The following is a 57,671-nucleotide window of genomic DNA, read 5'->3' on the forward strand; positions in this document are numbered from 1 at the left end:
AATTTTGCTGCAACGATTGGTCTTTGGTTTGGCAATTTTGAATTTAACGCCAGTGTGTATTACATCATTAGATGGATTGGGTTTGAAACCGTGGGGTGGAATATTATTGGCGTTGTTGGGAAAATTCTCCCCTTAATCACGATAACGGTTATCCTCTTCTTGTCTCTTTTCCGAAGAAATAATACGATGCAACAGTTAATTACTGGAATAGTATTAGCGGTTTCATTTTACTTTTTACTTTCCACAACGGTGCATCCTTGGTACATTGCTACGCCGTTATTGCTTTCGGTTTTTACGCGATACAAATTCCCTATTATTTGGAGTTTTGTGGTAATGGTATCGTATTCGGCGTATGGTGCCGATGGGTTTTCTGAAAATTTATGGCTCGTTGCCTTGGAATATTTTGTGGTTATTGGATTTGCAATTTGGGAGTTTAAAAAACCTTCATCACAAACATGTCAATTACCTCAATCACAATAAGAATAATGATTACCCACTCTAGCGTGCTACTCTCTTTGTGGTTCCAAATGTCCTTAAATAACTCCAAGTTTTCTTTGATAATCGCGAGTCGGTCTTGAATATTTCGATATCGGTTTTTTAAATCGAAAGTGTTTTTTAAATCGTTATCGAGTTTTGAAAGTTGCTCATCTTCCCAAGTAACATCTGGCGAATCAAAAATGTAGAGATTTTCTGAAATCCCATTTTTAATGTTCAAAGTGCGCCCAATTAGTTTTTTGAGATTAATGCTTCTAATATTTAAGCGTCCCTTTTCTTCTAAAGATTTTGTGTGTACCGTAGCCTCTTCGAGTAATTTATCTGTGATATCTGCATAGCGGTCAAGTGCCACAGATTGCGATGTGTGCAACATAATCAACCTGATCATTTCTTCATCTATTTCTGGGATAATGACTTTGTCAAATTTTACTTCGAGCATCTTTTCGAGTATTGAGACGTTTATATCTTCGGTGAGGGTGTCTCGCACAGTTCCTTTTCCGAAGTGAGAAATTTCACTGCTAAGTAAATTTATATCTTCTTCGGAAATATTAAAAAAGCTAACAATCCCGAATTGAAAAATATACACGAACCGAGTGTCCGAAAGTTTATAAAAAAGCTCGTCGCTATCGCTATAAAGTAAAGAGGCACTAAAGTTACTACGCAATTGACGTATGTTTATATACGTGGCAATTTGCAGAGATTTAACCTTGAACATCTTGTTCTAAGAGGTCTTTTTTTGTTTTACTCGAATCACATCGTACACGTCTTTTCTTCTGTCTTTTAAATTTTTTACAGCGCCAAAAGAATGTAGTTCGCGCAATAAACTTATGTCAACATCTGCAACTAAAATCATTTCTGTGTTTGTGGTTGCTTCCGCTTTTATTCCATTACTCGGAAAAGCAAAATCACACGGTGTGAAAACCGCAGATTGTGCATATTGAATGTCCATATTTTCTACGTTGGGCAAATTACCCACGCTTCCGGCAATGGCGACATAGCACTCATTTTCAACCGCACGAGCTTGCGCACAAAGACGCACTCTTGAATATCCGTTTTGAGTATCGGTCAAAAATGGCACGAATAAAATATCCATTCCTTCATCAGACAACAAACGTGATAATTCTGGAAATTCAGAATCGTAACAAATTAAAATTCCTATTTTTCCGCAGTCTGTTTCAAATGTTTTTAACTCGCTCCCGCGCTGCATGCCCCAAACTTTAGCTTCATCTGGAGTAACATGTATTTTTTCATAACGTTCAATACTTCCATCTCTGCGACATAAATAACCTACGTTGTAAAGCGTTTCGCCAATTAACTCAGGCATGCTCCCCGTGATGATATTTATGTTGTACGAGATAGAAAGTTCAGACATTCTATTTTTGATAACCTCTGTAAATTTCGCAAGTTCACGTATGGCTTCAGACTCCTTTAAATGATTGAATTCTGCCATTAATGGTGCATTGAAAAATTCAGGAAAAACGGCAAAATCACAACGATATCCCGAAACGGTATCCACAAAATATTCAACCTGTTGCATCAATTGCTCCAATCCAGAATAGGGACGCATTTGCCATTGTATCAATCCCAATCTTACTATAGATTTTACAGCAGATGGAGATTTGGTAGGCTTGGTGTAATAAATATTATCCCACTCCATCAAAACCGCATATTCTGCAGAGGCAGTGTCGCCTTCTAGATATCCCTTTATAATTCTAATAGGGTGAAAATCATTTGAAATTTGGAAATTCAATACAGGGTCGTGTATCTCTTTGTGCTTAACCGCATCAATATATTGCTTGGGCGTGTAATCGTGTTGATGTTTGTGGTAGTTGGGCATTCTTCCGCCAAAAACAATTCCTTTTAAATTAAGATTTTCGCACAGCTCTTTACGGTAATCGTAAAGACGACGACCCAATCTTAAACCTCTAAAGGAAGGCTTTATAAAGACGTCAATCCCATATAAAATATCACCTTTAGAATTATGATTTTTAAAAGAACTTTTCGTGATAATATCGGCATACGTGTGATTGTCGTCAATTTGTTTATAATCAACTACAATTGATAGTGCACAACCGGCAATTTCCCCATCAATTTTAATTAAAATTTGTCCCTCGGGAAAAATATCAATCAATTTTTGGATAGCTGGTTTTGCCCAATACGAATTCTGCATTCCGCTGTAAGACTCCTGTGTGGCTTCTTTTAATTCTTGAAAATCTTCAATCGTTAAAAATGAAAGCTCAATATTTTCAATTTCTGAAATGTTCTTTTTTGTGCTCATAATTTTTTCCCTTCGGAAATATTAAATAATTGGCAATACGTTCGTCAAACGAAATTTGCGATGTGATGATAGTCTAACTAAACCAAAGTGATTTCGGCTACATGTCAAGTAGATATGCAAAAATTAAAGGTGCAACAATGGTAGCGTCACTTTCAATGATGAACTTAGGTGTATTGATATCTAGTTTTCCCCAAGTTATTTTCTCGTTTGGCACAGCACCTGAGTAACTTCCGTAGCTCGTTGTCGAATCACTTATTTGACAGAAATAACTCCAAAATGGCGTATCTGTTCTTTCCATGTCTTGATACAACATAGGCACAACACAAATGGGAAAATCCCCTGCAATTCCACCACCAATTTGGAAGAAGCCTATTCCATTATCACTATTGTCTGTGTACCAATCTGCTAGAAAAGTCATGTATTCAATTCCGCTTTTCATTGTTGAAGCTTTTAACTCTCCTTTTAAAACGTAGCTTGCAAAGATATTTCCCATCGTACTATCTTCCCAACCTGGGCAAATAATAGGCAGATTTTTTTCCGCTGCAGCGTACATCCACGAATCTTTTAAATCAATTTCGTAATACTGCTCAAGCACTCCGCTCAACAATAATTTGTACATATACTCATGTGGTAAATAACGTTCGCCATTTGCTTCGGCATCCTTCCATATTTTGACAATATGCTCTTGAATTCTTCGGAAAGCCTCTTCTTCCGGAATGCATGTATCGGTAACCCTATTAAGTCCTTTTTCTAACAAATCCCACTCGTCTTGAGCTGTTAAATCTCTATAATTTGGAACACGTTTGTAATGGCTATGTGCAACAAGATTCATGATATCCTCTTCCAAGTTTGCACCTGTGCAAGAGATAATCTGCACTTTGTCTTGACGAATCATTTCGGCAAAAATCTTTCCCAATTCCGCAGTACTCATAGCACCTGCCAATGAAACTAGCATCTTTGCACCATTGTTCAATTGGTCTTCATAACCCTTAGCAGCATCTACTAAAGCGGCCGCGTTGAAGTGTAAATAATATTTTTCAATGAATTGAGAAATTGCTCCTTTATTCGTCATCTTGTGTGTCTTTAAATTTTGAAATTGTATTTCCTTTATCCGAGAAGTTACTCTCAAAATCCTCTCCTTCGTCTGAGCCATTAAACTTGTAACTCAACATTTTGTAGTACAATTTAGCTGCAAGAAAATCTGAAGATTTATCATCCTCATTAGGGCATAATTCTACGATGTCAAATCCTACAACGTTTTTCTCCTCAAACACTTGTTTCAAAAATTCTAATGTCTCGTACCAAAACAATCCACCTGGCTCTGGAGTTCCAGTTGACGGCATAATCGAAGGATCTAACGCATCTAAATCAAAAGTGATAAATACATTATCGCCTAAAGCTTCAACAACGCTGTCCATCCAATATTCATCGTTTGCCATATCATGCGCAAACCATGTTTTATCAGTATCCATCACTCTCGTTTCAGCAACATCCATACTACGTATGCCCACTTGAATCAAGTTAGTTGTTTGGCTCGCCTCATAAACCGCACAAGCATGATTGCATTTTGAGCCTTGATATTCCTTGCGTAAGTCTGCGTGCGCATCTATATGCAAAACTGTCAAATCATCAAAACATTCATTGAAAGCTCGTATAGTTCCAATAGAAATACTGTGTTCTCCGCCAAAAACGGTCACAAACTTATTTCTCAAAATATACTCTTTCGTTCGTTTGTGAACTTCAGCAACGACAGCTTCAGGTGAACTTGATTCTGTAATTGCTTCTGCAAGATGTATCCCTTGTTTGTAAACTTCGGTTTCAGTTTCAATGTCATATAATTCCATATTCTCGCTGGCATGCAAAAAGGCATCTGGCCCTTTATCTGCTCCTTTCTGAAATGTACTAGTACCATCATAAGGTACTGGAATTAAAACAATTTTTGAAGTTTCTAATGCAGCGTTTTCCTTCGGAATTCCCGCGTAAGTTTTAGTTGTCATACCCTAAAATATTTAGCAATTGCTCGCTTGTTTGTTGTTCTGAAAATAGTTTTGTGGAAATAGTTCCGTTTTTATCTTTGTCAATTAATATATGCTTTGGCGATGGAATCAAACAATGTTGTAATCCTCCAAAACCACCAATAGTTTCTTGATATGCTCCTGTATTGAAAAACCCAATATACAAAGGTTTTTCCTTTTTAAATCGAGGCAAATAAATGGCATTCATGTTTTGTTCACTGTTATAATAATCGTCGCTATCACAAGTCATTCCTCCTAGTAATACACGTTCATACTCATCCTCCCACCTATTGAGCGGTAACATGATAAAACGCTTGTTGATAGCCCATGTATCTGGTAATGTAGTGATAAATGAAGAATTGATCATATTCCATTTTTCACGGTCATTTTGTTGTTTTTGATACAAAATTTCATAAACCGCACCACCACTTTCGCCTACGGTAAAACTTCCAAATTCAGTAAAAATATTGGGGACAGGAACGTCTGCTTCTTCACAAGTTATTTTTACTTGATTTAAAATTTCATCTATCATATATTGATAATCATACTCAAAAGCAAGACTATTCTTGATAGGGAAACCTCCACCAATATTTAGACTATCAAGTGAAGGACAAACTTTTTTCAGCCTTGTATATACTTTTAAGCATTTTACAAGCTCATTCCAATAATAGGCGTTATCTCGAATACCAGTATTAATGAAAAAGTGAAGCATTTTCAATTCAACTTTATCATTATTCTTTATCTGGTCTTCGAAAAACGGAACAATGTTTTTATAACCAATGCCCAAACGAGAAGTATAAAATTCGAATTTAGGTTCTTCCTCGCTAGCAATACGAATTCCCACTTTAAAATCTCCTCTAATCTCTTCAGAAAGCAAAGTTAATTCCTCATAATTATCAATAATGGGAATACAATTTTCTTGTCCATTATTTATGAGCCTAGCAATGTTATTTACATATTGCTCACGTTTAAAACCGTTGCATATTACGAAGGTTTTGTCCGTTATTTTGCCTTCCGCTTTTAAGTTTTCTACAATGTTGATATCAAATGCAGAAGAGGTTTCAATATGAATATCGTTTTTTAATGCTTCATTTAAAACATGTTTAAAATGCGAGCTTTTTGTACAATAGCAATAATTATAATTCCCTTTGTAGTTATGCTTTTCGATGGCATTTGCAAACCATTGTTTTGCTCTTTGAATGTTTTCTGAAATTTTAGGCAAATAAGTAAACTTTAAGGGCGCACCGTACTGCTCTGTCAATTTCATTAAATCAACACCATGAAATTCTAGGGATGATTCGTTTAGGGTAAATTCTTCTTGTGGAAAATGATACGTTTGATCTATAAGATCAATATATTTTGTGTTCATTAATTAGTTTTTGTGAAATAAAAATAAGCGCAATAGTAAGCTTTCCCAAAGGAAAACCACACGATAACAGAAGTTTAACGTATTATCAAACAATTATTGGGTTGAGCCAATAGGCCAATCGATGGAAAGAACCCATAGTTTTACGCACTGGGCCAAGGCTCGTGGTATCGAAGCCAGTGGAAAAAACCAGAGGCGACACGGAAGCTAGCTTTAAAATTCGGTTGCTTATCTTATAAGCTGTTTTTGAATATGACTTCCTAATCTTCAAAAACCCGAACACAGAAACAGGGTTCAAATTGTTCAGCTATCCACAATTAGATGTGGCATAATTAGCAACAAATGTAATCCATTTTTCGAAATACAATATTTTTTTAAGTTTTTTTTAATGTTTAAAATTTCGTTAATCATTGAACCGAAAAACCATATTAAAGTACTTTTAAACTACTTTTAAAATTCATTAAAACGGGTTAGCATGGGGAAAAAATTAAACCAACTTGAAGCAACTGCAATTTGTGGTAATGATATAAGTTCTTCCTGTCTCTATGTTTCAGCGTTAGCGATTGGATATGCGGGGCAATATGCCTGGATTTCTCTTTTAATGGTAGCTGTCGTATTATTTCTTTTCAGAAAAATTTATGGTGAAGTTGTTGGCGCTCTACCCCTTAACGGTGGTGCTTACAATGCACTTTTAAATACAACTAAAAAATCGACTGCAGCCACAGCTGCTGCCCTCACTGTTCTTTCCTATATGGCTACGGCAGTCATCTCTGCAAGTGAGGCCATCCATTATGTAAGTGTATTTTTTGAAGTTATTCCAATCATTCCAGCTACGGTAGTTCTACTTTTGGTCTTTATGTGCCTTACTATTTTAGGTATCGGCGAATCCTCAAAGGTCGCCATTGGTATTTTTATTTTTCATTTGGTTTCGCTTACTATTTTATGTGCTTTTTGTATCTCTTATTTTTTCACAAATGGATTTGATGTTCTGATTAATAATTTTGAAACTCCAGTAGAAGGAAGTATTACAATGGCACTGTTTTTTGGCTTTAGTGCAGCCATGCTTGGAATTAGTGGTTTTGAGAGCTCCGCAAATTATGTGGAGGAACAACAAAAGGGAGTGTTCCCTAAAACCTTGAGAAACATGTGGATTGTTGTGAGTGTTTTCAATCCGTTGATTGCTTTTTTGGCATTGGCAATTATCCCTATTCCCACTGTAGCTGAAAATCAAGAAGCCTTATTATCATTTATGGGGGAGACTTCTTCAGGCAATTGGTTATCAGTATTAGTGGGCGTTGATGCAGCCTTAGTACTTAGTGGAGCCGTTTTAACTAGTTTTGTTGGTGTTGGTGGACTTATGGAACGAATGACGCTGGACAGAATTTTACCAAAACCTCTTTTGAGAAAAGGAAGTCGGAAAACTTCATATTTAATTTATACGCTGTTCTTCGTTTTATGCGTTTCAATTTTATTTATAACTGCGGGCGATTTGAGAAAACTTGCCGGAGTCTACACTATTGCATTTTTATCTGTAATGGTATTGTTTGGCGTAGGAAATATTCTTCTTAAAATAAAAAGATCTCGCTTGCCACGGCCAGAACGTTCCTCGTGGATTGCATTAATCATAGCCATTATCGCTATAATCGCTGCAATTGCAGGGAATATAATTTTAAACCCTAGCTACTTTACAATATTTATTAAGTATTTAATTCCCACGCTAGCGGTTGTATTTTTCATGCTGTATCGCACGCAGATTATAAAAATTTGCATGCAAATCACTAAAAAGATATTTCCAGAAAACAATAAACTTACTTATTGGATTTATAGAAATTCAATAAGCCGATTAGAAAAAATAAACAATCAGCAATTTGTTTTCTTTACGCATCATCACGATGTAGCGACACTAAATAAAGTGCTACAATACATGATTGATAACGAACCCACAAGAAGACTGAAAATTGTTTCTATTCTGAAAAGAGAAGAACATCTCAAAGCAGAACTTGTAAAAGATATTGAAGTCCTAAACAGAGCATATCCTTCCATCGAAGTGGATTTGATTGAAGAAGTTGGTGTTTTTAATCCCGAAAAAATCAGTCAGTTATCCAAGAAATGGAACATACCAACAAATTTTATGTTCATTGGAGCTCCGGGTGAAGAATTCCCATTTAGCATTGAGGAACTTGGTGAAGTAAGATTGGTAATTTAGAAAATTTTAAAGCTTCAAAAATGATGCTTTTATTTTGAAATATCCTTGTTCAACAACGCTTCAGAAATTCTAAATGTTGCGGTGTATTTCATATCTTTTTGTTCTCGCTTAAACGCAAAAAACGCTGTTTTATACCAACGAGCATCTGTAGCTTTTTTTCTGAAATCGTCATTTACTTTGGCCCCAAATAACTTGCCTTCGTGCCATGGTGCAATCGCGTAAATCCCAACTCCTAATTTTTCTGAGCGATCGATTACCGTGTTAAATTCGGTTTCACTAAAACAATGCGTGTTTTCAATATCAAAACCATCATTGAGATTTTCTAATCCTTGAAAAATGTGTGCTTCTAAAAATTCTTGCTTCGTCATATCTTTTTTATCTGAATAGGAAATTTATTTGTGTTTTTTGGAACATTAAAGATAAACCAAAAGATTTACAGCATCCCGAACAACTCCAATTCTTGCTTCGATAAAATTTTCCAACGGCCTCTAGGAAGATCTTTTTTAGTTAAGTGTGCAAGGGTAACACAGTCAAGTTTTACAACATCGTAATGTAAATGTTCAAAAATATCACGAATGATGCTGTTTCCCATATTTTTTATTTTTAGACCTACCTCTTTTTTAGGCTTATCTTTTACATAACTCACGTCAATCACTTCTACTTTTTTACCTTCAATGGTAAGACCGTCCTTAATTCTTTGGAGGTCGGCAGCTTTTAGATTTTTATCTAATTCAATATGAAAAAGACGCTCCATTCCTTTTTTACTCAACTTCTCCTTTAATTTATCATCATTGGTAAAAAATAATAAACCTGTTGAATTTCGGCCCAACCTACCAATAGGCGTTATTTTTGAACTCGTAGCATTAGCAACCAAATCCATCACGGTGTTTCCTTTACTATCGCTTGTAGTAGTAGCAAAGCCTTTAGGCTTGTTCAAGAGCACATACGCCATAGGCTCTGGACTCAAACGACGTCCATCAAAACGCACATCGTCCTCAAGCTTTACCTTGTAACCCATTTCATTGATAATCTTTCCATTTACAGTTACAAGTCCAGTGGCAATATACGTATCTGCTTCGCGGCGCGAGCAAATGCCACTATTTGAAATGTACTTATTTAAACGGATACCTTCCATAGTATTCGTTCTCTTTGTAGGCGCCTTTGCAACGGGCGCAGTCTCAGCCGTCGGCTTTGACTTTCCAACTCTCTTAACAGGGGCATTCCCTCTTGCATTGCTTTTAGATTTGGCGTTGTTAGCACCTCTTCCAGAAGTTTTTCCTTTTCGGCTATTGTCGTTTCTACTCATAATGAATTGCCTGATAGTCAGGCATTTTTAAATTGGGCGCAAAGATACACAAAGGGACTGGGCTTTCTAGTTTTTAAATGTGAGACTTACGTTAATATTTTCTTCGGAAATTTTAAAATTAAATTCATTTAAATACGAAATGAGTTTTGTTTGTAAAAAGATTTCATGTGTGTTTCATTTCAGAAGTTATAAAAAATTTAAAAAAGAGCAATAGATATAAGCGTTTGCTTCCTAGTTTTAAAAATATCCTACCATTTTTTATTCGGTTTGTATTTGTTAAATTAGTAGCACAGCTATGCAACAAATTACTTGTAGTAATGCTGTGTTGCTATTTTTAAAAATTCTACAACAAACAAAATCTTTAATAAATGATAGGAATTGCTGTCTTCTTCATAGTCCTCGGAATCATAATAAAACACGGTAAAATGTATTTTTTAATGGCGGGTTACAATACAATGCCTAAGGAAGAAAAAGCTAAAATTGATATTGACGGAGTCGCCACTGTATTCCGGAACGCCATGTTTGGGATGGCGCTACTTATGATTATTGGTTATTTTTTAGCCGATTGGCTCAATAATCCAGATATCGAGAACATCACTCTTTTTGGTGCGATTTTAATAGGAATTCCGTACTTGCTCATTAAATCAAACTCAAATAAATTTAAAATCGACAAAGATAAAAACGATTAAATTTTCCGATAGATTATTATTTTACTGAAATGCTAGTTTCATCAGTAATAAAAATTTCAAAAAACCCTATCCCAAACAACACTTACATCAATCAAAACAATACACAATACTCCAGCAACAATGATAAATTTAAGGATGTTGTGCAAGATGATGTAGTGGAGTTTTTTTCTACTTTTCCAAAGTATAATATCAAAGATTAAAAGAGCAATTATACTCAAATAGAAGTAACTGAACATATAGCCTATTTCAAAACGCGTAAGTAATAAAATAGCCGGAATGAGTGTAGCAATACTTAGCCCTGTGAGCATTTGTTTTGATACGCGTTCGCCATACACCACAGGGATTGTGCGGTAATTTAAAACCAAATCTCCTTTAATATTCTCTAAATCCTTTGTCAATTCTCGCATAGAAATCAATAGGAATAAAAATGTGGCGTGGACAAAGATTACTTTACTAAAATTACCATAATGAATAAAAATAGCAAAGAAGGGAATCACGGCTAATATGGCGGCTACTAGATTTCCTATAAAAGGATATTTTTTTAATTTATGTGAGTAAAACCAAATTCCAAAAATATACAACGAGAAAAAAATTACAGCTTTAAACGATACATAACTTGCAAAAACTACTGAGAGAAAATTGAGGACAAAATAACCCGTTAATTTTGTTTGTTGGCTTACCAACTTGTCCAACATTGTTTTTCTGGGGCGGTTGATTAAATCCTTCTCACTATCATAAAAACTATTAATGATGTATCCCCCAGCAATTGCAACCGCGGAAGCTAGAATAATCATCAATAAATTTATATCAAAAAGCACTTTTCGCAATGGCAACTCCGGCGCAAGAATAAAAATGGAAGTCAAATATTGAGCGATAACAATTACTAAAATATTATACCCTCTCACAATGGAGAACAAGCTAAAGAACTTGAGGAATATATATTTTTGTTTTCTCTTCATTATCAATATTTGAATAAGGGGATTAATTAACTTGTTACCTTAAAGGGGTTGCTTCTTTGACGTGATGAAATTAGCGATAATCTTTGATACTTTTTCGCTCGATTCATTTCCCACATGAACTCCATCATAATAATCAAAATCGCCACCGTTTGGTGCCATTGAAAGATAAGGAATGTTAAACTGTTTCGAAATCTCATCTAGTTTTTCCTCAAATTGAGGCATAAACTCATTCTCGACGGCTATGTACTTTTCATGTTTTGGAAGTCTTACCAAATAAACATCTCCGTAGTCCTCTAAATAGGCTATTGTTTTTTTCAAAAAGTTCAAACGTGTTTCTGAAAATTGATACAAATCTAATGTTCGTTTAAAATCATCAATTTCAATTTGATCTTCTTTCGTATAATCAGCCTTCGGAATATTTACATCCATCCATCCAGTATCTTCCAATGTTGCTACACTTTTGTTCCATAAAAATTTAAAGTTGTAGTCGTTATAATGATTCAATAAATAGTCAAAATTTGGGTTGCTATTAAAACTACTCAGCTTTCCAAGAAATCCCTCTCGCTCTTCAAAATACAAGGTATCATTTGGGTCAACCGCATCACTTGAAATTGCCAATGGTTCTACGGTGATTATAAAAATTCCATTTTTTGTTTTTGGGTCTAATTTCGCCTTGATGGCTCGTAAATAAGATGGTCCATAAGGGCTTAAAGGCGCTGCAAATGCATAGTTATAAATGGGAGATTCCACCCCGTTTTCTTTTAAAACCGATGGATTTACAGCGAGTCCGGCAATTGAACTACCTAAGACTAGACCAGATTGTTTTGGTGTGGTAAATTTTAAGTAAAAAGGATCTGAGGTTCCATCCACGGATAAAAATACAACGAGCATAGAACCAATCAATAAGACTGCCCAAAGGATGCTATGTTGTATAAATTTTTTCATTTGCTTCGGAAATATTAAAACTGAAAATAAACAAATTCCTGTTGCTTTCCAGCAAGTAGGAAAATAGTCATCGCAAGTCCGTAATACAATGCCAATCGCATTACTTTTGGTTTACGTTTCCAAAAAACTTCGATTGCGTAGGTTTCCCTTCTTCCCTGCCATTCCATCACTATTAGAAATAAAATCATCGTGAAGGCAATTAAAAAAGTAGTCCGCAAATCTGTGTCAATCTCAAGAATCGGCATTCTTGTAAACATGCCTTTTAAGTAACTGGTAGCGTTTTTCAAATCTTCGGAAATGAACACCACCCAAGCAATTGTGGTTAAGAAAAAAGTAAATAACATGGCGCCCAATTCTTTTAACTTCGGAAATGTGCTGTGCATGGCTACTACTTCTAAATGATTTCTATTTCGGCCCAACAAAAAATAAGGCACAAAATAGAAAGCGTGTATCGCACCCCAAACGATAAACGTCCAATTCGCGCCGTGCCAAAATCCGCTAACAATAAATATGATAAAAATGTTTCTGATAGTCTTTACCGTACTGCCGCGGCTTCCACCTAGCGGGATGTATAAATAATCTCTAAACCAAGTGGAAAGTGAAATATGCCAACGGCGCCAAAATTCGGCAATATCCCTCGAGAAAAACGGATAGGCAAAATTTTGCGATAATCTAAATCCAAATAGCTTTGCCGTACCAATCGCAATATCACTATATCCTGAAAAATCACAATACCACTGAAAATGAAATAGAATCGCTCCCAACCACAATGTGCCCCCAGGCATCACTTCGTGATTTTCATAAATGGCGCTCGCTACCATCGCACAATTATCTGCAATCACCATTTTTTTGAATAGTCCCCAAAGCATTTGCTTTGCACCTTCGGCAGCATAATTGTAGTCAAATTTCCGCTTTGCGAAAAACTGAGGAAGCAAATTAGTAGCTCTCTCAATGGGGCCCGCTACCAACTGCGGAAAGAAACTTATAAATGCAAAAAACGAAATGGCATCTTTTGTTGCTGGCATTTTTTTACGGTACACATCAATGGTGTAGCTCATGGTCTGGAAGGTATAGAAACTAATCCCAACGGGCAGGATAATCGCTAATCTATCGACAGTAAATGGGACACCGAGTAGTGTAAAAGCATCAGTAAAACTTTCAGCAAAAAAATTATAGTATTTAAAGAACCCAAGAAATCCAACGTTCATAAAAACACTTAAAAGTAGTAATGCTTTTCTGGTTTTTGGGGCTTCTGTTTTTAATAATTGGAGTCCTACAAAATAATCGATGCAGGAACTAAAGAGCATTAAAAATAAAAATCGCCAATCCCACCATCCATAAAAGGTGTAACTGGCAATAAGTAATAATGTATTTTGGTATTTTAAAGGTTTGCTCGACAGTGCCCAATACAATAGAAAAACGATGGGCAGAAAAATCGCAAAATCAATGGAATTGAATAGCATGTAACATGAGTTTTAGAGGATTTTGAAAATCCAGCTATTCAAAAATTAGTTTTAAAAATTATAAACCACTTCTAGATTGTATCCCTTTAATTGAGTTCTCGCTTGGTCAATATCTTCAGTAAATCCTAGCATATAACCACCTCCACCAGAACCGCATAATTTGAGGTAATATGCATTGGTGTCAATTCCTTTTTTCCATAGTTTGTGAAACTCTGCAGGAATCATGGGCTTAAAGTTATCCAGTACTACTTTTGATAGTTGCTTTACATTAGAGAAAAGGGATTTTACATCTCCTTTTAAAAAATCGGTAACACAAGCATCTGTGTGTTTTACAAATTGGTTTTTTAACATATTTCTAAAGCCTTCCTGCTTCATGCTCTCCATGAAAATCTGTACCATAGGAGCTGTCTCTCCAGTCATACCGCTGTCCAACAAAAACACAGCGCCTTTTCCGTCAACTGTTTGCGAAGGAATATCCGCGCTTTCAATATTGTCTTTGCTATTGATTAAAATAGGCAAACTCAAATAACTATTTAAGGGGTCAAGACCAGAAGATTTACCGTGGAAAAAAGATTCCATTTCGGCAAAAATTTGTTTGAGCTCTAATAATTTTTCCCGGGTAAGATTTTCTAAAACGGTAATTTTATCTGTAGCATATTTATCATAAATCGCTGCTACCAATGCGCCACTGCTCCCTACGCCGTACCCTTGCGGAATGCTACTATCAAAGTATAATCCCTTTTCCACATCTGCCTTCAAAGCCTCTAAATCAAAAGAGACGAGTGCAGAATCTCCTGCTTGCAAATTTTCCAAATACACAGCAAAACGACGTAAACTATCGTTTGACTTTATGGTAGCAATCGTACCATGCTCATCAATTTTTAAAGCACCGTTATAAAAATTATAAGGAATAGATAAACCTTTAGAGTCTTTAATTATGCCGTACTCACCAAAGAGTAGGATTTTTGAATAAAAAAGTGGACCGCGCATTTGTAGGGATTAAGGGCTAAAGTTAACATTTTTTATAATAACTCCACCGTGAAGCACAAAGATACTGAATTATTGAAAAATTTTTAAATATATATTTGAATTAGAAATTGAGTTGAAATTTGTAACTTTCAATAAATAAGCAACTTAGTGTCTTTTTAAAATAAACTGATATGAAAACAATCAAAAAACTTATCGTCTTCGCGCTATTTGCAATAGTCTTTTCAACGTATGGGCAAACACATACGTGGATTCAAAACAATGGAAACACTAATTGGTCAATTGCTTCAAATTGGAGTGCCAACTCTGTGCCTAATAGCACAAGCGACGTTTTAATACCAGATGGTTATGAAGTTGACATCACTACACCCTCAAGTGCCAATAGAATTTTTTTACAAGGCTCAGCGCAACTAACTGTTAGTAATAATTTGACCTTGCAGGAAGGAATGGATATTGATATCGTCGCCCAACTCAACTATAGCGATGGTACAATTACTGGAGGAATAATTGAAAACGAAGGAGTTATTAGATTTGAAAATCCGCAACCAAAACTAATCTCAAATGTCGTCATCAATAATTACAACCTCATGTATTTTGCCGACTCAAACATCGTAAATATCGGCAATGGCAGTATCATCAACAATACCTAAACCGGCATGATGGAAATGCTCGCCAATGGAGGTTTGACAAGACAAGGCACTACTGATGCTACTTTGAATAATTTTGGGAGCATTCGCAAGTTTACTCAAAATGGAGATTTTGGGTCTTTCTACATGATTTTTGATTGTAATAACCACGGAACAATTGAAATAGCAGCTGAAAGTCAATTTCTTTTTATAAGTCCGCAGGCAAATTTAATCAACCACGAAAATGGAATATTGACAGGCGATGGCGTTTTTGATATTACTGGTTTTTTTACAAATAATGGTTTTATCTCCCCAGCAGGAGAGGAAAATACTGGAATGCTAAGTTTTTTTAATGTCCTTGAGACCTCCCAAAATTCAGTTTTAGATATCAATGTTACTCCTACAGAAAACGATGTTATTTCTATGTCTGGCAACGTTGACTTGCTCGGAAATATTAACGTGCGAATTGATGCCGAAAACGCAACTAATTTTGAAGTTGGACAAGTAATCACCATTTTAACTGCTTCAAACGGAATTGACACTTGTAATTTTCCATCCCAAATACAATCTTTTGACAATGATGTCTCTGTAGTTTTTAATGTTTTTTGTGATGGAAATACACTCAAATTAGAGGTAGACGAAGTGCTTTTTTTAGGTGCAAACGATTTTCAAACGAATGCTCAGTTTAAATTATACCCAAACCCAGTTTCTCAAAATGAAAATGTGACCATCGAGGCATCCGCCGAAATTTTAAGTGGGGAAAAAATAGCCATTGTTGTCTATGACGTACTAGGAAACGTTATGGAATACACTCCAACTATTTCGGCACAGAGCGCTTTTTTTACATTAGAAAACGTAGCATCGGGTCTCTATTTTGTTCAATTGAAAGATGAAGATTTGGTTGTTGCGACTCGCAAACTATTAGTGAAATAGTAGCAATTTATTTACTTCCTTAAAATTTCCGAAGATATTAAACATTGTACAACCTCAGTATTTACTGGGGTTTTTCTATTTACTTAAAATAATTTTAAAATATGTGATGACATAATGCGAGTAGTTGCGATGTAGTGGTATAAAACAAAAATTAACCACTTTATATATCGCATTATGAAAACTTCACGTAACATTTTAATCTTAGTACTCATCGCAAACACAATGACTTCGTGTCTTTTTGGAACTTCAAGCTCAGAACAAGAATCTGATTTTGGTTATGAAAACGAAATGGCTTTCAACAACCAAACTGGTTTTGAACAAAGCCTTAACACACAAACAAACGTTTCGTACCAAGAGCGTTCCAAAAACACTAGAAATTCAGAAAACCAATCCTTCACAAACCAAAACAACGGCGGTACAAAAAGCTTTGGTCTTGTTGACCCATCGACTGGGCAAACCTTCGGGAGTATGCCCATACCTGCATCATGGCAACCATCGCGAAACTCAAAAGAAACCTATTTAGAAGGTCCTGGCGGAGTAAAAGTGTATAACGACATGTCTAACTTTTTTCACTATTCAAATAATGCGACATACAATCAAATCATACAACAAAACGGAAATCAGCTGAAGAGAACCATGACCATGGAGCAATTTTTCAATAATGAGTTCTTACCCATGGCTCAAAAAGAAGGTGCAAAGTTAGTGCGCAAAACGGCTTTGCCTGCCTTTGCACAAAGAGAAAGACAAGTTGACGCTATGTTTTTTAAAGGCATGCCTGAGCAAACTCAATTTGAAGCGATGCTAACAGAATGGATAGACAAAGATGGAAAACCAGGATTAATTGTCATCAAACATAGAGTTACAGATTATGGACAAGGAAGACAAGGTTGGGGATATACCTACAGCGGAATGGACGCAGATAAAAATAGCTATGAGCAGGCAAAAGCAGCTTTTCTATACGCTTTAGAAAACGTACAGCTAAACCCACAGTATGTGCAGGCTATGAATCAGAGAGCTCGCCAGCAATCGCAACAAACGGCACAAAATCATAATTCGCGTATGGCTCAGATTAGAAGTTATGGCGATGCACAAACTAGATTGAGCCAGACATACAGTGACATCAGCGATATTAATCACAAAGGCTATAAGGACAGAAGCGCTACACAGGCAGCAGGACATTCAAAGTATATAAATAGTATTAACGAAGTGCAAACAGGAACTGTAAATGGAACCACATATCAAGTTGACGGCTATGCGAACAACACGTGGGTCAATCAAAACAACGAATACATCCAGAGCGACAATTACAATTATGACCCTAACTTGAACACAGATACAAACAACAGCAACTGGGAAAAAATGGATTATACAGACGATGGCGGCTGGTAATTATCAATAAACCAAAAAGACATGCAAGAATGATTGTTTGTTTTTGATAGGAAAAGACCCTTCAGTCGAGGAGCTGGAGGTCTTTTCTTTAAAAATTAAAATTCAGAAATATCTTACAAAGAACACTTTAGATTAAAAAAACAAAACTCATTTTAAAAATATTGGTATCTTTCCTTTACCATTTATGAAGGAAAATATCCACATCGAAAAACAACTAGAGCTCGTTCAGGCAATTAGGTCGAACGACCAAAAAGTATTAAAAGCGCTCTATCAAAAAAATTATAAAAAAGTGGAACTTCATATACTTCAAAATAGCGGCTCAACAGCAGAAGCAAAAGATATTTACCAAGAAGCATTCTTGGCGATGTATCAAAATGTCAAGGCTGAAAAATTTACGCCAGAGAGTGAAACCGCGCTGCAAGGCTACTTATTTACTATTGCGAGAAATAAATGGAGAGACGTACTGCGCTCATCGCGATTTAAAAAAACCTCCACCATTGATGATACGAGACATGAAATGGAAGATGATTTTGATATGGACGCTTCAGCGGAAACAGAACAACAACAGCAACTTTCACTCACCATGGAAGCTTTCAAAAGATTAGGTAACGAATGCCGAAACCTGCTGAAACAGTTTTATTTTGAAAATAAATCGATGCGAGATATTTCAGAAGAAAATAATCTGGCCGAAGCTTCTACCCGAAATAAAAAATACCGTTGTATCCAAAAATTAAAAGAATTAGCCCTTTCCCCAAATTAAAAACAAGTGAATAATTTAAATAACATTTCCGAAGCACAACTCACCGCAATTGACCGCTATCTTGATAGCGAAATGACCGCGGCCGAGCGACTTGAGTTTGACACAAAGTTAAACGAAGACCCTATTTTCAAAGGGCTTGTGGACGAAGTACGTCAGCTAAGATTGGGGATTGAAAGCGCTGTTTTAAAAGAGCAATTAAATGATTTTCATGAGGAAATGGTTCCGGTGAGAACGCTGGAAACATCTCAAACCAATTCAAATAAAAAATCAAAAATACGCAGTTTAATTCCTCTTTCTATTGCAGCTTCAGTGGTCGCAGCTATCGGGATTTTTATGTTCATGAATCAAGGCAGTTCAAATGAAAAACTATTTGCAAAACACTTCAAAGCAGACCCAGGATTACCCACGGTAATGAGCACTTCAAATCAATTTGAGTTTTATGACGCAATGGTGAGTTATAAGCAAGAAAACTACGCTGAGGCAATAGAAAAATGGGAAGCTATTTTACCCATTAAACCCGAAAATGACACCTTAAATTTTTATTTAGGAGTGAGCTATTTGGCCGAAGGAAATGCTAAAAAAGCATCTCAATTCTTTGATGAAACATTAAAAAATTCAGAAAGTATTTTTACTGAAGATGCCTATTATTTTGCTGCCTTAGCCGAAATAAAAAATGGAAATATTGAAAACGCTAAAATCCTATTGAAAAAAAGTGGATCGCAGAAAAGTAATGCACTATTAAAGGAACTTAACAAATAAAAATGATGAAATGGTTTACTACATTGGTATTTGCCATTTCTATTTTTAGTGGCCTACAAGTAGCGGCACAAGAGGAAGGCACTGCACTGTTGGACAAGCTCATTTCAGAAAAAAAATTAAAGGAAGCGTCCCAAACGTTAGACTTGATTATTGAAAAATTTAAAACCGCCGAGCAATATGATTCGCTTTCAGATTACCCTTATTACGTGGGCAACATTGCTTTATTGCAATATGACAATAAAACGGCAAAGACAAAAGCTGAATCTTTCTACGGAAATTTAAAAAATTTGACAAATGACCCTGCTGTTTTAAGAAAGGCATGTATGAGTCTCGCATCATTATACGATCTGTTAGGTAAACCAGAATTGGGATATAAAATCAATGAGGAAGCTTTAGCGTACACATCAAAAATTCCAAATGCTACTGGAAGACTTTACGGAGTTATTCATAGCAATCTTGGTACGAGTGCCCTTCGAAATGGTAATATTAAAACCGCCATTGAGCAATATAGACTAACACTTAAGAGATACGACAGCGATAAAGCCACAACTCAAAAAGATTATTACTTTGGATACTCATCAATGGGAACTGCGATGTATTATTCTTCAAAAATTGACAGCTCAATTTATTATTTTGAAAAAGCTATTGATGCTGTTAAGAAATTGGATACCTCTGCCATTAATCGTTACCATCGCCCATCTATTTTATATAACAACATAGCGGGATTGTACAGCATGGAAGGCAACAATGACAAAGCGTTGATCGCGATGAAGTCATCACTTTCTATGATTCAAAAATTTATAAAATCGGGTGCAGAAGATTACAAGGTAAGCGATTCTAAAAGAGGCTATTATCAAGGAATTGAAAATTATGCGGGTCTTTATCAAACCATGGGCGATTATAAAAAAGCACATGATTTATTGGTATATGCTGGAAAACTCAAGGAGCAAAATTTACCCAGCGACAGTCCAGAGATTTTTAAATCTAAAGTGCTTTTGGGAAACTCTAATATCCAACTCCACAACTATGAAAAAGCAGCAGAACAGCTAGATGAAGCCATTGCTTTAATCAAAAAAAGTAACGGTAATTTTTTAACTTGGAATTCAGATGCTCATTATGGAAGGGCTCAACTTTATGAAGCTTTAGAAAAACCTATTGAAGCCGCTGCATACTATAAAATAAGTGAGCAACTATTTGAGCAAGCGCAAAGCGAAACGTATGATGAAAACTACCTCAACTTTTTAAGAGAAACAAGCCTGTTTTATGCAAAGAACAAGAATCAAGAACAAGCTATTTCCAACGCAAAAAAAGCCTACAATTATGTATTGAGTGTACAAGGTAAGAACTCGCTACCCGCAATTAAAGAGACATTGAATATGGCAGAGGTATATAACAAACTTGATTCACAAGAGATAGCTCTAGAGTATAGTACGGCAACGATACATATAATAGATAGTATTATAAATTCTGAAAACAAAAGTGCAAAAGCAACCCGTTTTCAACTTTTAAAACCGAAAGCTTTATTGCTAAAAAACCAAGCGAATTTATCACTCGAAGAAAATAAAAGTGGTACTTTTTTAGAAACCATTTACAATGAAAATCAAACAGCGCAAAACATTTTAGAAAAACAAAAACTTGAAATAATCACACCTGAAAGTATAGCTATTCTAAATAACGAGAACAATACTATTTATGATTTTTCAAAAAAAATAGCACTGGAATTATACAATAAAACAAAGGACTCAAAATACCTTGATAATATTTTACAATTGCACGAAGAAAATTTGTACAACCGAATAAGGTCAAGGCTTAACGGACTCAAAGCACTCAAATTCTCAAACGTTCCAGAGCATATTTTAGTAAAAGAAGACTCACTAAAAAAACAATTGAACGCGACTGAAAATGGAATTGAGAATTACATCAAAACACAAGAAGAATGGAAAAGGTTTATTTCAGATATAAAAAAAGAGTATCCAAAATATTTTGAGTTGCGCTATGGAAATAAAACGGCGACAATACCCGAAATACAAGAGAAAATACGACTTGATCAAACCGTCGTCAGGTATTTATTTATTGAAGATAATCTCTATGTTTTAACACTAACTCAAAACGAATATCAATTTCAAAAGCTTAGTGCTGATGCTCTTGAAAATTCGATTAAACAATTTCAAAATGAGGCGCATAACGCAAACAAAGTTACAGAAGCCGCACACAATCTGTACAGTAAACTATGGCAGCCCATTGAAAAAAACATTAAAACAAAACGAGTAACAATAATACCGGACGGAATATTATTTAATCTTAATTTTGAAGTATTAACTCCTATAAAAATTAATACTTTGGAAGGTTTTAAAACTGACTGTCTACTTTCCAAACATGCATTTTCCTACAATTACAGTTTACAATTATTTGTGGATCAACAAGAAGAAGGAGTCTATGAGGACAACTATATAGGTTTTGCTCCAGGTTTCTCGAGCTCACTTAAAGAAGTGTACAAAAAAACCCAAGAAGATTCTATCGGTCTAGATTTTGAATATTTAAGACTACTTCCTCAGCCTTTTAGTCTGGAGACCGTTATAAATGCAAAGAAAAAATTGGGCGGAAACATTTTTACCGAGGACAACGCTTCCGAAGAAAATTTTATTTCAAATGCTAAAAATCACAAAATAATCCACATTGGCACGCATGCCGAATCGAACAATATCTACCCAGAGAAATCGAGATTGGTATTTGCAAAGAGCAATGATAATGATGACAATTATCTTTATAATTATGAAATTTACAATACAAATCTCTCGTCAAATCTTGCAGTCTTAACCGCCTGCGAAACTGGAAAACCCAGCTATCAACCAGGCGAAGGAATGTTATCATTAGCGCACGCTTTTAATTATGCAGGAAGTGAAAGTATGCTCACAAGCCTTTGGAAAATTGATGAAAAATCCAGTGCCGAAATCACTTCTTATTTCTACGAAAATTTAGAAAAAGGACACCCAAAAGATATTGCGCTTCAAAAGGCAAAATTGAAATATTTAGAAACGGCGGAAGGTAGAACGTTAGCTCCTCAATATTGGGCAGGATTGGTATTGATTGGAGATACTTCCCCCATCGAAATTAAAAATCACTCGTATTTATGGCTCATTCTAGGTGGTATTTTATTGATACTATTGGGCATATTTATCCTTCGGAAATATCTATTGAAAAGCTAAAAATTCACTAAATGATTTTCGCCCCTAAACCAACACTATCATGTATGTACTCCCCATTTTTACAAAATGTCGCTAATCCATCAACTATAAATTTTTGAACTTGTTTTTTTTCAGCTTCTGGATAAAGAACATGAACGTTAGCGCCGGCGTCTAATGTAAAGCACACATTGCTATTGGTTTCATTTCGATACTGCCAAATACGATTGATAATTTCCAGCGTATTGGGCTTCATCAAAATAAAATAAGGCTGGCTCGCCATCATCATTGCGTGCAACTGCAACGCCTCACTTTCCACGATTTTTATAAAGGCTGAAATGTCACCACTTTTAAAAATATCAATGAGTTTTGAAAGATTAGAATTTGCCTCTTTAAACCGCTCAGCAGCGTACGGATGGTTGTGCATCAAATCATGCCCCACGGTACTGCTCACCTGTTTCTCACCTTTATCAACTAATAAAATTGTGTCTTGATAATTACTGAAATTTTTATGAACTTCGCCTAAAAATTTTGTCCCGAAGAGATTACTACTTCCTTCAATTTTAGGGTGTTTTCCCCAAACCACGAGCGGCCCTTCAATACTACGAGCAGCACTTCCCGAACCCAATCGAGCAAGAAATGACGCTTTTTGTAATGATTTTCTCTCTGCCCCCTCGAACTCAGTCAAGAGATTTCCATCAATCAGTGCATTTTCCAGTTGCACTAAACAAACCGCCAATGCACTCATACCGCTTGCCGACGATGCAATCCCGCTACTATGCGGAAAACTATTACTCGTTTCAATCTTAAACGAATATGCTTTCAAAAAAGGAAGATAATTTTCAACACGTTCAAAGAATTTTAAAATTTTAGGTTCAAAACCTGTTTCTCTTTTTCCGTCGAGATACACTTCAAAATTAAAAGTTGAGGCATCTTCTTTCTTTTCAAAATGTAGTAAAGTCTTAGTACGGCACGCACTCAAAGTAAAACTTACCGAAGCATTTTGAGGCAACTGTTCGCCATATTTTCCCCAGTATTTTACTAACGCGATGTTACTCGGCGATTGACAGGAAACGGTTCCTTTTTCTAAAGAATTTGAATACGATTTAGGGATAAAATATGCTTCGGTCATGTTAGTATTTTCTTGGGATAAAGATACAAAATTAGGTTTCTGAAAACATTTCAATCCATGAAACAAAAAAGGTATTGATTTCGCTAGTATTGTTACTATATAAATGATTTTCTTTTCAAAATTTGTTTAGTTGAAGGGTTTTTCTGAAATTTGACTAATTGAAACAATATCTTTCCATAGCACTTTTATTTATATTCTCTATCAACATTGGTGGAAGTTATCTGATTTTTAAATTTCAGCAACGCCAAATTAGAAGAGAAATCATTCACAATATTAAAAAGGGAATCCCAGATAGTGAACTTACAACCATCGTCGTAAATTCTGAAAATCAACATGAACTCACATGGGAAAATGATGAAGAGTTTAGATATAATGAAATGATGTATGATGTGGTTCATTTTGAAAAAACCGATTCAAAAACCACAGTATATTATTGTCTTACAGATGCGGAAGAGTATCAATTAATTGCCGATTTTGAAAAAGACGCAAAAAACAACAAGAAAGACAAATCTAAAAACCGAAGGCACGCTCCCGTAAAGGCATTCAAATACGTAACAAAAGAAAACGTATTTGCGCAACAAGAAGGTATTTGCTTTTCTAAGAAAAAAGAAAAATCACTGTTTTTTTATAACAGTAATCTTACCCAAAGATGGCTTGAAGTTTCAAGTCCTCCACCCAAACAAATTTTATAGTTAATCCACTAAAGCATTGATTTGCTTTTTAGCTGCGGCGGCATACTAGTGTATGTTCGCCCGCACTTTTTGTTACACTATAAAATTTAAAAAATGATAAAATTATATTTATCCCTTTTTGGGATACTCCTTTGTGCACCAATATTTGGACAAAATGCACAACTAACAGGAAAAATTATAGACGCCTCAAATAACATAGCTCTTTCTGGCGCAAAAATAGAATACAACGGTGAGACCATTGCAACTTCAAACAACAATGGTTTTTTTACAGTGCCTTGTAATGGAAGTATGACCTTAACCATTAGCTACATTGGCTACAAAACCAATATTGTAAAAACAACTAATTGTAATGAAACACTAAACGTTGCATTAACCCCTTCTCTAAATGACTTAGATGAAATCCAAATTACGGGAGTAATAAATGACAATAAAAGGCAGATTGAAAAACCCATTTCTGAAGTCCAACTGGAAAGTAAAGAACTGGAACGAGGTGTGGGATTATATCTTGACGACGCAGTTAATGCAAACGTTCCAGGTGTTACCCTTACCCGCCGTGGTGTGTCCTCGGGTCAACAATTTAATATTCGCGGCTATGGAAATGGTGTAGGCTTTAGAGGTGCATCCAATAACTTTGATGGTCAGGGTTATAAAGTATATTACAATAACATTCCAATTACAGATGCCGAAGGTGTCACTCTTTTAGACGACATAGATTTTGGTTCTATAGGCGATGTGGATGTGATAAAAGGCCCTGCGGGTTCTCTATATGGATTTGCAATTTCTGGAGTGGTAAACTTAAAAACTATTCAACCCAAAATTGGCGAAACTTCAATAAGTCAAAAAGTAATTGCTGGAAAGTATGGCTTGGCAAGATTTACCACACAGTTTCAAACAGCGACAAACGAAACTTCTTTGTTGTTGAATTATGGGCATCAAATTTCGGATGGTTTTTTTGTGCATAATGCTTCTTCAAAAGATTTTATCAACGCTGTTTTTAATTTCAAGCCAAACGAGCGACAAACGATTAGCACATATTTTGGATTTAGCAATAGTTATGACCAACGCGCTGGAGAATTAACAATCGACCAATTTGAAAATCAAGATTATAGCGGTAATGAACGTTATATTAAAAATGACGCGCATAGCGAAGTAATCAGTTTTAGAGCAGGATTAAGTCATACGTATTCTTTCAATAATTGGTTGTCAAATACTACAACCGTTTTTGGATCTGGTTCAAGTAGTAATACTAGTTCTGCGGGAGGCTATTCAGAAAAAAATCCTGTAAATTATGGAACACGATCATCGTTCGACCTCTCTTTTGATCTAAGCTCTGAAATTAGTCTAACCGGGAGCACAGGTCTTGAATTTCAAGAACAACAAGCAAAGGTCGTAGGATATGGAATGGTAGAAAATCCCTCAAATCCTGAAGGATATAATATCATTGGAGCCGCCCGAAGCAATCAATTTGCACGTTCAAAAACATATACATTATTTACGGAGTGGGTTTTAAATTTACCCTACGACGTGTCTATAACCGCAGGGTTAGGGAGCAGCTCAATGTTTTTAGACCTTGAAGACCGCTTATACGACCCTACAAGTTCAAAAGCGAGAACTGTTTCGGCAGATTATAAAAACCTTGTATCGCCACATTTGGCTGTCAATAAAATTTTTAACGACAATCTCTCTATTTATGCTTCTTACAGCAAAGCGTATAATGCACCGGTAAGTGGCAATGTAATAATCTCGACTACCGGAACACTCAACACCGGACTGGTTCCAGAGCAAGGAAACCAATTTGAAATAGGTAGTAAAGGTGTTTTGATGAACAACCGTCTAAACTATCAATTGGCACTTTTCCAAGCTATTTTTAAGGATAAATTTACTTCGGTGGCAGTTCCGTTGGATCAAAATACTACGGCGTATAGCTATATCGCCAATGGTGGGCAACTCAACAATAAAGGGGTTGAAGCTTTACTAAAATACAATGCTTATCAATCCAACAGCGGATTCTTTGTTAGTGTGGATCCTTATATTAATGCATCGTATTCAGATTTTAAATACGAAGATTACACCTACGAATCTGTTGACAGAGACGGCAATATTTTCTTTGCAGATTATAGCGGTAATGATGTTGCAGGTGTTGCTCCAGTGGTTTTAAATGCTGGTGTTGATTTTAACACGCTTCCCGGTCTCTACGGAAATATTAATTATAGTTACCGTGATGCTGTCCCCTTTACATCAGACGGGCTCAACGTTGCCGATTCCTTTAGTTTACTGAATGCTAAATTAGGATTCAGAAAAAACGTTGGGAAATTCAATATTGACCTTTATGCCGGGGCGGATAATATCACTGGCACTCAATACTACAATATGTTGTTTATAAACCAATTGGACGACGCATATATCCCTGCACCGCTAGATACTTTTTTCTACGGTGGCCTTCAGGTGAAGTATAATTTATAAATTTTATCTGCGGAAATGTAAGTCACATTTCCGCAGATAATTAAATTCAAAAAAGATGAAAAAGATACTAATTATCATACCAATACTTCTGCTTTTTTATAACTGCGGAAGATTTAAAAATGAAGACAAAAAAGAGGAAAACGAAGAAAGAATTGTCTGCATCTCTAAACAATACAGCGAAATTATTTACGCCCTTAATGCCGAAGAAAATATTGTTGCCGTTGATGTTTCGAGCACATTTCCGCCTAAAATAAAAGAACTTCCAACCATTGGATACCACCGCGCACTCAGTGCCGAAGCTATTTTAGCAATGAAGCCAACGCTCATATTGGAAGATAACAATATAGGGCCAGAACACGTGATAACCCAATTAAAGGAGTTACAAATACCTATGAAGCAATTTGGGCATTATGAAAATACCATTGCAGGGACAGACTCATTAATAACTGAAATGGGACGATATTTTAATGCCGAAACTAAAGCAGCACAGCTCGTAGAAACTTTAAACTCAGACATGGAAAAAGTGTTGAACAATATAAACTCCTTTCCAGAAAAGCCAAAAGTATTGGTCATCCATTTTGGACAAGCTTCAAATATTTATTTAGTGATGACACAATCGAGCACAGCGGGAAAAATGATAGAATGGGCGGGCGGCACTATGGCTGTTGAAGGCGAGCGTGGAATGATGCAACTATCACCAGAAGTTATTGCAAAATCTGACCCAGATGTTATATTACTGACTGATTTTGGCTACGACCGTCTTGAATCTAAAGAGCAAATAGTATCCTTACCAGGCGTTGCAACCACGAGGGCATTTAAAAATGGTCGTGTCTATCGCGTAGAAGAGCACGATATGGTTTATCTGGGGCCAAGAACGGGTAAAAATATCCTCAAGCTACAACAACTTATATATAAAAATGAAGGTGTCCAATAGTAAAAACACATATTTATCCACTATCCTTTTTTTGCTTTTAGTAATTATACTACTAAGTTCTATAAGATATGGTGCTGTTTCTTTGTCGATTGATGAAATTTTTTCGGCATTACAAAAACAGTTTACGCTCGATGATACGATGAACCTCAACGAACGTATTTTTATGTCTATACGCTTGCCAAGAGGTATATTGTGTGTATTTGTAGGAGCAAGTCTTGCCGTTGGCGGCGCATTACTCCAAGGACTTTTTAGAAATCCCATTGTTGAACCTGGACTCATTGGCACTTCAAGTGGGGCGGCTTTTGGGGCTGCACTTTATTTTGCCTTAGGTGCTACATTTAATTTTAATGCGGGTACTTGGACATTGCCTTTTGCTGCATGTTTGGGAGGTGTTATTTCTACAGCACTTGTTTTCTTATTATCACAATCAAGACATGATGGAAAAAGTTCTATTGTCACACTTTTACTTACCGGTATCGCTATCAATGCATTGTTTTTGAGTGGTGTGGGATTTTTAAGTTATATCGCCAGAGATCCACAAGCTAGGTCTATCGTATTTTGGAATTTGGGCACCATGAGTGGTGCCAATTGGTCATCGGTTATTATTGTTGGTATTACTACAGTTTTTGGAATTCTAATTTCTTTAAGGTATGCAAAACATTTAAATGCATTGATGATCGGAGAGGAAGAAGCACAATTTCTAGGTATCAACTTAAAATCGCTCAAATGGAAAATACTACTCATCAACATAGTGATGGTTGCTGTGGCGACCGCCTTTGTAGGAGTGATTAGTTTTGTTGGTCTTATTGTCCCACATCTTTTACGCATTATCAACGGATCAGACAATCGTTTTTTGATTCGTAATAGTGCCATTTTGGGAGGACTATTATTGTGTTCGGCAGATTTACTTTCTAGAATGGTATTACGACCCGCCGAATTACCCATTGGCATTGTCACTTCAATAATTGGAGTACCCATTTTCATTATTCTTTTGAAAAAGAAAAACTATCTATTTTAATGATACGCGTACAATCCTTAACATACAAAATAGGTAACAAACCCATTCTCAATGATGTCAATGTTACCTTTAGACCTGGCGAACTCAACCTCATCATTGGTCCCAACGGTGCTGGAAAATCTACATTGGTCAAAGCTATTTGTAATCAAATAAAACCGCACGTGGGAACCGTTTTCTACGGAAACGAAACTATAAAACAAAAATCAAATTTAGAACTCGCCAAAATTCGCGCGGTATTGTCCCAAAATGTAGATATAGCATTTCCATTAAAAGTCAAAGAAGTGGTCATGATGGGGCGATATCCGCATTTTTCGGTAAAACCCACAAAAAAAGACGAAGAAGCCTGCAAACAAGCTATGGAGTTTTTTGATGTTCTCGATATGTCCGAAAGAGAATACCCGACGTTGAGCGGAGGAGAAAAACAACGCGTACATTTTGCAAGAGTAGTCTCGCAACTATGGTTTCCTGTTGAGGGGCAATGCAGGTATCTTATACTTGACGAACCACTCACTTTTTTAGACACCTATTATCAATTTCAATTTATGCACAAGATTGTCGAATTGCTCAAAAGTAAACATATTGTCGTTGTGGGAGTTGTGCATGACCTCAATTTAGCAGCAAAATTCGCAGATCACATCGTTCTAATAAAAAACGGGAAAGTAATCGCCTCTGGAGATAAACATGAAGTTTTGAGTGTCAAGAATATAAAAGAAGCATATGGTTTACAACCTGTGATTCATAAAGATAAAGACTCCTTTTTTATGTTTTTCGAATAATAATATTAAAGAATCATCATTTTCACGATTGCATTCATGGTTTTATAATTTCGGGAAGTGGCGGTCACTTTCAATTTATTTTCAAAAAAATTATTGCTCATTTTCGCCTTTCCCGCACCGTGAATTGGATAATAATAAACACACCTCTCTCCCATAAAAAATGCTTCATTGGGATAACTATATTGAGATAAAACTTTGATATTCTCTTTATTTGGGTTTGAATCTAACAACGTGAAATAACTTTTCTCTTTTACTTCTTCTGAAAAGGGACACGCATTAAAAATATTAGAAATTTCCGAAGCCTTAAAAACCAAAACAGGTACTTCCCAACCATATTTGCTAGTAATCGCAGTTTCAATTTGCTTTGCAACAACCTCACTTTTAGCTTCCGAAGTAAATATCCAATTTCCTGTGTGGAGATATATTTTAGGATTCGTAAAACCAAGCGTAAGAGACATTTCTAACTGTTCCGCCTTAGTAAATTTCTTGTGACCACCAACATTGATGCCGCGGAGGAGAGCGATGTAAGTTTTCAAAATCTAAAAATATTTTTCATCTTTTAAGTTTACTCTCTATTTTTAATCTCTGCCTTTCTCATGGGCATTTGATCAATGAGATTAAAGAAAGCTGATGCGGGTTGCGGGGAAGTTGCTTCGTATTTTTGAGTTCCGTCAAGCCCAATTAGAGACACAGTAAATTCTTCAATTTCAAATTCACTATTTATAGATGGAATGATTTCCTCTTTAAAATTTGTAGTATAGCCAGTGTTTGTAACGTGATAAACTATCAATTTTCTGTCTTGAAGATTCATAGTCTCATCTGTTAAATAACTCAGCTGTAACGCTGCTTTTTGGTTTTCAAACGTGGGAGAGGAAATGATGATAAGCCTATTTTGCCATTGGTGTTTTTTCAAGTCTTGAGCGTTCATAACAAAAGAAATTAAAGTGATAAATAATAAGAAATATTTCATGCTTAAAATTACGCTTTGATTTCTTAAAGTAGTTTTAATGCTTTGCCAAAGTTTGCGCAACAATATATCCTCCCGTCCATGCATTTTGAAAGTTGAATCCTCCTGTAATGGCATCGATATTTAAAACTTCGCCAGCGAAAAATAGATTGGGATGCAATTTACTTTCAAAGGTTTTAAAGTTGACCTCCTTTAAAACAACGCCTCCTGCCGTTACAAATTCTTCCTTAAAAGTACTTTTCCCATTGACTTCAAATTGAGAGGCTACCAATTGGTTGGCTAAATTTTGAAGTTTCTTTTTAGAAATATCTGCCCAAATTTCTTCTTCGGAAATTCCCGTTGCTCTTAAAAGGCTTTGCCAAAGTCGTTTTGGCAATTCAAACTGAGCATATTTGAAAAGTGTCTGTTTTGGATTCTCTAATTTCATCGCTAAAAGATTTTCCAATAGTTCCATTTCCGAAGCATCCTGCAACCAGTTTATTCGTATCGTAAACTCATAATTCATCGTTTCTAAAACTCGTGCGCCCCAAGCAGATAATTTTAAAATCGCCGGTCCGCTCATTCCCCAATGTGTGATCAATAACGGGCCTTCACTTTCTAGTGCTACTTTACCATTTTCGTTGATGACTTGCACCATTACATCTGTCGCAACACCCGGAAGTTCAGCAATGCGACCATCTTTAATATTGAAAGTAAACAGCGATGGCACTGGCGGAATAATAGTGTGTCCTAGATCTTCGAGTAATTTCCATACTTTGGGATTGCTTCCCGTTGCGATTACTATTTTTTTGGTTTTAAAGGTTTCAGTTGCTGTAGTAATATGCCAATCTTCTTCAGTCTTTGAAATCGATTTAACGGGATGGCTTTTGAGCAACGTTACTCCAAGCCTAGAAATTTCAGCAGTAAAACAATCAATAATTGTTTGCGAAGTATTGCTCACGGGAAACATGCGCCCATCGTCTTCAATTTTTAATTCCACACCTCTTTCTTCAAACCACGTAATGGTATCGCCCGTCATAAATGAGTGAAAAGGGCCGAGCAATTCTTTTTCTCCACGAGGATATTTTTGCGAAAGTGGTTTTGGAACAAACTCGGCATGCGTAACATTGCAACGACCACCACCAGAGATTTTGACCTTACCTAAAACGTCTTTTCCTCTTTCTAGAATGGCAATGCTTAGTTTCGGATTCTTTTCGGCAGCGTTTATTGCTGTAAAAAACCCAGCGGCACCACCACCCACAATAATGACATCAAAGTTGTTAAGCATCTGCCAAAATTAGTCATAAATATTTGAGAATCCGTTACTTTTACAACCATGATTATTCTCTACATCATCAGCTTCATTTTTATCATTTCGCCATTCTTGCCGGCGACGGAACATCCTCATTGGTTTTTTAGAACTGCCGATTTTGTGCGCCTTCAATCCATTGCAATTGAGGTTATTTGTTTGTCATTATTGGCGTACTTCGGAAATTTTAACGCGGTATTTGACGTTGTTTTAATGGCACTTTTATTTGTTGTAATCATCTATCAATTTCTAAAAGTGTATCGATATAGTTCGCTAACAAAGGAACAGAGCATTCATGGAGAAAGCGAAGGAATGGTTTCTATTTTTGCCGCAAATGTGCTTCAATCAAACAATAGATATGATTTGCTTTTATCTGAAATAGAAAGCCATGATCCAGATATAGTGCTTATAATGGAAAGTAATAAGGATTGGGAAAATGGAGTTTCAGAAATAGAAAAAAAATATCCAAATACTGTAAAAATACCTTTAGAAAATTTTTATGGAATGCATTTGTACTCAAAGCATGAGCTATCTAACATTTCGACACAATACCAAATAGAGGAAGATGTTCCATCAATCTTTTTCGACTATAAATTAACCGAGGGAACGAATATCTTTTTTGCCTGCCTCCACCCGGCACCTCCCAGTCCTACAGAAAACGAAACGAGCAAAGAACGTGATGCTGAGCTTATGATTACTGGAAAAATCATTAGAGAAAGAAATATGCCCACCATTGTTTGTGGTGACATGAATGATGTGGTTTGGAGCAGAACGACACGATTGTTCAAGAAAATGACAAGTATGATTGATCCTCGTGTAGGTCGCGGCTTCTTCCCCACCTATCACGCAAAATATCGTTTTATGCGTTTTCCCTTAGACCACCTTTTTCATACAGAGGATTTATTTGTAGGTAAAATGGAGCGGTCAAAAAATTTTGGTAGTGATCACTTTGGGATGTATTATGAAATACATAGTAAAAAAAAAGTAGCAACACCAAAAACCAAACCGTTAGAACATGAGGATGAGGAAAGAGTGGAAGAAATTTTAGAAATGGTTTCTTCAACAAAAAATTATTGTTATTCATAAATGACCACCTATAATTTATAAATCACGACTTAGTGAACTTGTGCAAAGGGTAAAAGCGAGGTAATTTTATCCTAAACAATAAATTATATAGTTATGAAAAAATCAATAATTACAGTACTGCTCATTTGTCTTTTTAGTGGTGCAACGAAAGCGCAATACTGGGACAAACAATTTACAAGCGATTTATTAATTCTTGACGAGTACGTTAAGAGGAGTGAAAAAGGAATTGACTTTAAAGACACAAATAGTTACACAGGAACTCCCTACAACAATCCATCCTATCTTAACGGTTCAATTTATAAAAACGATAAATTGCTTGCAACTAACGTGGGACTGCGTTACAATGCAATCGCCGATGAAATTGAGGTGAAAAAATCATTAACAGCCGATGATGAAGATGCCAAACCACTAACAAAATCTCCTGACATATATGTGAAAATTGTCAATGAAATATTTGTTTTTGTTCCTTATCAAGGAGGTATAGAAGGAGGAGGTTATTTCAGGGTAAACTATGAGGGTTCACAAATAAACCTTTATGAAAAGCTTGAGAAAAAGTTTACTCCAGAGCGAAAGTCAAAAAACACATTGACGCAAAGTGTACCGGCAAAATTTAAGGATGAGTTAACATATTACATTGTTACCAAAACAGGTAAATTTTATCAAATGCCGAAATCAAAATCTAAAAAATTCAATGTTTTTGGAGAAAATAAGGATTTGGTAAAGAAATATGTAAAAGACAATGATTTAGATATGGACAACGAAAAAGATTTGATTAGTGTCTTAAAATATTATGAGAACACGCTTTCATCGGTTAGTTCGAAATAAAATCTTTTAAATAATACGGTTCAAAATAAGCGACATCTTCGGTGTCGTTTTTTTTGTGTTTTATTTCGGCTATTGCTGCCATTTCTCTAGCAGATGGTAATGCTTGTTCATTAAAAATTGCATTTGGATGGTTACAAATCTCTTTAAATTTTGTTACCCCATCTCCAATGAAAGTTACATTTCCGAGGGAAAGATATTTCTCAAAGGAATTTTCATCTATGATCTCAGCTTGCGTTTCTCGAATCATTTCTTTGCTTGGATTAAACACAGCCGAATAGACCTCCATCCTTCTCGCATCTAGCATGGTAATCACGGTGGTATCTTCTTCAACTTGCATTGCTAAACTTTGCATTGTAGGGATTGAAATTAAAGGTACATCTAACGAATAACAAAGCCCCTTTGCTGCCGAAACACCTATGCGCAACCCAGTATAAGAACCAGGCCCTTTACTAACCGCTACGGCTTCGATATCGCTTTTTGTGATGGCGTCTTTTTTTAAAACTGCGTCTATGTAATTATGTAATTTTTCGGCGTGGGAGAATTTTTTGCCTTCTGTGTTTGAAGGATTGTCTTCCTGTAAGGCAATAACGCTTCCGTTTACCGAAAGCGCCACGGAGCAATTTGTAGTTGCCGTTTCAATACAAAGTATTGTTGCCATTATTCTTCTACTTCTTTAATATCCGCTTCTTCTTCTGTAACATTTACCAAATCGTCACATTTTAATAGTTTGGTAACTGTATTGTATGGGCCCGTAATCACTTCATCATTTTCTGAAAGTCCAGACAATATTTCAATATTACTATCATCTTGTATCCCCGTTGTGATTACTTTTAGTTTTGCTTTATCCCCGTTTTTTACAAATACAACTTCATATTTCTCTTCACTTGCACTTTCAATTTTTGATGAAGTGCTTTTTGTTTTAGAACAAGTTGTATCTGTTTTTATTACAACTGCACTAATTGGAATTCCAATTATCTTTTCTTTCTTTTCGGTAATGATATCTACAGTAGCAGTCATTCCCGGTCTAAAGGGTGAATAGTTTTCAGGTTTTCCTTCGGATAAATCTGCATAGCTTTCTGGCAATATTCGCACTTTCACTTTAAAATTAGTCACTTGATCCGCGGTTAATGTTGATTGCGCTGAGTTTGCGATTTCAGTAACGACACCTTTAAATTCTCTTTTTAGATATGCATCCACTTCAACAATAGTTTCGTCGCCAACGTTTACTTTTACAATATCATTTTCATTAACATCAACTTCAACCTCCATATTATTGAGGTCTGCTACTCGAACGATTTCAGTACCTGCCATTTGAGCTGTTCCAACTACGCGCTCTCCAAGTTCTACCGCTAATCTTGAAACAGTCCCAGACATAGGTGCGTAAATTGAAGTTCTTGAAAGATTATCTTTAGATTGCTTTACGTTTGCCGCAGCACTCTGCACACTGTAATAGGCACTTTTCACATTTGCTTGTGCTCCTTCAAATTCTGCCACAGCTCGATCCCAATCTGATTTTGAAATCACTCCTTTTTCAAAAAGCACTTTATTACGGTCGTAGTTACTACGTGCATTTCTTTCCGAAGCTTCTGCCTGTGCTAATTGTGCTCTTACATTTTGCAAACCTGCTTGAGATTGACTTACGGCAGCTTGGATTAAATCTGGGTTGATTTTTACTAAAAGTTCTCCTTTCTTAATTTGTTGTCCTTCTTTAATGGGAAGCTCAATTATTTCCCCAGAAACTTCAGAAGATAGAGCGACCTCAACTTCGGGTTGTATTTTTCCTGTTGCGGCTACTGTTTCAATAATATCTATTGGAGTTATTTTTGCTATCTCCACTTCTTTACCCTTGTTCGTATTTCCGAATAAACCAGCTTTTTTCCCTCCCACTAGTACTACGAGAAGAACAGCAATAATTCCAAGAAGCCAGTACAGTGTTTTTTTCTTCATATTAAAATTTTAATTCGGTTACTGGAACTCCAAAATAAAGTTCTAGCACCTTTATCTTAAAAATATAATCGTATTTCGCTCTATTTAATGAAATGACAGCACTATCATATCTCAATTTTGATTGACTAAAATCAAATGCATTTGTAACTCCAGCGTCATACCGGTCTTTTGCATATTGGTAAGCCAATTCTTGACTTTCAACCGCCTTTTGAGCAGCCTCATACGCTTTTAAAGAACCTTTAGCGTCCACAAAAGATTGATATACATTGCTCTCTAAATCTAGTTCAGCCTGTTCCAATAAAAATTTAGAACGTTCAATATTTATCTTGCTTCGCTTTACATTATTTTTAACCTGAAATCCATTAAAAATAGGAATATTCAATTGCAATCCGTAAGAGATTCCATCATTTTGATACACTTGATCAAAAAATGGATCTGGAGTGGAAATCCTGTTAATTGTATTTGGAAATTCACCAATTACCGCTTGCCCTGTTTCTTCTACAATACCAATTTGCTCAGTTATTATTGGGTTATCTAAGTCAACCGCTTGTTCAAACGACGTTGCATTTGTATATCTTGTATCGTAACCAAAAAAAGCACTCAATGAAGGATAATAGGAAGACCTAGCAATTTGCAAATCTTTTTTTGCCAGTTCAACATTAGCTTCGGCTATTCTAACTTCGTTTCTATTTTCCTTGGCTGCTGAAATTAATTCTTCAACGCTTTTATCTGAAATTTCAGAATTTATGATATCGTATCCTTCATCAACAACATCAAAATTTTTATAATCCTTGATTAACAACAATTGCGCTAAACTAATGCGTGATATTGTTAATGCATTTTCTAAAACAGCAATGTTTTGAAGCTCACTTGCATTTGTTGCCTGAATTTCTAATAAATCTCCTCGAGGCAGAACGCCTGCGTCAACCAATTGGTTTGTGCGGTCAATTTGGTCAACCGTAACCAGATTCTGAGCTTGCGCCGATTTTAAATTTTCTTTATTGGTCAAAACTTGTAAATATCCGTTGGCTACAAATAGCGCAATGTCATCTTTCATTTTATCCAGTTGATACTCAGCTGCAAGTTTTGAAATATCTGCACGCTGTAATTGTCTAAAATTTGCTAGACCATCAAACAGAGTGTAGCCCACATTTATTCTTCCAGTGGCAGAAAGAATGGTAGCTGTTTGTGCGTTATTTGTAACTGGGTTAAAACTCAATCCAGTATTTTCAGAAACACTTCCGCTTGCATTTAATGTGGGTAAAAAATTACCAATCGCTGCTGTTTTTTCAATTTCAGAAAGTTCAACATCAAGCTCACTTTGTTGAATAGAAATGTTATTTTCAAGTGCATGAATGATACATTCTTCTAATGTCCATTTTTTATTTTGTGCCTGAGCATTAAACGCAATGACACCTATAAAAAGGAATACTATTAATTTTTTCATGATTGATTGTGTTGCAATATTTGTCTTTAGTTATTTAATATTGTTACAGACGGCTTCTCAAAAAATTATCCTTGACCTCCAAATGCAGGTGCTGCCTTTAATTGATTCCAAACTTTAATTTTGTCGTCTTTTGATATCCCGCTCTTGATTTCTACATTGAGACCATCGCTTACGCCTAGCTCAATATCTTTTCTTTCAAACTCTTGATCTCCAACCAAGACTTCTACGAAAGGTTTTTTTGTCTTGGGGTCATATTGCACCAATGCTTCTTTTATTGCTAGAACATCTTCCGCTTTTTCTAATATAATGGATGCATTTGCGCTTAATCCGGCTCTAATAAATGTAGTGTCTTGTTTTGCTAGCGTACCTTTAATTTCAAACTGTATAGCTCCATTTTCACTCACCCCTTTTGGGGCTATATAATCTAAAACTGCATCAAACTTTTTATTTTCAATAGCTCCAACGGTAATTTCAAGAGGTAGATTTTCTGTAATTTTACCCACTTCACTTTCATCTACTTTTCCTTCAAAAATCATTTTATCGACATCTGCAATAGTAGCAATTGTTGTCCCGTCGTTAAAGTTATTTGATTCAATTACTTGATTCCCAGTTTTTACAGGCACATCTAAAACCATCCCCGAAACAGTTGCTCTAATCTCAGTATTTGCTGAAGCTCCTAAGCCACGAGTAGTTCCTGTTTGAACAATTTCAAAAGTTTGTTGTGCTCCTTGCAAGGTTACTTTTTCTTGATTGTAACGTTGTTGCGCTTGGTCAAAACTCAACTGTGCTTGGTCAAATTCATTTGCAGAAATAACCCCTTTGTCAAATAATTCTTTTTGGCGATTGTAAATGCTACGCTGACTTTCTAGCGCCAAACGGGCAGTTTCCACACTCGTTCTTGCTCCATTTATATTATTTTTAGCCGTGCTCAACGTGTTTACATTGGGCACTACTTTTACTTTTGCAATGAGGTCACCACTTTTTATAATGTCTCCGGCTTCCACAAAAATTTCTTCGATAATCCCTGAAATATTTGGCTTTATGAGTACTTCTTCTTTTGGCGTTATACTACCCGTAGCCACCGTTTTCTTGACGATTGTTTCCATCGTTGGAGATTCGGTTGTGTAAATGATTGGGTCTTCGGCATTTTTTGACCAAAGCCAATACATGGCTCCTACAAATAGCACTACAATAGCGAGAAGAATTATTATGGTTCCTGTTTTTTTCATGGTACTGCCCGACTTTTCAGGGTTGTTTTAATTGGTTATACGTAAAGGTTGTCAATTTTAAAAGCTTTTTTAGTGCTTCGGAAATTTCTATGAATTTAATTTTTCGTTGTTATTTTACAAATCATGTTCTTACAAAGGGGTCATTTGGGTCACGTTTTCGCGTAAGCTAACCCATCATTTATTCGGTTCTTAATGCATCAACAGGTTTAATTCTTATCGCATTTTGTGCGGGAATCAATCCCGCCAATAATCCTGAAACTATTAAAATAATTAGCGCAATAAACACTACTCCAATATTGACCGATGGGTTTAAAAACATCATTTCACTGGTGTCCATTCCATCCATAATTGAGTTTACCAATGCCAATAAAGCTGATGCTAAAACGATGCCCGCCATCCCAGAAATGATTGTCAAGAAAATAGATTCTAATAATATTTGCGATCGTATCGCCCAGGGCGTCGCACCCAATGCTCTTCGAACTCCTATTTCTCGCGTTCGTTCTTTCACCACAATAAGCATAATATTACTAATGCCGATAATTCCTGAAAGCAAGACCAGTATTCCTACAAAATAGGCCACGGCATTTAGCGCAATAAAAAGTCCGTTAATCTTACTGAACTCTTGATATAAATCAAAATGCCCAACCGCACGATCATCTGTTGGATCAATACTATGTCTAGATTTTATGACATCAAAAACCAGCTCTTTTAAACTTGTAATAGAAGACCCATCTTCTGCCGTTACTGCCATCCAACCTACATTTTCTCCCATATTGAATGCTTGAGAAAAAGATGTAAATGGGACAAATATTTCTTTTTGAGCTTCTTCTGCGTCACCGCCTCCATTTGCCTTTTTTGTATAGGTACCAATCACCAAAAAATTAACTCCGTTGATTTTTATATAAGATCCTATTGCCTCTTCGCCTAGATCATAAAGCCCTGTTTTAACTGACTCACCAATAACAGCCACTTTTCTTTTATCATCAATGTCTGAGTAATTTATAAATCTACCCGTAACGATATTCATGGGTTGTTGTTGGATGATTTCGGGGTAATCGCCATATACATTATACGCGCCAGTTTTTAAACCACGAGTTACATTATTTGCTCCTCTAAAACCGCCCAATTGATTTCGTGGCGATACGTAACGTAAATTAGGGACACTCTCTTTTATAGCATCAACATCACTAATTTTAAAATTGTAACGTCGTCCTTTGGGTAATCCTTTATATGGTTTTGAAGCGGTTTGAGACCACATGAACATGGAATTCGTTGCCATACCGGCAAAACCTTGTTTTACACCATTTTCGAGTCCGTTACCTGCAGCCAGCAAAATGACCAATATAAATATTCCCCACAAAACACCAAACGCTGTCAATAGGGTTCTAAACCAATTGCTGCTTAATGCCTCAATGATTTCGGTCCAACTATCTCTGCTAAATAATTTACTCATCTCTTAGGGCTACAATAGGTTTAATATTTGCTGCGCGTCTTGCGGGAATAAATCCTGCAATTGCACCGGCTACAATCAAAATAATAACTGTGGTGATTGCAACTCCAAAATCAACCGATGGATTTAACAAATAATCACTCTCAATTAAAGGCCCAACAAATTCGAGAAGAATAAGGCTAAAAATGAGTCCTAAAAATCCTGCAATCGCTGTCACAAAAATAGACTCGTGCAAAATCATACCTATAATTGAAAGTGGTTGTGCGCCAATTGCCTTCCGAATGCCAATTTCCTTTGTACGCTCTTTTACAATAATGAGCATAATGTTACTCACTCCTACTACTCCTGCTATAATGGTACAAATACCCACTCCCCAGAAAAACCCACGAATCATAGCAATTAAATCAAAAAATCGTTTTGCGTTTTCTAGTGTGTTATTAATATTTATGGCTCTTTCGTCTGTGGGAGAAATGGTGTGTTTTTGTTTTAAATCTGACTCTAACGATGCGGAGAAAATTTCTGAAGCAGCAAGTGCATCCTCAAATTTATCTTGTTTTTCAAGCGTAAAAACCATAGACCTTAACTTATTCCCGGCGGCATAAACGCGTTGTGCCGTTGTAAGCGGAATGAAAATTCTTGTCTCTTCACGCTCTCCTCCAGGGTCTGTATAAACACCTACAACTTTATAGTTGATTCCTGAAATTTCAATATATTCACCAATCGCATTTTTACCTTTAAACAAGTCTAGATATACTCTGTTACCAAGGACGGCAATTTTTTCGTTATTTACTAAATCACTTTCATTGATATATCTGCCAGAAGTCATTGTTTCGTTTTCCAAAAATTGATAATCGCCTTTTACTCCCTCAATGCGATAACTTCCAGATTCCTTGCCGTAAGTAGCTAACTGGCCCCATACACTATAGACGCCAGATTTATATTCTAATTGGTCAATATTTTTTCTTTCAGCCAGCGCATAGTCATCATTATCCATTTCAATACGTCTGCCAGGATTTAACCCTTTATAACTTTCTGCGGTAACACCTGTCCATACACTTATACGTGTGGCTGCATCATCTTGAAATTCTTGCCCTATTCCATTTTCCATCCCTTGACCAATGGCAAGCAAAATCACTAATATAAAAATACCCGAAGCCACAGAAAGCCCCGTCAAAAAAGTACGTAACTTATTTTTACGGATGGTATCAAATATTTCTTGCCAGCGCTCAATATTAAACATTCGAAGTCTGTTTTAAATGGAGATGTCTTTGTTTTGCTTCACTTGCTCGAACTTGTTTCACTACAGAGTCGTCTATGATCAATCCATCTTTTAAATTGACAATACGTTTGGTCATGTGCGCAATATCATCCTCGTGAGTCACGATTAAAATAGTCTTCCCTTCGTCATTAATGTTCTGAATCAACTCCATCACTTCGTAAGAAGTCTGCGTGTCCAATGCCCCTGTTGGCTCATCTGCTAATAATACTTTTGGATCACTTGCCAATGCCCGTGCTATAGCTACACGTTGCTTTTGACCTCCAGATAATTCATTTGGTAAATGTCCCGCCCATTCTGCCAGCCCTACTTTTTCTAAGTAGTGTAAGGCTTTGTCCATACGCTCAGCACGCTTTACACCTTGATAATACAAAGGCATTGCCACATTGTCTAAAGCCGACTTATAATTGATAAGATTAAAAGATTGAAATATAAAACCAAGAAACTGGTTTCTATATTTTGCGGCTACTTTTTCATTAAGATTTTTAATGGGTTTACCATCCAAATGGTACGTACCGCTATCTGCCTCGTCAAGCATTCCTAAGATATTTAAAAAGGTAGATTTTCCTGAACCCGAAGAGCCCATAATAGAAACCATTTCTCCTTTTTTTACTGAAAAATCTATACCCTTGAGCACATGTAAGGAATTGCTCCCCATGTGATACGATTTATGTAAGTCTCTTATTTCAATCATTGGTTTTGTATTGCAAATGCAAAATAACAGTCTATTAAATTATAAACTGTAAAAATATTGTTAAGACTTTGGGGATACTTGGTTGCTAGTCTATTTAAAATAAGACTCTTTAAAGGATTTATTGTTACAGTTGATTTCTTAAAATAATGTTAAATCAATTTAAAAAGAATCGATGAAGGGCAATAGTAGATTCCTTCACGATTCTAAAAAACTTCTTCTTCGGAAATATAATGGAATTGAAAATTGATAATTCTGAAAAAGAAATCAAAGTACTGTTAAAAATAAAAGCCTACGTGTTTCTTCGGAAATTTTAAAACAAAACAAATTTCCGAAGCGAAAAAAGATTTTAAGAATTGTCTTGAGCTTTATTTTTTTGACGGTTTCGGTAAATCATGTAGCCTATTCCACCAACGAGCAAATAAGGGAAAATCATTAAATACATAATCCCGTTATTAATTCCTTTAGCCATGGTGTTGCTCTCTTCACTTTCAAGAACGGCACGGCACATAGCGCATTGCGCCTCGGCAGGTATTGCGAAGAGTAAGATTGCAATCGTAGAGAATATGATACCTTTTTTCATAAATAGAATTTGTGAGCAAGTATTTTAATAATAGGGTGAAATCATAAAATAAACAATCACTCCTGTAACCGCAACATACAGCCATAACGGAAACGTAATTCTAGCCAGCTTTTTATGCCTAACAAAATCTCCCGAAATCGCTCTCACATACGTAATCAACACAAATGGAATGACCGTGATCGACAAAAGGATATGTGAAATCAATAAAAAGAAATATACATACCTAATCACACCTTCCCCGCCATAAGACGTAGAATCTGAAGTCATGTGATACGCCACGTACATCAACAAAAATAGCACAGAACAACCTATTGCGCTTTTCATTAATAGCTCGTGTGTTTTTCTATTTCCTTTTTTGATTTGCAGTACTGCGGCAATGAGCAATATCGCCGTGATTGCATTAATAGTAGCATATATAGGTGGTAAAAAACCCATACGCTCCACTCCAGGAATTCTCACCGTAAACAAAACTGCAACTGCTATTGGAATTACGATAGATAAAATCCAAATCCAAACGGTGTATTTTTTTGATATTGCTACTTTTGACATATTTTAAAATAAAATTACTTTTCGCTTAATAGCTTTTCAATATCAGTTACAAGCATTAGTATCCCTTCATCTTCAAGACCGTTGTAATAATATAGTGGATTGCCATAGGCGTCTTTTCTTGATCTAACTACACCATCTTTATCCACCAATGCGAACATTCCAGAGTGAGCAAACCCGTCGACATCGTTCTCATCTTCGGCAGCGTGTAATTTAAAGTTATTGTTTGAAAGATCTAATATTTCGGCTTTGCTTCCTGTAAGAAAGTTCCAGTGTGGATGTGTTACTTCGTAGCCTTCTGCATATTCTTTTAAGACTGCCGGATTATCATGTGCAGGATCAATAGTTATAGAGGCAATACCAAAATCATTAATATCGCTAAACGCATCCTGTACTTTTAACATATTCTGGCTCATAATGGGACAGATACTTGAGCAGGTAGTAAAGAAAAATTCTACCACATACACCTTACCTTTATAATAATCATTAGTAACGGTCTTTCCATTTTGATTTGTAAAACTGAAAGGGGCCACCTTTTGTAAGGTTAACAAAGGTGCTGCATCATCTTTTGTCAATGCCACTTCGTCTCCAGCAAGAATTTCTATTTCCTCGTTTGTTAATCCTTGTGTTTTTGTAATCGACTTTATTTTTGAGGTTTCCTCGTAAGCTTCTTGGTCATAATTTTGAGGAATACTACTCATTCTATCATTATCGACTACAGAGCCATTGGTAATACGCTCGAATATCTTAGGGATAACGATAATCCCAAAAATCAATATAATGGCAGACATGCCTATGTATTTACTTTTCATTATATCTCTCGCTTGTATTTATCATTCTTTTTGAGTGCTAGTCTGTATTCTGCAAACACTACTTTTACATCTTCGGTCATGCGGTTATTGATATCTGCAACATCTGCCGAGTTGTACCCATAAACTAATCCGTTTTCGGCTTTATCATCGTCATCGCGTCCTCTTAAATTCATTTCCTTATCGACTATAAAAACATAGGGTGTTGCCATGTTCTTGTCCAAACTATATCCAGATTTTAAAGAGTTGAAAACATTTTCAATTTCCTGATCTGTACTAAAAGCAAACTTCCAATGGTTGGTATCTGTTATTGTTTCTAGATTTGACTTTAATATTTTAGCTTGGTTTCGTGCACTTTCGGGAAGCAGTATTAAAAATTGGAAGTCATCAAATCCTTGATATTTGGAATATATTTTATGCGCCAAATTGTATGTATAGGCTTTAGATTCAAGCGCATCTGTACCAAAAAATCCAAGAACCGTAATACGCTCATTAAGCTGAACAGGATTTCCTTCCATGTCTTTAAATGCGCTTACTTCGGAAATTTGCTCCACTAAAACGGGTAGTTTTCCAAAATTGTTTACCCCTGTAGCAAAGAACATATAGATTGAAATAGGCAGCAGAAACAAGATACCGAGTACTATTTTTTTCTTTGTATTTGAGGCGTTCTCCATGGACTGAAATTTCAGAATACAAAAATACACGCTAGAAGTGTCTTGAACAACATAGTACCGTTAAAAAAGAAAATACTTGGGTTTAACCTCTAGGGATTGTTCAAAACAACAAATCCCGCTTTGCAGCAGGATTTTTGTTGTTGTTACATTTCACTCTTAAAAATCGAATTTAATATAGTTTTCTTTATATACTTCAAAGATGTAGTCTCCTTCAATTAAAAGTATCAATACTAGGTAGCAAATCAAGAAAATTGCCGTCCACACAACCATACGACGAAGACCTTTAGTCTCATCACGCATGTGCATGAAATCCCAAGTAATGTAATATGCTTTTACAATGGTAAGAAAGATGAAGATTAAGTTCAACGGCTTCATGTAAATGAACGGTGACAAGAATATATTTGCCAGCGTTGCCAAAAATCCACCTTCAAAAGGAGACATAAAAGGGGTCATTAAAGACTCTGGCTTATAAATACCCAATGCTACTTCTATAATTGTTACGATAGAAAGGAAAACAAATACTCCCCAAATTTTCTGTTCATTATTCTTGAACTTCAACTTTCCTCTAAAGATTGCTAAATTATGTTCGTGATGTGCCATGTGTTATACTATATATAATATCTTAATTATAATTCTTATTGTTAAACGAGGTAGAAAAAGGTAAATACAAATACCCAAACTAAATCTACAAAGTGCCAGTAAAGACCTACTTTTTCAACCATTTCGTAGCTCTTTCTTCTTTCGTACGTTCCAATGACTACATTAAAGAAAATAATGCAGTTAATGATAACTCCAGAGAATACGTGAAATCCGTGAAATCCTGTGATAAAGAAAAAGAAGTCTGCAAACAATGGATGCCCATATTCATTATGTTTTAGGTTTGCACCTTCTACAACTAATTTTCCATCATTCTCAATTTTTGCTATTGACTCTGCTCTTGAAAGAACCGTAGGATGTCCATGCTCGTCAAGATATTGTGTTCTTATCAACAAATTATCATTCGCTAAAAACCCCGCTTTAACTTCTTCAAAGCCATAGCTTGTAGCAGACTCGCCATTCATATACCAAACACCATTACTTTCTACATGTGCTTCTACAGTACTAGGTAATTGCACCGCAAAGTCTCCAATTGCAACGCGATTACCATCAGTATCTAAAAATTGTAAAATCTTTCCTCCTTTTGTTTCGACCGCACCATAGTCACCTTTAATAAAAGTAGCCCATTCCCAAGCTTGTGAGCCTACGAATATCGCACCCCCAATAATGGTTAAGAACATATATAAAGCTACTTTACTCTGCTTCATTTTATGCCCTGCATCAACGGCTAGTACCATTGTTACAGAAGAGAAAATAAGGATAAATGTCATAAACGCCACATAAATCATTGGCGCCGGAACTCCGTGTAAAAACGGAACGTGTGTAAAAACTTCATCCGCAATAGGCCAAGCATCTACAAATTTAAATCTTGAAAAGCCATAAGCGGCCAAAAATCCTGAGAATGTCAAGGCATCTGAAACGATGAAAAACCACATCATCATTTTCCCATAACTAGCTCTTAAAGGTTGGTTTCCACCTCCCCAAACTGCTCCTTTATCATCTGTTTGTACCACAGTAGCTTCCATATAAAATAGTTGGTTTTAAATAGGCTTCAAAAATACAGCATTTTTTTTTCTCATGAAACCTCAAAAATCAATTTGTAAAAATCGTGTTAAAATAGGCTTCGGTGCTGTGAACAAGCCACTTGAAAATATGATTTTAAATTAAGTGAAATACAAGAATAAAAACAAGTAAATCCACAGTATATCAATAAAATGCCAAAATGTTACTGCTAGTTCTAGACCCAGCGTATTCCCTTTGACATACTTTAGTTTATAATGATTATAAATTACAACAAGAAGACATATCAACCCAACGGCAATATGTGCTAAATGCAATAAAACGACAAGATAAATAAATGAAGTTGTGATACTACTCTCACTTCCAGTAAAGTAATAACCATTTTCAATGATTTGTGAAAACCCTAAAAACTGCAGATAGACAAATGTAATTCCCAAAATAAGCGTCGCTATCAAAAACAACATACCTTTGCTATTTTCTTCCTTTTTAATTGCACTTTTCGCCAAAATAAATGTAAAACTACTCAGCACAATTACTGCTAAACTTATATAAAATGCCTGCGGAAGATCAAACCCACTCAACCAATCAGGACGCTCTTTACTTATTATATAAGCACTTGTCAATCCTGCAAAACTCATGGAAAGACTTATCAAACCAAAAAGCAACATATTCTTTTTAGCACGTCTCGTTTTTTCTACTTCATTTCCCTGTGTATAATCCATTTTTTCTTTCTTCTGAAATGTAACTATCGTATAAACTTATCTGCCACATAAATAATTTGTAACAGCGTAATGTAACTCACACTTACCAGCATTAATTGTTTTGCAGCCTTATCCGTCTTTTCCCTATACAATCTCACAGCATAATATATCATCCAAATACCAATACCAGCCACCAATATTGACGAAATAGGCGTGATATATAATTTACCCGTCACCCCAAATGCTGGAACTAACGAAGCCAGCACCGTCCAAATGGTATATAAAATAACTTGAATTGCTGTCCCTTTATCTCTTCTTCCATTGGGCAACATAAAAAACCCACCTTTTTTGTAATCTTCAAACAAAAACCAGCCTATTGCCCAAAAGTGCGGAAATTGCCAAAAAAATTGAATCATAAAAAGTGTTCCTGGCTCTATCCCAAAATCATTTGTAGCTGCAACCCAACCCAACATAAAAGGAATCGCACCAGGAAAGGCTCCAACAAATACAGATAATGGTGTTTTAGTTTTTAAAGGAGTATATAAGGCAACATACATGAATATCGAAATCGCACCAAACATTGCAGTTTGAGGATTAATGGAATACAAAACTACCAATCCAATTAGCGTAAGTACAATACCAATGGCAAGCGCAGCATTAACCGACATTCTGCCAGCAGGAATAGGCCTATCCTTTGTGCGTGTCATCAAAGCATCGAGGTCGCGTTCCATAATTTGGTTGAATACATTTGAAGCTCCCACCATACAATACCCTCCAATACAAAGGAGCAATAAAACCATAAAATCAACACTTTCTGCACCCAACAAATAACCCGCAACCGAAGAAAATACAACACTAACAGATAACCGTATTTTAGTAATCTCTGTAAAATTTTTAATTACAGAAGTAGGTTCGCTATGGATTTGTGAAATTGCCAATCTATTTGCTATTTTGCAACATGTTTAATTACGGGTGCAAAGATACGGCACAAGCTTAATTTTTCACAACTTAAAACCAACTATCTAGTAATTAATTGGAACAGATTTTGTAATTTCAAATCCAAAATTAAACTTCAAGAAAAACACTTAAATAAATAAAATTTCTCAAATGCGCGCACTACTTATTACTTGTCTCTTAGTTCTTTGTTTTACAATGCCTTCCATTTCACAAGAAGATGCGGCCCAACAAAGTGGCATTATTTTAAAAAATGTAAAAGATGATATTTATATGCTCAAAGGCAAGGGTGGAAATGTTGCCTTTGCAGCAGGAGGAAATTCTGTTTTGATGATAGATGATAAATTTGCAGAAAACACGTCAGCAATTTTAGAGCAAGTTAGAGCAATCAGTAAAAAACCAATACAATTTTTAATAAACACACATCATCACGGCGACCACACGGGTGGAAATGAAAATATTGCCAACGAGGGCGCCACAATCATCGCTCAAGATAATGTGAGAGGGCGAATTTTCGAAGCAATGAAAACTTCGAAAACAAAAATGAGAGAAGAAGCACTTCCCGTTATCACATTTTCAGAAGACATAACAATCCATCACAACAATGAGCCGGTCATGATTTTTCATGTGCACAACGCTCATACAGATGGTGACGCGGTGGTCTTTTTTACTCAAAGTAATATTATCCATACAGGAGATGTGTTTTTTAATGGCAAATATCCATATATAGATTTGGAAAGTGGCGGAAGTATTGAAGGCTATATAAATGGACTCGAGGCTATTTTAAAAGTGGCAGATGAAGACACCATTATTATTCCCGGCCACGGTGAATTAGCCACTAAAGTTGATATAACGAAAACCATCAATATGCTTACATATTTTTTTAAACAAGTAACCTATCAACACGGAATGGGAGTCACGGAAGCCGAAATTTTAGCTAATACAGATATAACAAAAAAATATGACGACCTTGGCTACGGGGATGGATATGTTTCAACCGAAAAAATATTGAAGACTATTTATGATGATATTTCAAAGAAAGATAAGAAGGAATAATAAATAGTATTGACTAAAAATCATAATACCAATTAAACAAATCGGTGCGGATACCAAAATTTACCCACTTTGTATTTTCGTCAAAAAAATTGGTTTGTTGCACTTCAGTATCAAAATCGCGGAGGATTAAACTGCCGTAGATTTTTAAGTTTGTGGATGGGTTGATAAGGTATCCGGCTTGCAATTCGGCATGAAAGAATTGCGTTGTGTTACCTTGACCTAAATCGTTATTTAAATCTCCTCTTCGCACATCTTCGGTTCCATAAATATCTCCTCCAAAAAAGCGGTCGTTTGTAGCTTCATCAAATTCTAATCCGCGTTTGGCAGTAATCAATTTTACATCTCCAAAAATTCTACCGTGATTGTATCTTGCAATGGCAATAAATTCGGAAAAGTTCGCTCCTAACGTATGCGCCATAGATTGATTATTGTGACCATAGTTTAGAGTGATACTATTGTGCGAATAAGTAAACGGGCGCACTCTGTTATATTCTGCTTGCAACATCAATCCGTCAACACCAAAGGGATTGAAATACTTTACTCCCAATTGATATCCCGTTTTGTTTTTATAGCTACCGTTTCCGCCGAAAATATCAGAAGAAGAAAATTCGTCTATGATGAGCTGCCCGTAGGCGTTGATTTGGTCTGTAAATTTATATTTTGTGCTAAGTCCAATAACCGCATTCCCTCCTCGTGAGCCTGTTGAAAATTCAATGGCGCGGTAAAAAATCACAGGATTTATATAATTTAAGTCAAAACCGCGGTCATTGTCATTTTCCCAGATCACCGTTTCAAATAACCCAATGTTCAATCGCTTTGTTACATTATAACTCAAATAATGATTTGCCATATATTTTGTTCTAAAAGAACCACTCTCTGTTACCTCTGGACGTACATCGCGTAATGACATCCAAGTATTAGTGTATTTAATTTTCCAAAATGTAGTATTCAGTTTTATAAATGGATACGGGCTGGCGTTATCGCTTAATAACAAAGAACGATATCCATCTCCAATAAAGTTTTTCCCGTGACCCAATTGCGCATTAAACCACTTGCTTGGTGAATAAGAAACGTGACCTGTTGCTATGGGATAATCGTAGGAATCTGTTCTAAATGCCTTTGCGATACCCCGTCCTGGGATGATAGCGGGGTTTCCTCCGTCTGGTCTGATTGATTCCGCATAGCGATTAAAGTAGCCTGCAAATCTTCCTTGACTTTCTTGTATTGTTGCAAAGAAACTAATGTTTTTTCCTAAGCCACCTTGCATGTACACAAGTCGTGTGTTGTTATAAGTATTGATATCGTCGCCAATATCCTTACCTGCTTGTAAATCAACTCCTGGGTCAAGCGTTAACCAATAATCTTCACCTTGCAAACGCACCATATTTTCATTCCAAAATTTGCGCCCAAACCAAGATGTTTTGTCAAATAAAAGTTCTTCTTTTTTAGATTTGAAATCATAATACTTATTAACTTCATTATAAATGTATGGTTTTTGTGCGGTGTGGTTATTTGTTCCCACACGATTCATGGCTGCATCAAACCGTCCATATTCATGATGGGAAAGCGGAATGTTTATATTACTTTCATATAATGGGTCTTCGTAGGGAATTTTTTTAATATCGTCATATTCAGTAATAACAGCTTCAATCTTTTCGGTTTTAGTGGGTTGGTTGTTTGGTTTGATTGTTTGATTTTGGCTCATTTCCGAAGAAATAAAAACTCGTTCTATAGGTTGTTGCAAAGGGATTGCCAATGGCATTGTGAATTGAACGTAGGTAGGCTCGCCATTGAATGTTGCTGGTTCAATTTTTTCAAACGAATTAAAAACTCTTTTTGTCTCATCTATAAGTTCTTGATAAATGGCATCTACATAAAGCACTTTGAATGTCCCCTCTTTGTTCACTTCAAAGAAAATATTAATGTTTCCGTTATAATTTTCTTTTGAAACAATTTGAGGCACTTTAAATTCGGTAAAAACCTTTTTTTGAACCTCATTAAAAAAACATGTTTCCAATGCACCAACTTGCTGGTCAGCGCAATTGGGAAATACCGGGTATTTTTCATAAAGATTTGCGGGAGTTTGCGCAATACCGATTAGGGCAATAAGACTGAAGAAAAAAGAAAGTATAGGCTTCATTTAGCAGTATTTAGGGGTGGAAAGATACGGTTTTTACCGTCTTGTTACAACGCAAAAAGTGCGCAACCGTTGTTACGATTGCGCACTTTTAAATGGATGTGTTGAAAAGTTACTGCACTTTAAAACTAATAGGCACCATATATGAAACATTTACATTGGTGTTACCCATTTTTCCAGGCGTCATTTGTGGCAATTTGCTCAACACTCTAACTCCTTCTTCTCGCATATCTTTTTGGGCTGCTCTTGCAACCACGTCGGTCACATTCCCTTGCGTATCAATTTTAAATTGTACCCAAATTTTATGAATATCGTCTTTCTTGAGATTATTAAAATCATCAGAATTAAATCTTTTACTTATGAATGCAGAAATCTTTGATGACATGCATGCCTTTCTTTCTTCGTTATTACTTAAAGACTCGCAACCAGGAAATACAGGTACAAACTCTACGCTATTTACGTTTTCAGTTCTATTGGGGTCTATTGGTTTTACTGGCGTAGCAACTACAGGAGTATCTATAGTTGGTCTGTTGTCCATTACGTCAACTGGAGCATCATCTACAATTAGTGTAGTATTTGATACTACATTCACTTTGTCTCTTATAATTGGAACTGGAACTTCCGGCTTAGGAACTTTAACAAGAGCTACTGGCTTTTTAATTACTGGAGTTTCTTCCACGGTGTAATCAATTGTTGGTGGGTCAAATTGCTTGTCAGGTGCTGGCCCAGGCAGATTACTACTATAGCCGATAGTAGTTTCCATTAAAAAGATGACGGCGAGTAAACTTATAATTAAGCCTATTTGAAAAAACAACCCGCTCGGTAGTTTACGGTCAATTTGTTTTTTCTCTTCCCTTTTACTAAGCATTTTTGGTTGGTTGCTTTTTACATTGTTAACTGATGGTTTCATAATGTATGTATTTAAGGGTTTATAATAATATTAACATATCAATGAATGTGCCAAGAGATTTTACTAAACCAATAAAAAAAATTTAATTATTTGAAAAACAACGTAATGAAATAAAATTAAACAAAAAAACCCGCTACTCTCGTAGCGGGTTTGATATTTATAAAAACATAATTAGTTTTCTATCTTAAATGTAATGGGTAGTGAATAAAGCACCCCTACAGCTTGACCACGTTGCTTACCTGGTGTCATTTTAGGTAACGCGTTAATGGTTTCAGAAGCTTCTCTTTCCAATCTTGGGTGTGGAGCTCTTGCTCTTACATCTGTAATTGTTCCTGTCTTAGAAATCTTAAACTGTACATATATTTTTTGTATTCCTTCAAGACCTAAATCACTAGCGAGCTCTGTATCAAACTTTTTTTGAACGAACGCAGTAATTTTTTCTGACATACATTTTCTCTTAGCTGCGTTGTTTCCTGCGCTTTCACAACCTGGGTAAATTGGCACATTCTCAATAACTGCAAATGGTACGTCCTCAATAACCTCTTCAACTGCCTCTTCGATTTCCTCGATTTCTACAATTTCGGCTTCTTGGTTTGTTTCGGTCGACTTAATAATAGTCTCCTCGATTTCCTTTTCATCCTCAACTACCTCAAGCACTTCTGGTGCTGGTGGTGGTGGCGGAGGTGGTGGCGGAGGTGGTGGTTGATTGATTTGAGTAAGCGGGATGTCCTCATCAAGGTCATCACCTACGTTAAGCATATCTCTAGAGAGGTCACGGTCATAAGACTTCCACTCTACAGCTTGCCACGACAAAAATAACATTAAAGCAAGTCCTGCAAGGAAGTAAACTCCACTCCATTGCTTAAGGTCTGCTTTAGGATTTTTTTTAGGTTCCATAATTGTGTCTTTATATTACTGCTAAAATATAGAATTTCTACTTTATTCTAAAACAATAATCTTGTTAAGTTTTTAAATCTTTCTTTTTACAAAGGTAAAGCCAAGGTATCCAGCGAGTAGCCCAATACTATTTGCTACTACATCCATAAAATCTGCCTCTCTCGTTGTGGTGAAGATTTGTTGACAAACCTCAATTAATATGCCATAAAATAAACAACTAATGATTATCACAATTAAAGTTAAAGTACTTAAATTGTTACCTTTCCGAAGAAAATTATACAGCAGCCACAAAAAAACAAGAAAGCTATTAATAAAAAAGTGCACTGCTTTATCAATGTGAGGAATACCGGGTGAAGGCAGATCTCTAGTAGGAGAAAGCAGTGCAATTGTTATAAATACCGTGTAAAAAACGGCAACTAAAAGTATATTTTTATGATGCAGCAATCGACTCTGCATAGGCTGCGCTATCAAGCAAATCATCGACTTCGTCCATATTGCTTATTTTAATTTTCACCATCCATCCTTCTCCGTAAGGGTCTGAATTTACTTTTTCGGGTTCAGATTCTAGGAGTTCGTTGAACTCGATGATTTCGCCAGAAAGTGGTGAGAATAAATCTGAAACTGTTTTAACGGCTTCAACCGTGCCAAAAACGTCATTTTGGTTAAGTGTTTCGTCAAGGGTATCTACTTCGACATAAACGATATCACCCAATTCTCCTTGGGCATAATCAGTTACTCCCACGGTTGCCACATCACCTTCAATCTTTACCCATTCGTGGTCTTTTGTGTATTTTAAATCTGCTGGAATATTCATAAAGTACTATATATTTTGTTGTTGTTTAGTTTCCGAAGTTATATCTCAACGTAAATCCACTTCTAATGGTTGTCTGCGGAAATGCAGTAGAAATAGCATATGTTGAGAAGGTATGGTCATAATAAAAAGCTGCCGTCAAGTTTTTACTCAAAGCATAATCAATCAATAGCTGCGCGCCGTATATTGTCTGTCCAGCGGTTGTCTGATTGTTTACAATATCTAAGTACCTAATTACGGTTCTATTATCACGACGAGAGAGGTCTAATTTGAAGTTAAGATCACTCTTTAACACTTGCTTCTTACCTCCAAAGTTGGTTCCTATCCTTAAATCTTTAATTCTATAACCGAGACCGAGAACAATTTCGTCTCCCTTTATTTCAGTTAATAAATTATTGGCAAAACTCAATCCCAATGCTCTGTCCTTACGATACTCTGCGCTAATTTTTACTGAATTTTTCATCTCAAAATCAACCTTGGCAAGTGGAGAGAATTGTTCGGTCAAATTTACATTTGTTAAAAACTGCTCACTTTTGAAGTTTCCTGCTTGGTCTAATTCAGTTGGGTCATTTCTGTTATAATCTAAATTTGTTTGAAACTGGTTTACCGTATATCCTGCGCGATAGCCGTGTTGCAAAGAGAACCTTTTAAAACGCTTTTTAAACCATTCTAGGCGCATGAATCCTGTATATTTTATATCCCAGTTAGGCAACGGAACATCTCTAAAAATACCAGTTTCCTCATTTCCTGCATCGCTTCCTTTGTAAGCTGCTAAAAATGCCGGTAAAAGCACGTCTTGGCTTGTAGCACCAAAACCTACCGGATATCCTGTATCTTGATCTACAGGAAAATTTTCTGTTCCATAAAACTCTGTAGCCAATCTATTAGCGACAATTAATCTATTGCTTCTAAAATCATCAAAGGCTTGTGACTGCGCATCTGTTGTTTGTTGAAAAGCAGTACCTATAAGTAAAGTAGAAATATTAAAATTTCCAGAAGTTACAGGTGTTAATGAATTATACAAACCGTCATCGATGATGTAATTTTCTGAATAGTTTTCAGCATAAATACGACTTGCATTTAAATCTATTTTTAGGTCTGGCAGCAACTCTATATTTGTTTGAATATCAAGTTGTTTACTTTCGTTCTCTGTATATTGTTCATTAAATTCAGGATACAACGTCAACCAACCGTTACGTGCCGCCAAGTCTCTAATTTCTCCCTGACTACCAAAAGTAAAGCCCGTAGTAGGTTTTAACGTTCCTATAAAACCAATGGACGGCGTATAACCTGGCAAGAAAATACCATTTGTTTCTTGATAATTTACTTGTATTCTTTTAATAGATGTTATGAGACCAATAAAAGTGTTTGCAGCCTTATCGCCTGCGCTCAAGCCACCTGCACCGGCTTCACTACCTCGTGCTGCGGTTCCTGCAGCGCCAGATGCTGCTGAAAGCGAATTCGTTTTTGATTCTTTATCTTCGTTATCGTCACTACCTCCTTCTTTGCCGCCTTTTACATCACGAATGCCTCCTTTAGCGTTTGCTGCCCCACGACCTCCACGTGAACTGTTGCTAGCTTTTTTCTTAGTGAGCCCTATATATCTATAAAAAGCATTCATATCTAGCGTTGAGTTGATACGATGCGTACTCGCATTCTGTATTTTATTTCCTAAATCATAGCGACCTGTTGTTCCATCTGCTAAATCAATTTGAATATCGTTAAAACCTTCGCTACCATCTTGCCATTGGAAATCTCCCGTGTAAGAATACGTCGCTCTCAACCATTTAAGAAATGGAAATTTAGAAAACGGCAAATCATAATTTAATTGTAATGATTGGAAATGTAAATTAGGGTCTCCCACATCAAAGAAACCATCCCAAACGCTCAACGTATTATCCGCAATAAAACCTGTAGAACCATTCTCATCTAAAGTTGGAGTTAAATAATTATTTACTGTGCGACTATTCGATGAAGTAAAGTTAAATCTCAGTGACTTTGTCAAATTATAATTTATGGCATAATCCCAATCAAATAAATAATTACGTTGGTATAATGTAGGTAAACCAATATTTCCCTCGTCAAGATTGAGCTCTCTAAATTTCTGCTCACTATATTGACGAACAATATTTGAATTGACAGCAATACTCGTGGGTAAATAATTAACGTTCAAGTCTTTCATAAACTGCCAGTACTTGCTCTTAAATATTGAATCGTTCTTTTTAAAGGGCTCAAAAGTTTTAGGAGTAAAGTTGTACGCATATGTACCCCCCAAACGTACATTTTGATCTAAAGCTTCTTCAATTTCAAAATCATTATGATCAACTTGATTATATGATGCAGAAAGAGTTAAATTTTCTACATCATAAATACGAGGTTTTGTATCACCTACTCTTTCTTTTCTTACACCAATAAAGTTAACACTTTGTCTCTTCGTATAATCTACAGATTGTTCTTTTATAGCTTCTCTGTCTGATGCATCTTCAGTATTGTCAAGTCTTGTTTGTAGTTCAACATCTTGAAGTTCCGGATCAAATTGCGGCGTAATTAATTTCTCCGACCTTCCGTAGTTGAAAGGCAATTGAATACCCCATGTATTAGGTAACATTTGACCTAGGTTAAAGTTAGTAACCAAATCATACTCTTGAACATCTTCTCTACTTCTTTGGTTAGGTCCTTGATCAATAGTACCAAATCCTATTGTACTTTGTCTACCCGTAGCACTAATGTTTGCAAAGTCGGCAAAATTAGTATCCACACTTGCCACGGCAGCCCAACCTCCTTCATTTTTTAATTCTGAAAGGCGCAGTTCATTAAACCACACTTCTCCGCAAATTTCATTTGTATTACCATCCGCATTTCTAACTCCCACCATGGCGATACGAACGTCACCAAAACTAGGGTTCCCTTTGATTCCAATTCTTAAATCATTTTCGGCACCACTTGCTGAATCTCCCTCGAGATCCGCTTGGTCAAAGAATATCAATTCATTTGGATTTAGTGTATTGTCGCCAATAACCAAAGACTTCACCTGTTGCAATAAATCAAGTGGTAAGTTCAATCGGTTTTCAATTGGCCAAATCAATTCAGGATTTGTTGTTCCTATTTCTGTAGTAGGGTTAAGAGGTATTTGAACCTCATAAAAACTTTCGGTCAAGTCATTTCCGAGGCGAATAAATGCAACCATCTCACCATCGCCCAGTGCCATTTCATTTACCAAAGACTCTGCGTGAATGAACATCTCTAAGTTTTTGTACTGGCGCATATCCACATTAAAGTTTTTATACACCCCACGTGCATCGTTAGGCTCTAAACCGCAAACACGCAATGCCAATGACTGCTCATCTTGACGTATAATATTGTTGTTATTATTTAGCTCTTCTCTAAATACTCCTGGTGGCAGCCTATAAGGAATGGGGACTCTATTTTCATTATCAATAATGTTAACTGCTTCAACCTCAAACGTGGTATCATCCAGTTCTGGATCTTCCATGGTAACATTATCAAGAGTTTGCAAGTACCTTCTATAATCCCCACGCACCAATTCCAGTGTTCCAAAACGTAACGTAGTTGGTTGCTCAAAACCACTTAAAGACATACGCATAAATCTGATAGATCTAAAGTCTGATATTCCATTTACGGCACGGTCAAAGTCACTTACTGGAATTTTAAATTGTACCCAGCGTACGTCAAGCGGATTATTATTTGGTAATGTTATAGAACTTTCTCTTACATCTGTAATAAAATCGTTACTGGCCGGATCTAACATATCGCGACGAATAGGAATATTATATTCATAATAGCTATCAACCGTGTTCATAGAATTGTCACGGTTAATATCCTCAACATCTGGCTGCGTAGTAGAACCTCTATTTGTATTTGTTACTTCAACTGGCGAATTTCCTTCTGTTCCGTTATACATTCTATAACGGTTTCTTATATCTCCAGTTGCCTGTAAAAAATACTGGTAATTATCATTCGATGGATCCGGTAAACCAGCAAATGCAGGAAACATGGCGCCCTCTTGTGCATTATTTAAACCGTCATACCCAACATCTTGATTGGTACGTTCCTGTCCTTCTGTATCAAAAGTATAAACTAATGACTGGCTGGTAGGTACTTTACCCCAAACCGTAGGTGTAGTATTTGTCGCGGTACCATCTTCTGGCAAACCGTTTTCATATTGTTTACGACCATCTTTGAGAATATCTTCGGAAATGTTACCTAAATTAAAACTCAAAGTTCCACCATCGTTGCCAGCAGTTTCATCGTAGATAAATGGATCCATTATCCAAAACTGAATGTATTCAACATTACTACGTTCAAAATCGGTTGTTGAAAGTTGACGAGAAATAGCACCAAAGTTTTGCGCTGGATTTGGCAATACATTGGTTCCA

At 36.1% G+C, this 57,671-nt stretch carries 53 protein-coding genes (2 of these 53 only partly in view); 17 read left to right on the plus strand and 36 right to left on the minus strand.

Going from position 1 to position 57,671, the window contains the following annotated elements:
• On the plus strand, positions 1-480 hold the 3' portion of the coding sequence (locus ACSHW7_RS00775; protein ID WP_435677408.1) for a glycosyltransferase 87 family protein. Its footprint begins 915 nt before the window's first position; 480 of the gene's 1,395 nt are visible here — the last part of the coding sequence; the start codon falls outside the window, past its left edge; the stop codon is at positions 478-480.
• Here the strand turns inward: ACSHW7_RS00775 and ACSHW7_RS00780 are convergent.
• From ACSHW7_RS00780 to ACSHW7_RS00800, 5 genes are all read right to left on the minus strand, one after another.
• Entirely contained in the window at positions 434-1,210 is a 777-nt protein-coding gene (locus ACSHW7_RS00780) for an RMD1 family protein (protein ID WP_435677409.1), read from the minus strand. The two genes, ACSHW7_RS00775 and ACSHW7_RS00780, sit on opposite strands and share 47 nt — an antisense overlap.
• A gap of 6 nt (positions 1,211-1,216) precedes the next feature.
• Positions 1,217-2,773 carry a bifunctional GNAT family N-acetyltransferase/carbon-nitrogen hydrolase family protein gene (locus ACSHW7_RS00785; protein ID WP_435677410.1) on the minus strand — a complete coding sequence of 519 codons (1,557 nt, stop codon included), beginning with the start codon at positions 2,771-2,773 and terminating at the stop codon, positions 1,217-1,219.
• A gap of 97 nt (positions 2,774-2,870) precedes the next feature.
• Complete coding sequence (locus ACSHW7_RS00790; protein ID WP_435677411.1) at positions 2,871-3,845, minus strand: deoxyhypusine synthase family protein; 975 nt, start codon at positions 3,843-3,845, stop codon at positions 2,871-2,873.
• Complete coding sequence (gene speB, locus ACSHW7_RS00795) at positions 3,835-4,770, minus strand: agmatinase (RefSeq protein WP_435677412.1); 936 nt, start codon at positions 4,768-4,770, stop codon at positions 3,835-3,837. The genes ACSHW7_RS00790 and speB overlap by 11 nt, the downstream gene beginning before the upstream one ends.
• Positions 4,760-6,157 (minus strand): arginine decarboxylase, encoded by a 1,398-nt coding sequence (locus tag ACSHW7_RS00800; protein ID WP_435677413.1) that lies wholly within the window; start codon positions 6,155-6,157, stop codon positions 4,760-4,762. The genes speB and ACSHW7_RS00800 overlap by 11 nt, the downstream gene beginning before the upstream one ends.
• A gap of 472 nt (positions 6,158-6,629) precedes the next feature.
• Here ACSHW7_RS00800 and ACSHW7_RS00805 point away from each other — a divergent pair, with 472 nt between their 5' ends.
• On the plus strand, positions 6,630-8,360 hold the full coding sequence (locus ACSHW7_RS00805; protein WP_435677414.1) for an APC family permease: 1,731 nt from the start codon (positions 6,630-6,632) through the stop codon (positions 8,358-8,360).
• 29 nt (positions 8,361-8,389) lie between these two features.
• Here ACSHW7_RS00805 and ACSHW7_RS00810 read toward each other — a convergent pair whose 3' ends face one another.
• Positions 8,390-8,728 (minus strand): hypothetical protein, encoded by a 339-nt coding sequence (locus tag ACSHW7_RS00810; protein ID WP_435677415.1) that lies wholly within the window; start codon positions 8,726-8,728, stop codon positions 8,390-8,392.
• Positions 8,729-8,793: 65 nt separating this feature from the next.
• Positions 8,794-9,666 (minus strand): pseudouridine synthase, encoded by an 873-nt coding sequence (locus tag ACSHW7_RS00815; protein ID WP_435677416.1) that lies wholly within the window; start codon positions 9,664-9,666, stop codon positions 8,794-8,796.
• Between the two features lie 368 nt (positions 9,667-10,034).
• Between ACSHW7_RS00815 and ACSHW7_RS00820 the strand changes: the two genes are divergently transcribed.
• Positions 10,035-10,355, plus strand: coding sequence for a DUF3784 domain-containing protein (locus ACSHW7_RS00820; RefSeq protein WP_435677417.1), 321 nt, complete (start codon positions 10,035-10,037; stop codon positions 10,353-10,355).
• 56 nt (positions 10,356-10,411) lie between these two features.
• Here ACSHW7_RS00820 and ACSHW7_RS00825 read toward each other — a convergent pair whose 3' ends face one another.
• From ACSHW7_RS00825 to ACSHW7_RS00840, 4 genes are read right to left on the minus strand one after another with little or no spacing between them, the layout of a single operon-like run.
• The gene (locus ACSHW7_RS00825) at positions 10,412-11,317 is read right to left on the minus strand and encodes a geranylgeranylglycerol-phosphate geranylgeranyltransferase (protein WP_435678246.1); all 906 of its coding nucleotides are present in this window, start codon (positions 11,315-11,317) and stop codon (positions 10,412-10,414) included.
• 36 nt (positions 11,318-11,353) lie between these two features.
• A complete protein-coding gene (locus ACSHW7_RS00830; RefSeq protein WP_435677418.1) occupies positions 11,354-12,259 on the minus strand; it encodes a hypothetical protein in 906 nt (301 codons plus the stop codon).
• 14 nt (positions 12,260-12,273) lie between these two features.
• On the minus strand, positions 12,274-13,722 hold the full coding sequence (locus ACSHW7_RS00835; protein ID WP_435677419.1) for an MBOAT family O-acyltransferase: 1,449 nt from the start codon (positions 13,720-13,722) through the stop codon (positions 12,274-12,276).
• A gap of 51 nt (positions 13,723-13,773) precedes the next feature.
• Positions 13,774-14,712, minus strand: coding sequence for a mevalonate kinase family protein (locus ACSHW7_RS00840; RefSeq protein WP_435677420.1), 939 nt, complete (start codon positions 14,710-14,712; stop codon positions 13,774-13,776).
• A 170-nt stretch (positions 14,713-14,882) separates the two neighbouring features.
• Here ACSHW7_RS00840 and ACSHW7_RS00845 point away from each other — a divergent pair, with 170 nt between their 5' ends.
• From ACSHW7_RS00845 to ACSHW7_RS00870, 6 genes are all read left to right on the plus strand, one after another.
• A complete protein-coding gene (locus tag ACSHW7_RS00845) occupies positions 14,883-15,359 on the plus strand; it encodes a hypothetical protein (protein ID WP_435677421.1) in 477 nt (158 codons plus the stop codon).
• Between the two features lie 6 nt (positions 15,360-15,365).
• Positions 15,366-16,268 (plus strand): T9SS type A sorting domain-containing protein, encoded by a 903-nt coding sequence (locus ACSHW7_RS00850; protein WP_435677422.1) that lies wholly within the window; start codon positions 15,366-15,368, stop codon positions 16,266-16,268.
• A gap of 174 nt (positions 16,269-16,442) precedes the next feature.
• Positions 16,443-17,657 (plus strand): hypothetical protein, encoded by a 1,215-nt coding sequence (locus tag ACSHW7_RS00855; RefSeq protein WP_435677423.1) that lies wholly within the window; start codon positions 16,443-16,445, stop codon positions 17,655-17,657.
• 184 nt (positions 17,658-17,841) lie between these two features.
• Positions 17,842-18,417, plus strand: coding sequence for an RNA polymerase sigma factor (locus ACSHW7_RS00860; protein ID WP_435677424.1), 576 nt, complete (start codon positions 17,842-17,844; stop codon positions 18,415-18,417).
• Positions 18,418-18,423: 6 nt separating this feature from the next.
• The gene (locus tag ACSHW7_RS00865; protein WP_435677425.1) at positions 18,424-19,176 is read left to right on the plus strand and encodes a tetratricopeptide repeat protein; all 753 of its coding nucleotides are present in this window, start codon (positions 18,424-18,426) and stop codon (positions 19,174-19,176) included.
• Positions 19,177-19,178: 2 nt separating this feature from the next.
• Positions 19,179-22,382 (plus strand): CHAT domain-containing protein, encoded by a 3,204-nt coding sequence (locus ACSHW7_RS00870; protein ID WP_435677426.1) that lies wholly within the window; start codon positions 19,179-19,181, stop codon positions 22,380-22,382.
• A 7-nt stretch (positions 22,383-22,389) separates the two neighbouring features.
• On the opposite strand, the gene ACSHW7_RS00875 is transcribed toward ACSHW7_RS00870, so the two are convergent.
• Positions 22,390-23,490 (minus strand): diphosphomevalonate/mevalonate 3,5-bisphosphate decarboxylase family protein, encoded by a 1,101-nt coding sequence (locus ACSHW7_RS00875; RefSeq protein ID WP_435677427.1) that lies wholly within the window; start codon positions 23,488-23,490, stop codon positions 22,390-22,392.
• Between the two features lie 158 nt (positions 23,491-23,648).
• On the opposite strand from ACSHW7_RS00875, the gene ACSHW7_RS00880 reads away from it, so the two are divergent.
• The 5 genes from ACSHW7_RS00880 to ACSHW7_RS00900 all read left to right on the plus strand — a co-directional run bounded on the left by ACSHW7_RS00880 (position 23,649) and on the right by ACSHW7_RS00900 (position 29,373).
• A complete protein-coding gene (locus ACSHW7_RS00880) occupies positions 23,649-24,182 on the plus strand; it encodes a hypothetical protein (RefSeq protein WP_435677428.1) in 534 nt (177 codons plus the stop codon).
• A gap of 93 nt (positions 24,183-24,275) precedes the next feature.
• Positions 24,276-26,645, plus strand: a complete 2,370-nt coding sequence (locus ACSHW7_RS00885) for a TonB-dependent receptor (protein WP_435677429.1) — start codon at positions 24,276-24,278, stop codon at positions 26,643-26,645.
• A gap of 55 nt (positions 26,646-26,700) precedes the next feature.
• Positions 26,701-27,579, plus strand: coding sequence for a heme/hemin ABC transporter substrate-binding protein (locus ACSHW7_RS00890; RefSeq protein WP_435677430.1), 879 nt, complete (start codon positions 26,701-26,703; stop codon positions 27,577-27,579).
• A 31-nt stretch (positions 27,580-27,610) separates the two neighbouring features.
• Positions 27,611-28,597, plus strand: a complete 987-nt coding sequence (locus tag ACSHW7_RS00895) for a FecCD family ABC transporter permease (RefSeq protein WP_435677431.1) — start codon at positions 27,611-27,613, stop codon at positions 28,595-28,597.
• Positions 28,597-29,373, plus strand: a complete 777-nt coding sequence (locus ACSHW7_RS00900) for a heme ABC transporter ATP-binding protein (RefSeq protein ID WP_435677432.1) — start codon at positions 28,597-28,599, stop codon at positions 29,371-29,373. The genes ACSHW7_RS00895 and ACSHW7_RS00900 overlap by 1 nt, the downstream gene beginning before the upstream one ends.
• Before the next feature lie 5 nt (positions 29,374-29,378).
• On the opposite strand, the gene ACSHW7_RS00905 is transcribed toward ACSHW7_RS00900, so the two are convergent.
• Genes ACSHW7_RS00905 through ACSHW7_RS00915 form a run of 3 tightly spaced genes read right to left on the minus strand, consistent with a single transcriptional unit; the run spans position 29,379 to position 31,607 of the window.
• Positions 29,379-29,909: a DUF1697 domain-containing protein gene (locus ACSHW7_RS00905; protein ID WP_435677433.1), complete on the minus strand. Its 531-nt coding sequence runs from the start codon at positions 29,907-29,909 to the stop codon at positions 29,379-29,381.
• A gap of 29 nt (positions 29,910-29,938) precedes the next feature.
• On the minus strand, positions 29,939-30,343 hold the full coding sequence (locus ACSHW7_RS00910; RefSeq protein ID WP_435677434.1) for a DUF4174 domain-containing protein: 405 nt from the start codon (positions 30,341-30,343) through the stop codon (positions 29,939-29,941).
• Between the two features lie 34 nt (positions 30,344-30,377).
• Positions 30,378-31,607, minus strand: a complete 1,230-nt coding sequence (locus ACSHW7_RS00915) for an NAD(P)/FAD-dependent oxidoreductase (RefSeq protein ID WP_435677435.1) — start codon at positions 31,605-31,607, stop codon at positions 30,378-30,380.
• Positions 31,608-31,655: 48 nt separating this feature from the next.
• On the opposite strand from ACSHW7_RS00915, the gene ACSHW7_RS00920 reads away from it, so the two are divergent.
• Entirely contained in the window at positions 31,656-32,714 is a 1,059-nt protein-coding gene (locus ACSHW7_RS00920; protein ID WP_435677436.1) for an endonuclease/exonuclease/phosphatase family protein, read from the plus strand.
• 93 nt (positions 32,715-32,807) lie between these two features.
• Positions 32,808-33,539 carry a hypothetical protein gene (locus ACSHW7_RS00925; protein WP_435677437.1) on the plus strand — a complete coding sequence of 244 codons (732 nt, stop codon included), beginning with the start codon at positions 32,808-32,810 and terminating at the stop codon, positions 33,537-33,539.
• On the opposite strand, the gene tsaB is transcribed toward ACSHW7_RS00925, so the two are convergent.
• The 15 genes from tsaB to cyoE form a co-directional block, all read right to left on the minus strand.
• The gene (gene tsaB / locus ACSHW7_RS00930; protein WP_435677438.1) at positions 33,526-34,197 is read right to left on the minus strand and encodes a tRNA (adenosine(37)-N6)-threonylcarbamoyltransferase complex dimerization subunit type 1 TsaB; all 672 of its coding nucleotides are present in this window, start codon (positions 34,195-34,197) and stop codon (positions 33,526-33,528) included. The genes ACSHW7_RS00925 and tsaB overlap by 14 nt on opposite strands.
• Entirely contained in the window at positions 34,197-35,486 is a 1,290-nt protein-coding gene (locus ACSHW7_RS00935) for an efflux RND transporter periplasmic adaptor subunit (RefSeq protein ID WP_435677439.1), read from the minus strand. Before ACSHW7_RS00935 ends, tsaB begins: the two co-directional genes overlap by 1 nt.
• A 1-nt stretch (position 35,487) precedes the next feature.
• Positions 35,488-36,933 carry a TolC family protein gene (locus ACSHW7_RS00940; RefSeq protein ID WP_435677440.1) on the minus strand — a complete coding sequence of 482 codons (1,446 nt, stop codon included), beginning with the start codon at positions 36,931-36,933 and terminating at the stop codon, positions 35,488-35,490.
• Positions 36,934-36,998: 65 nt separating this feature from the next.
• On the minus strand, positions 36,999-38,162 hold the full coding sequence (locus tag ACSHW7_RS00945) for an efflux RND transporter periplasmic adaptor subunit (RefSeq protein ID WP_435677441.1): 1,164 nt from the start codon (positions 38,160-38,162) through the stop codon (positions 36,999-37,001).
• Between the two features lie 178 nt (positions 38,163-38,340).
• Positions 38,341-39,615, minus strand: coding sequence for an ABC transporter permease (locus tag ACSHW7_RS00950; protein ID WP_435677442.1), 1,275 nt, complete (start codon positions 39,613-39,615; stop codon positions 38,341-38,343).
• Complete coding sequence (locus ACSHW7_RS00955) at positions 39,608-40,852, minus strand: ABC transporter permease (protein WP_435677443.1); 1,245 nt, start codon at positions 40,850-40,852, stop codon at positions 39,608-39,610. Before ACSHW7_RS00955 ends, ACSHW7_RS00950 begins: the two co-directional genes overlap by 8 nt.
• The gene (locus tag ACSHW7_RS00960) at positions 40,845-41,582 is read right to left on the minus strand and encodes an ABC transporter ATP-binding protein (RefSeq protein WP_435677444.1); all 738 of its coding nucleotides are present in this window, start codon (positions 41,580-41,582) and stop codon (positions 40,845-40,847) included. The genes ACSHW7_RS00955 and ACSHW7_RS00960 overlap by 8 nt, the downstream gene beginning before the upstream one ends.
• Positions 41,583-41,928: 346 nt before the next feature.
• Positions 41,929-42,162, minus strand: coding sequence for a hypothetical protein (locus ACSHW7_RS00965; protein ID WP_435677445.1), 234 nt, complete (start codon positions 42,160-42,162; stop codon positions 41,929-41,931).
• A gap of 24 nt (positions 42,163-42,186) precedes the next feature.
• The gene (locus ACSHW7_RS00970; RefSeq protein WP_435677446.1) at positions 42,187-42,711 is read right to left on the minus strand and encodes a DUF420 domain-containing protein; all 525 of its coding nucleotides are present in this window, start codon (positions 42,709-42,711) and stop codon (positions 42,187-42,189) included.
• A 14-nt stretch (positions 42,712-42,725) separates the two neighbouring features.
• Positions 42,726-43,520, minus strand: coding sequence for an SCO family protein (locus tag ACSHW7_RS00975; protein ID WP_435677447.1), 795 nt, complete (start codon positions 43,518-43,520; stop codon positions 42,726-42,728).
• Positions 43,520-44,191, minus strand: coding sequence for a hypothetical protein (locus ACSHW7_RS00980; RefSeq protein ID WP_435677448.1), 672 nt, complete (start codon positions 44,189-44,191; stop codon positions 43,520-43,522). The genes ACSHW7_RS00975 and ACSHW7_RS00980 overlap by 1 nt, the downstream gene beginning before the upstream one ends.
• A 156-nt stretch (positions 44,192-44,347) precedes the next feature.
• Positions 44,348-44,791, minus strand: a complete 444-nt coding sequence (locus ACSHW7_RS00985) for a cytochrome C oxidase subunit IV family protein (RefSeq protein ID WP_435677449.1) — start codon at positions 44,789-44,791, stop codon at positions 44,348-44,350.
• 41 nt (positions 44,792-44,832) lie between these two features.
• Positions 44,833-45,813, minus strand: a complete 981-nt coding sequence (locus ACSHW7_RS00990) for a cytochrome c oxidase subunit 3 (RefSeq protein WP_435677450.1) — start codon at positions 45,811-45,813, stop codon at positions 44,833-44,835.
• A gap of 138 nt (positions 45,814-45,951) precedes the next feature.
• Positions 45,952-46,530 carry a cytochrome c oxidase subunit 3 gene (locus tag ACSHW7_RS00995; RefSeq protein WP_435677451.1) on the minus strand — a complete coding sequence of 193 codons (579 nt, stop codon included), beginning with the start codon at positions 46,528-46,530 and terminating at the stop codon, positions 45,952-45,954.
• Positions 46,531-46,553: 23 nt separating this feature from the next.
• Positions 46,554-47,441, minus strand: a complete 888-nt coding sequence (gene cyoE, locus ACSHW7_RS01000) for a heme o synthase (protein ID WP_435678247.1) — start codon at positions 47,439-47,441, stop codon at positions 46,554-46,556.
• Between the two features lie 175 nt (positions 47,442-47,616).
• On the opposite strand from cyoE, the gene ACSHW7_RS01005 reads away from it, so the two are divergent.
• Positions 47,617-48,519 (plus strand): MBL fold metallo-hydrolase, encoded by a 903-nt coding sequence (locus tag ACSHW7_RS01005; protein ID WP_435677452.1) that lies wholly within the window; start codon positions 47,617-47,619, stop codon positions 48,517-48,519.
• Between the two features lie 13 nt (positions 48,520-48,532).
• On the opposite strand, the gene ACSHW7_RS01010 is transcribed toward ACSHW7_RS01005, so the two are convergent.
• The 6 genes from ACSHW7_RS01010 to sprA form a co-directional block, all read right to left on the minus strand.
• Positions 48,533-50,659 carry a gliding motility protein RemB gene (locus tag ACSHW7_RS01010; RefSeq protein ID WP_435677453.1) on the minus strand — a complete coding sequence of 709 codons (2,127 nt, stop codon included), beginning with the start codon at positions 50,657-50,659 and terminating at the stop codon, positions 48,533-48,535.
• Between the two features lie 109 nt (positions 50,660-50,768).
• Complete coding sequence (locus ACSHW7_RS01015; protein WP_435677454.1) at positions 50,769-51,566, minus strand: energy transducer TonB; 798 nt, start codon at positions 51,564-51,566, stop codon at positions 50,769-50,771.
• A 171-nt stretch (positions 51,567-51,737) separates the two neighbouring features.
• Complete coding sequence (locus ACSHW7_RS01020) at positions 51,738-52,463, minus strand: energy transducer TonB (protein ID WP_435677455.1); 726 nt, start codon at positions 52,461-52,463, stop codon at positions 51,738-51,740.
• Between the two features lie 72 nt (positions 52,464-52,535).
• Complete coding sequence (locus tag ACSHW7_RS01025; protein WP_435677456.1) at positions 52,536-52,943, minus strand: VanZ family protein; 408 nt, start codon at positions 52,941-52,943, stop codon at positions 52,536-52,538.
• Complete coding sequence (gene gcvH, locus ACSHW7_RS01030; protein WP_435677457.1) at positions 52,894-53,277, minus strand: glycine cleavage system protein GcvH; 384 nt, start codon at positions 53,275-53,277, stop codon at positions 52,894-52,896. Before gcvH ends, ACSHW7_RS01025 begins: the two co-directional genes overlap by 50 nt.
• Before the next feature lie 25 nt (positions 53,278-53,302).
• Positions 53,303-57,671, minus strand: partial view of a cell surface protein SprA gene (gene sprA / locus ACSHW7_RS01035; RefSeq protein WP_435678248.1) — the 3' portion only. It continues 2,873 nt past the right edge of the window; 4,369 of the gene's 7,242 nt are visible here — the last part of the coding sequence; the start codon falls outside the window, past its right edge; it ends in the stop codon at positions 53,303-53,305.

It is taken from the genome of Patiriisocius sp. (assembly GCF_051252435.1).
In the GTDB taxonomy this organism is placed as follows: Bacteria; Bacteroidota; Bacteroidia; order Flavobacteriales; family Flavobacteriaceae; genus Patiriisocius.

What these genes read in the sequence shown, in the direction of transcription:
- ACSHW7_RS01005 (WP_435677452.1), top strand. Translation starts at nt 47,617, where the DNA reads ATGCGCGCACTACTTATTACTTGTCTCTTAGTTCTTTGTTTTACAATG.
- ACSHW7_RS01020 (WP_435677455.1), bottom strand. Translation starts at nt 52,463, where the DNA reads ATGGAACCTAAAAAAAATCCTAAAGCAGACCTTAAGCAATGGAGTGGA.
- ACSHW7_RS00935 (WP_435677439.1), bottom strand. Translation starts at nt 35,486, where the DNA reads ATGAAGAAAAAAACACTGTACTGGCTTCTTGGAATTATTGCTGTTCTT.
- ACSHW7_RS00855 (WP_435677423.1), top strand. Translation starts at nt 16,443, where the DNA reads ATGAAAACTTCACGTAACATTTTAATCTTAGTACTCATCGCAAACACA.
- ACSHW7_RS00820 (WP_435677417.1), top strand. Translation starts at nt 10,035, where the DNA reads ATGATAGGAATTGCTGTCTTCTTCATAGTCCTCGGAATCATAATAAAA.
- ACSHW7_RS00805 (WP_435677414.1), top strand. Translation starts at nt 6,630, where the DNA reads ATGGGGAAAAAATTAAACCAACTTGAAGCAACTGCAATTTGTGGTAAT.
- ACSHW7_RS00785 (WP_435677410.1), bottom strand. Translation starts at nt 2,773, where the DNA reads ATGAGCACAAAAAAGAACATTTCAGAAATTGAAAATATTGAGCTTTCA.
- ACSHW7_RS00960 (WP_435677444.1), bottom strand. Translation starts at nt 41,582, where the DNA reads ATGATTGAAATAAGAGACTTACATAAATCGTATCACATGGGGAGCAAT.
- ACSHW7_RS00840 (WP_435677420.1), bottom strand. Translation starts at nt 14,712, where the DNA reads ATGCGCGGTCCACTTTTTTATTCAAAAATCCTACTCTTTGGTGAGTAC.
- ACSHW7_RS00870 (WP_435677426.1), top strand. Translation starts at nt 19,179, where the DNA reads ATGATGAAATGGTTTACTACATTGGTATTTGCCATTTCTATTTTTAGT.
- ACSHW7_RS00965 (WP_435677445.1), bottom strand. Translation starts at nt 42,162, where the DNA reads ATGAAAAAAGGTATCATATTCTCTACGATTGCAATCTTACTCTTCGCA.
- ACSHW7_RS01010 (WP_435677453.1), bottom strand. Translation starts at nt 50,659, where the DNA reads ATGAAGCCTATACTTTCTTTTTTCTTCAGTCTTATTGCCCTAATCGGT.
- ACSHW7_RS00835 (WP_435677419.1), bottom strand. Translation starts at nt 13,722, where the DNA reads ATGCTATTCAATTCCATTGATTTTGCGATTTTTCTGCCCATCGTTTTT.
- ACSHW7_RS00955 (WP_435677443.1), bottom strand. Translation starts at nt 40,852, where the DNA reads ATGTTTAATATTGAGCGCTGGCAAGAAATATTTGATACCATCCGTAAA.
- ACSHW7_RS00910 (WP_435677434.1), bottom strand. Translation starts at nt 30,343, where the DNA reads ATGAAATATTTCTTATTATTTATCACTTTAATTTCTTTTGTTATGAAC.
- ACSHW7_RS00925 (WP_435677437.1), top strand. Translation starts at nt 32,808, where the DNA reads ATGAAAAAATCAATAATTACAGTACTGCTCATTTGTCTTTTTAGTGGT.
- ACSHW7_RS00860 (WP_435677424.1), top strand. Translation starts at nt 17,842, where the DNA reads ATGAAGGAAAATATCCACATCGAAAAACAACTAGAGCTCGTTCAGGCA.
- ACSHW7_RS00920 (WP_435677436.1), top strand. Translation starts at nt 31,656, where the DNA reads ATGATTATTCTCTACATCATCAGCTTCATTTTTATCATTTCGCCATTC.
- tsaB (WP_435677438.1), bottom strand. Translation starts at nt 34,197, where the DNA reads ATGGCAACAATACTTTGTATTGAAACGGCAACTACAAATTGCTCCGTG.
- ACSHW7_RS00815 (WP_435677416.1), bottom strand. Translation starts at nt 9,666, where the DNA reads ATGAGTAGAAACGACAATAGCCGAAAAGGAAAAACTTCTGGAAGAGGT.
- gcvH (WP_435677457.1), bottom strand. Translation starts at nt 53,277, where the DNA reads ATGAATATTCCAGCAGATTTAAAATACACAAAAGACCACGAATGGGTA.
- ACSHW7_RS00970 (WP_435677446.1), bottom strand. Translation starts at nt 42,711, where the DNA reads ATGTCAAAAGTAGCAATATCAAAAAAATACACCGTTTGGATTTGGATT.
- ACSHW7_RS00990 (WP_435677450.1), bottom strand. Translation starts at nt 45,813, where the DNA reads ATGGAAGCTACTGTGGTACAAACAGATGATAAAGGAGCAGTTTGGGGA.
- ACSHW7_RS00810 (WP_435677415.1), bottom strand. Translation starts at nt 8,728, where the DNA reads ATGACGAAGCAAGAATTTTTAGAAGCACACATTTTTCAAGGATTAGAA.
- ACSHW7_RS00980 (WP_435677448.1), bottom strand. Translation starts at nt 44,191, where the DNA reads ATGGAGAACGCCTCAAATACAAAGAAAAAAATAGTACTCGGTATCTTG.
- ACSHW7_RS01015 (WP_435677454.1), bottom strand. Translation starts at nt 51,566, where the DNA reads ATGAAACCATCAGTTAACAATGTAAAAAGCAACCAACCAAAAATGCTT.
- ACSHW7_RS00830 (WP_435677418.1), bottom strand. Translation starts at nt 12,259, where the DNA reads ATGAAAAAATTTATACAACATAGCATCCTTTGGGCAGTCTTATTGATT.
- ACSHW7_RS00995 (WP_435677451.1), bottom strand. Translation starts at nt 46,530, where the DNA reads ATGGATTATACACAGGGAAATGAAGTAGAAAAAACGAGACGTGCTAAA.
- ACSHW7_RS00950 (WP_435677442.1), bottom strand. Translation starts at nt 39,615, where the DNA reads ATGAGTAAATTATTTAGCAGAGATAGTTGGACCGAAATCATTGAGGCA.
- speB (WP_435677412.1), bottom strand. Translation starts at nt 4,770, where the DNA reads ATGACAACTAAAACTTACGCGGGAATTCCGAAGGAAAACGCTGCATTA.
- ACSHW7_RS00780 (WP_435677409.1), bottom strand. Translation starts at nt 1,210, where the DNA reads ATGTTCAAGGTTAAATCTCTGCAAATTGCCACGTATATAAACATACGT.
- ACSHW7_RS00975 (WP_435677447.1), bottom strand. Translation starts at nt 43,520, where the DNA reads ATGAAAAGTAAATACATAGGCATGTCTGCCATTATATTGATTTTTGGG.
- ACSHW7_RS00890 (WP_435677430.1), top strand. Translation starts at nt 26,701, where the DNA reads ATGAAAAAGATACTAATTATCATACCAATACTTCTGCTTTTTTATAAC.
- ACSHW7_RS00875 (WP_435677427.1), bottom strand. Translation starts at nt 23,490, where the DNA reads ATGACCGAAGCATATTTTATCCCTAAATCGTATTCAAATTCTTTAGAA.
- ACSHW7_RS00900 (WP_435677432.1), top strand. Translation starts at nt 28,597, where the DNA reads ATGATACGCGTACAATCCTTAACATACAAAATAGGTAACAAACCCATT.
- ACSHW7_RS01025 (WP_435677456.1), bottom strand. Translation starts at nt 52,943, where the DNA reads ATGATTTGCTTGATAGCGCAGCCTATGCAGAGTCGATTGCTGCATCAT.
- ACSHW7_RS00800 (WP_435677413.1), bottom strand. Translation starts at nt 6,157, where the DNA reads ATGAACACAAAATATATTGATCTTATAGATCAAACGTATCATTTTCCA.
- ACSHW7_RS00885 (WP_435677429.1), top strand. Translation starts at nt 24,276, where the DNA reads ATGATAAAATTATATTTATCCCTTTTTGGGATACTCCTTTGTGCACCA.
- ACSHW7_RS00790 (WP_435677411.1), bottom strand. Translation starts at nt 3,845, where the DNA reads ATGACGAATAAAGGAGCAATTTCTCAATTCATTGAAAAATATTATTTA.
- ACSHW7_RS00915 (WP_435677435.1), bottom strand. Translation starts at nt 31,607, where the DNA reads ATGCTTAACAACTTTGATGTCATTATTGTGGGTGGTGGTGCCGCTGGG.
- ACSHW7_RS00985 (WP_435677449.1), bottom strand. Translation starts at nt 44,791, where the DNA reads ATGGCACATCACGAACATAATTTAGCAATCTTTAGAGGAAAGTTGAAG.
- ACSHW7_RS00940 (WP_435677440.1), bottom strand. Translation starts at nt 36,933, where the DNA reads ATGAAAAAATTAATAGTATTCCTTTTTATAGGTGTCATTGCGTTTAAT.
- ACSHW7_RS00845 (WP_435677421.1), top strand. Translation starts at nt 14,883, where the DNA reads ATGAAAACAATCAAAAAACTTATCGTCTTCGCGCTATTTGCAATAGTC.
- ACSHW7_RS00850 (WP_435677422.1), top strand. Translation starts at nt 15,366, where the DNA reads ATGATGGAAATGCTCGCCAATGGAGGTTTGACAAGACAAGGCACTACT.
- ACSHW7_RS00945 (WP_435677441.1), bottom strand. Translation starts at nt 38,162, where the DNA reads ATGAAAAAAACAGGAACCATAATAATTCTTCTCGCTATTGTAGTGCTA.